This window comes from Streptomyces sp. NPDC059248 (assembly GCF_042753905.1).
In the GTDB taxonomy this organism is placed as follows: Bacteria; Actinomycetota; Actinomycetes; order Streptomycetales; family Streptomycetaceae; genus Streptomyces.
In genome coordinates this window covers 1-55,604 of record NZ_JBHYZV010000032.1, presented here as the reverse complement: position 1 = coordinate 55,604, position 55,604 = coordinate 1, and the positions used below count along the sequence as shown (strand labels likewise).

Here is a 55,604-nt window from a genome sequence, read left to right as displayed (position 1 = left end):
CCCCGGAGTTCCCCGCACCGGGGTCCACCGAAACGGGTTGTTCCGAACCGGAGTCCACCGGATCGGGGCCGACCGGGCGCGCGGGTTCCCCGACCCGCGCGGTTCCGGCCGCTTCCCCGGTCGCGAAGGGGTCGTCCGCGGGCGCCCCGGGCTCCGGGAGCCGCATCTCGACGGTGGCCTGGTCGAGCCCCGTGGCCGCGGGATCGCCGTCGGCGGTACGGGTGTGGATCTCGTTCTCGGCGGCGCGTACGGCCGCCTCGGCGGCCTCCACCAGCGGATCCGTCATCGGGACGAATCCCGAGGGCAGTTCGCCCGCGGCGGGGCGGATGTGGTCGCCGGTCCCGGAGACGGTGACGCCGTACGGAGCGGTGTCGTACGGGGCGCCGTCGTACGCCAGGTCGTACGAAGGTCCGCCGCCGGTACCGCCGGTGGTGAAGTCCCCCGGTCCGGATGCCGCATCGGCCGGGTAGTCGTCCGGGCCGCCGACCGGCAGGTCGACGGGAACGTTGTCGACGGGCGGTACGGCCGACGGTACGGCGAGCGGTTCGGCGGACGGTTCGGCGGGCGGTTCGGCGGCCGCGAGGTCCCGGCCGCCCGCCGCGGCGCCGCTGTCGGCGGTCCGCTCGGGCAGTCCGCGCGTACCGGCGGGCAGGGCGTTGGAGTTGGCCTCGGCGACCGAGCCGGGCAGCCGTACCGCGGGCATCGATCCGGAGTCGGTGAGCGGGTCGCGGCGGTCGCTCCCGGCGCCCTGCGGCAGCAAGGCCATGGGCAGCACCACGACGGCGGTGATCCCGCCCTGCTGCTGGTCCCGCAGTTGGACCCGGACACCGTGGCGGGCGGCGAGCAGCGCCGTGACGCGCAGCCCGAGGCCTTCGGGTTCGAGGGACTTGGCGCCCTTGCCGGTGCGGTGGGTGCGCGCGGAGGCGCCGTTCCGGCCGCCGTCCTTGGCACTCTTGGCGGCTTTGCCGCCCTTGCCCGCCTTGCCGTTGCGTCCGCCGGCCGCGGGCCGTGCCGCCTCCTCGAACGCGGCCGGGTTCTCCAGCTTCTCGTTCAGCTCGGCGAGCCGCCCGGCGGTCATCCCTATGCCGTTGTCCCGGACGGAGAGCATCACCTCGCCGTTCTCCAGCAGCCAGCCCGACAGCTCGACCTTGGCCTCGGGCGGGGAGAACGAGGTGGCGTTCTCCAGCAGTTCGGCGACGAGGTGGCTGAGGTCGTCCGCGGCGAATCCGGCGATCTGGGCGTGCGGCGGCAGGGACTGGATGACAACGCGTTCGTAACGCTCGATCTCACTCACCGCGGCCCGGAGCACATCGACGAGCGGGACCGCGTTGGGGTGGCCGTGGCTGTGCTCGGCACCGGCGAGCACCAGCAGGTTCTCGCTGTGGCGGCGCATCACCGTCGCCATGTGGTCGAGCTTGAAGAGGGTGGCCAGCCGCTCGGGGTCCTGCTCGCGCTCCTCCAGCTTCTCGATCACCGAGAGCTGGCGGTCGACGAGGCCGAGGTTGCGCAGGGACAGATTGACGAAGGTGTGGTCGACGGTGTGGCGCAGCCGCTCGACCTCGGCGGTCAGCTCCTCGACCCGGCGGTGGGCGTCGGCGCGCTCGGCGGCCAGTTCGGTGACGAGCGCGTCGCGGTCGTCGGCGAGCCCGGCGCGGGCGGCCTCCAGCTGCCCGGCGCGCTCGGCGAGGGCGCGGACCTTGGCGTGCAGGGTGTTCACGGACCGTACGGCCTGGGCGAACTCGTCGTTGCGGCCGGTGAAGCCGACGGGCTCCTCCACCTCGGGCGCGGCGGCGAGCCTGGCGGCGCCGAGCCGCAGGACGGCGAGCGGCCGGGTGATGGTGCGCAGCAGGGCGGCGAGTACGGCGACGGCGAGCAGCAGCAGTCCGCCGAGGAGGGCGATCCGTACCTCCAGCTCGGTGACATCGTCGTCACGGAGCTGTTCGAGGGCCGTGATCCGCTGGGCGGCGAGCGCCGACTCGACGCCGCGCATCTGCTCGATCCGGGCGGTGAGGGCGGCCTCCAGCTTGCGGACGTCGGTCTCGCGGTCCTCGGAGGAGAGTCCGGGTTCGTCGGTGAGGCGGGCGAGATAGCTCTCGGCGGCCTTGACCTCGGCGCCGGTGACGGTGGCGAGGAGGGAGTCCCGGTCGGACTTGCGGGCGGCCTGGTCGAAGTCGGCGAGCGCCGCCTCCTCCCGGACCCTGGCCTGCTGGGCGAGGGCGCTGAGCCCGTCGCTGATCTGCGCGGCGGCCTTCTGCTCGTCGCTCTCCTTCTCGACGCGCCGCCCGAGGTAGTCGGTCTCGTACTCGGGTTCGGCGCCGGGGACGGCGAGGGCGGCGAGCAGCAGTCCGCGGGTGGCCGACGCCTGCTCGACGGCGAGGCTCAGTTCGGCGGGCGCGCGGGTGCCGTCGGCGGCCCGCGGCGGGGTCCGCTCGGCGAGTTCGCCGGCGAGCGCGTGCAGACCGCTGATGACGGCGGTGTACGCGCGGTGGGCCTCCAGCGCCGTGCCCTTGCCGGTCAGGGCGGCCCGGCGGACGGACGGCACGGTCGCCAGATCGCGGCGGAGGGCGGCCCGTTCGTCCGGTACCGAGCCGCGGATCTCCTCTATCTGCCGGTCGACCCGGGCGCTGCGGGCGGCGGTGACCTTCCGTCGCTCGGCACGCTCACCGCTCTGCTCGTCCCGGCCCGCGGCGATGTACGCGGTGACCTCGTCGCGCTCGTCGGAGAGGGAGTGCGCGAGGGTCACGGCCTGGCGGTTCAGCTCGGCGAGCGTCACCAGGTCCTGGGAGTCGCGGAGTTCGGTGGTGCTGTCCAGCAGTCCGGGGGCTCCGGCGCCGGCCACGACGAGTGCGACGACGGTGACCCCGATGACCAGCCTGCCGCGGACGCGCTTGGCGCGCCCGCGGGGCGTGGGGACCTCGAGGGGTACCGCCGTGTATGGGGTGGGGGTGACGGGGGTGTCCTGCGCCGAGAACGTTCCTGGGGCCTGATGGGCGGCCGTCGGGGCCCCGGAAGGCCGCTTGTTCTGCACCGGTGCTCGCAATCCTGCTCGACTCGTCCAGCCGTTGACCCATGAAGCAGAGGTGACGACCGGTCACGCACGAGATCCCACCCCCGGGCACGGGCACGGCTTCAGACGATTCCAGTGCGTTTGGGAGGGAGACGCGCTTCGGCCGCTCCGCCACCTGAACGAGTGAACATCACCAGGGAGTTGGCGAACAACTCCTCAGAGGCACCGGAATGAAAGATTCCGCCAGACTGACTGGATCTTCCGGTCCGGCTTTGGCAGGATGCCCGCCCGCAATCGAGCGATAACCCGGTGTATCCCTCGGTAAGCGGTCCTGACCTGCCCGTACGGGCAGAAACCGGAGGTACGAGGGTTCCTCGGGCGGGTCGTGCAGACTGGGGATCATGCGTATGGAACTCGCCACGTCCCCCGGCTCCGCCGAACGGCCCAACGAGGACTGGGCGTCGCTGGCGCTGCCCGCTTCGGGCCAGGGGGGATCCCTGGTGGCACTGGACGGAGTCACCCCGCCCCGAGGTGACGACGGCTGTCTGCACGGTGTGCCGTGGTTCACCAGCCGGCTCGGCGGCACCCTGCTCGAACTCGCCACGGCGCGCCGCGATCTGACACTGACCGAAATCCTCTCCGCGGCAATCCGCCGCACCGCCGACGCCCACCGCCAAACCTGTGACCTTTCTCACGTACGCACGCCCCAGGCGACCGTGGTCGTCGCGCGCTGGGACGCCGACGCCGTCGAGTACCTCGTACTCTCCGACTCCACCCTGCTGCTGGAGTCCCCGGCGGGGGAGGTACGGGCGGTCCTCGACGACCGGCTCGACCGGCTGCCGCGCGAGGCGCTGCGTACCCACGCTTCGGCGGACACCCTGCGCAACGCCGAGGGCGGCTTCTTCACGGCGGCGGCGGACCCGTCGGTGGCCGCCCGCGCGGTGACGGGCCGGGTCCCGCGGGCCGGGGTCCGGTCCCTGACCGCCCTCACGGACGGCGCCTCCCGCTGGACCGACATGTTCAAGGAGGGCGACTGGGCGGCGTGCGTGGCACTGCTGCGCTCCTCGGGCCCGCAGTCCCTGATCGACCGGGTCCGGGCGATCGAGACGGCGACGGCGGACCGGGCCGAGCCGGTCCGCTGGAAGCTCCACGACGACGCGACGGCGATCTTCGTGGAGCCTTAGGCCCTCCGACGCGCCCCGCCGCCCACCCCTCCGCCCTTCAGTCCGCCGCGGTCTCGTTGAGCTGGCGCAGCAGCCGGCCCAGCTCGGCGACCTCGCCCCGGTCCCAGCCCGCCAGCTTCCGTACGTACCGCTCCCGGCGCGCGTCCCTCACCCGGCGGAACCGCTCGAGTCCTTCTGCGGTGAGCCGGACGAGTGACGCCCTGCCGTCCGCCGGATCGGGCTCGCGGATCACCAGGCCGACGTCCTCCAGCGCCCGGAGCTGACGGCTCATCGTCGCCTTGCCGACCCCGAAGTACGCCGCGAGGTCCGTCGCGCGCTGCGCCCCGGCGTCCTCCAGCCGGACCAGCAGTCCGTAGGCGGCGGGCTCCAGACCGGGGTGGACCTCGCGCGCCATCTCGCCCGACTGGGCGCGCGCACGGCGCAGGAAGACCGCCAACTCCCGCTCCAGGCCGAGGAATACCTGGTCCACACCGTTCGCACCGCTGGGGGCTGCTTCACTCCCCGTACCGCTTCTGTGCACGTCAGCACCCCTCGTACGCTTTCCGAATCCTGAAAGTTTCTGCCGACGGCGACCGTCTCCGCAGTTCGGTCAGTATTTCGCAGGCGTAGACCAACGGCACCACCTTCCGGGCCTTCCTTGCCACCGGTCTACGTGCGTAGCGTCATGAGTGGCATGTCCACACCATGTTGCTCCATTGCGGTGCCGTGCCGTCAGTTCGCCCCCCACCCCCACGAGGTCAGTCGGAGGCACGCTTATGTCCGTGCAGAGATCCGGAACGACCGTTCCCCACCCCGAACCGAGCAGATTCCGCCGGTCCCGCCGCCCCCGCCACCCGCGGGCCGTCGCCGCCGGCGCGCTCCTCGCCGTCCTGTCCCCCGCCACCGCGCTGCCCGCGTCCGCCGCGGGCCCGCAGCCGGACGAGCGGGACCACCCGCCGCGCGGCTCCGCCCATATGGGCATAGGAGTCGTCGAGCACGACGGCAGCGGCGGGCTGCCCGTCCCCGTCAGAGCCGCCCAGACCGAGGGCGTCGACGTCTCCAGCCACCAGGGCAACGTGAACTGGTCCGCCCTGTGGAGCAGCGGCGTCCGCTGGGCCTTCGTCAAGGCCACCGAGGGCACGTACTACAAGAATCCCTACTTCGCCCAGCAGTACAACGGCTCGTACGACATCGGCATGGTCCGCGGCGCGTATCACTTCGCCACTCCCGACACCGCGTCGGGCGCGGCCCAGGCCGACTACTTCGTCGACAACGGCGGCGGCTGGTCGCGCGACGGGAAGACCCTGCCCGGCGCGCTGGACATCGAGTGGAACCCGTACGGCGCCGCCTGTTACGGCAAGACCCCGGCCCAGATGGTCAGCTGGATCCGGGACTTCCTCAACCGCTACCGGGCCAGGACCGGGCGCCATCCGGTGATCTACACGGCGACCAGCTGGTGGAGCCAGTGCACCGGCAACTACAGCGGCTTCGGCGCCGACAACCCGCTGTGGATCGCCCGCTACAACACCACCCCGGGGACGCTCCCGGCGGGCTGGGACTTCTACACCATGTGGCAGTACACCTCGTCGGGGCCGATCGTCGGTGACCACAACAAGTTCAACGGGGCGCTGGACCGGGTCGTCGCACTCGCCAACGGCTGAGCCCCGCCGCGTCCGGGCCCGGGAGCCCGACCGCCACCGCCGCGTCAGGACCAGTGGGCGGGCCGGTCGAGAGCCGGGGGGAGCCCGGTCGCGGTATCGCCGCGCGCCGCGTTCACCTGCATCTGGGTGAGGAAGAGACTCCCGCGCAGATCGGCGCCGGACAGCTCGGCGTCCCGCAGATCCGCGCCGATGAGATCGGCCTCGCGCAGATCGGCGCCCGTCAGATCCGCGGCGATCAGATACGCGCCCCGCAGGCTCACGCCCCGCAGATCGGCGCCGCGCAGCCGCGCGCCCATCAGATCGGCACCCCTGCGGTCCTTCTTCCGGCCGCGGACCGGGGCCCGCACCAGCTCGCTCGTCCGCAGCAGCAGGGCGTTCACCTTCTCCCGCTGCGCGCCCACGTCCACCCGCGCGAGACCGGCGGGGTCGAGCCGGGTCAGCGCCTCGACCTCGGCGACCAGCGCGCGCAGCTTCTTGTGCAGGGGGCGGGCGGCGTCCCGGGCCAGCGCGTCGGTCAGATACCACAGCAGTTCCCGCAGATGCCGTACGACGGGGAAGGCGTCGAACATGTCCCGCGCGGTCTCCGGCGCGGCACGCCAGTCCCGGCCGCCGAAGGTCTCCTGCGACACCTGCTGCCCGGCGCCGAAGCAGTCGTACACGGTGCACCCCTGGTAGCCGCTGTTCCGCAGCCGGGCGTGGATCCCGCACCGGAAGTCGGTGCCGAGATTGCCGCAGGGGTCGCCGGACGCCTTGTCGCGGGCGAAGTCCGCGGAGGCGATGAAGGGGAGGGCGACGCAGCACAGCCCGAAGCAGCTGCCGCAATCCGCCCGGTCCCCGCGGGCCGCCGGGCCCGGAGAGCTGGTGCGCATCCCCCTATTGTCAGCCCGCCGCCCCGGGGCCCTGCCCCGAGCCCAAAGCCGGACCCGCCCGGCATCCACGGGTACTCGTCGGTGGGCTGGTCGCGCAGCCCCCCGCGCCCCTAAAAACATCCCCGGTGCCGCGCCCCTGAAAGATCTCGGGCTGAGGGCTGCATGTCCGTCGGCGTGGGGAGGGCGGATGCGGGGTTGCCCCCGCAGCCGTCGGCGGGGTGCAGCGGTCAGTGTTTCCGGGGGCCCGGGTTCCGCCGATGGCGAGGAGGTAACCCCTGAGTCGACCGACCAACCCGCGCCGCACAAGCAACCCGCAGAGTCCCGGAGCAACGCTCACCCAACAAGAAACACCAAGCCCCCGCACAACACGCCGCGACCCCGGGGCACCAGGGCCCCGGGGCTCACGCACCCCCCAGCGGGAGGCGACCCGGCGGGAGGCGACTACGCCGCGACGGCCACCCTGGCCGGGCTGAGCGCCACCTCCAGGACCTGGCCGACGTCCGTCACCGTGTGGATCTCCAGCGTGTCGCGGATCTCCGCCGGGACGTCGTCCAGGTCGGGCTCGTTCCGCTTGGGGATCACCACGGTCGTGATGCCCGCCCGGTGCGCCGCCAGCAGCTTCTGCTTGACGCCGCCGATCGGCAGGACCCGGCCCGTCAGGGACACCTCGCCCGTCATCGCCACATCCGTCCGCACGAGCCGTCCCGACAGGAGGGACGCCAGCGCCGTGGTCATGGTGATTCCGGCGCTCGGCCCGTCCTTGGGGACGGCACCCGCGGGGAAGTGGATGTGGATCCCGCGTTCCTTGAGGTCACCGACGGGCAGCCCGGTCTCCGCGCCGTGCGACCGCAGGTAGGAGAGTGCGATCTGCGCGGATTCCTTCATCACGTCGCCGAGCTGGCCGGTGAGCGTCAGTCCGGCGGCCCCGGTCTCCGGGTCGGCGAGGGACGCCTCGACGTAGAGGACGTCACCGCCCGCGCCGGTCACGGCGAGCCCGGTCGCGACACCGGGCACGGCGGTCCGCCGCTCGGCCGGGTCCTGCGCGGACTCGGGCACGTGGTGCGGCCGGCCGATCAGCCCGCGCAGCTCTGCCGCTCCGATGGTGTACGGCAGCTCCCGCTCGCCCAGCTCGTGCTGCGCGGCGACCTTCCTGAGCAGCCGGGCGACCGCCCGTTCCAGGTTCCGTACGCCCGCCTCGCGGGTGTACTCGCCCGCCAGCTTCCGCAGCGCCGACTCGTCGACGACGACCTCTCCGTCCGCGAGACCGGCCCGCTCCAGCTGGCGCGGCAGCAGATGGTCCCGGGCGATGACGATCTTCTCGTCCTCGGTGTAGCCGTCGAGCCGGACCAGCTCCATCCGGTCGAGCAGCGCCTCGGGGATGGCCTCCAGCACATTCGCGGTGGCCAGGAAGACGACGTCGCTGAGGTCCAGCTCGACTTCCAGGTAGTGGTCGCGGAAGGTGTGGTTCTGTGCCGGGTCGAGGACTTCCAGCAGGGCCGCGGCCGGGTCCCCCCGGAAGTCGGACCCGACCTTGTCGATCTCGTCGAGGAGGACGACGGGGTTCATGGACCCGGCCTCCTTGACTGCCCGCACGATCCGGCCGGGCAGGGCGCCGACGTAGGTACGGCGGTGGCCGCGGATCTCGGCCTCGTCCCGGACCCCGCCGAGGGCGACCCGGACGAACTTCCGCCCCATGGCGTGGGCGACCGATTCGGCGATCGAGGTCTTGCCGACGCCGGGCGGCCCCACCAGGGCGAGCACGGCGCCGCCGCGGCGGCCGCCGACGACTCCGAGGCCCCGGTCGCCGCGCCGCTTGCGCACGGCCAGGTATTCGGTGATCCGCTCCTTCACGTCCTCCAGGCCGGCGTGCTCGGCGTCGAGGACGTCCTTGGCGCCCGCGATGTCGTACGCGTCCTCCGTGCGCTCGTTCCACGGCAGTTCGAGGACGGTGTCGAGCCAGGTACGGATCCAGGAGCCCTCGGGGCTCTGGTCGCTGGCGCGCTCCAGCTTGTCGACTTCCTTGAGGGCGGCTTCGCGCACCTTCTCGGGCAGGTCGGCGGCCTCCACGCGGGCCCGGTAGTCGTCGGACTCCTCGCCTTCCTGCTCGCCGTTGAGTTCGCGCAGCTCCTTGCGGACGGCGTCGAGCTGGCGGCGCAGCAGGAACTCCCGCTGCTGCTTGTCGACGCCTTCCTGGACGTCCTTGGCGATGGACTCGGCGACGTCCTGTTCGGCGAGGTGTTCGCGGAGCTGCTCGGTGGCGAGCCGCAGCCGGGCGACCGGGTCGGCGGTGTCGAGCAGTTCGATCTTCTGGGCGACGGTGAGGAAGGGCGAGTAGCCGGCGTTGTCGGCGAGCTGCGAGATGTCGTCGATCTGCTGGACGCGGTCCACGACCTGCCAGGCGCCGCGCTTCTTCAGCCAGTCGGTGACGAGGGCCTTGTACTCCTTGGCCTGCTCCAGCACCTGTCCGGGCAGGGGGTCGGGCAGCGTCTCGTCGACCCGGGTGCCCTCCACCCAGAGGGCCGCGCCGGGGCCGGTGGTGCCCGCGCCGATCCGCACCCGGCCGCGGCCCTTGATGAGCGCGCCGGGGTCGCCGTCGGAGAGCCGTCCGACCTGCTCGACCGTCCCGAGCACACCGGTCGCGGCGTACGTCCCGTCCACCCGGGGAACAAGCAGTACCTCCGGCTTGCTGCCACTCCGTGAACGGACGGCGGCCTGCGCGGCCTCCACCGCGGCCCGTACTTCGGTATCGGTCAGATCCAGCGGCACCACCATTCCGGGCAGCACGACCTCGTCGTCGAGCGGCAGCACGGGCAGGGTGAACGGTGTGAACGCGTCGGACTCAGCAGCCATGATCTCCCCTTTGGCAGTGAACTTGAGCTATGTGGACTCAATGCTTGGGGAGGGAGCATTGTTCCCCCTCCACTGTTCGCCGTGAGCGATCGCCCGCGGGCGCACCGCGCGGACCGCCCCGCCGGGCCCGGCACAGCCGCCGGGCGGCTACGCCCGCGTCCAGTGGTGGAGGACGCCTTCCTCGGGGGACGCGGTGCACCAGGTGCCGTCGCCGAGGGGCTGGGGGTAGCCGGATATCGCGAGGGGATAGCGCAGCTGCCCGATCAGCGCCGGCCGGGCCGTGTCGAGGAGCCAGTGGCGGCCCGCTCCATGTTCGTCGTCGCTCTCGACCGTTCCCACCAGAGCCGTGTCCTCGTCGACGAAGCCGCCCGCGTAGTCGAAGCACGGTCCGGGGTCGTCCGCCTCGTCCGCCGGGTCGGCGTCGGGGTGCGCGGGGACCTCGGCCGCCGGAACGCCGCCCACCACCGAACCGTCCCCGGCGCGGTGCACCGTGACGGTGTTCTGGTCGTGGTCGACGGCCAGCAGCAGGCCGCCGCCGGGGCTGACGGCCAACAGGACGAGGTCGTCGGCGCCGTAGGAATCGACCGTGAGCGTCCTGCCGTTCCAGCGGCCCCACCGCAGGGGCGCGCCGTCCTGCCCCTCCCCGATGCTCAGGCCCATCTGCCCGGGGTCCGGGTGCGGTACGTGGACGGAGCCGGCGGCGGAGGTTCCCGTCTCCGCACGGGCGAGGACCGTGCCGTCGGCCGGGTCGACCACCAGCCACTCCTCCTTCCCGCCGGCCACCACATGGACCCAGACGGTCTTCCCGTCGGCGGCGAAGCCGACCGATCCGCCGCCCGACCACGAGGGCCGGGCGGGGTGGCTCACCTCCCACACCGCGTCCCCGGCCCGGTCCACGGCCCATACGGCGTCAGGGCCCGCGAAGACGGCCAGGTCGGCGGTCGGCGACACGGCGTACGAGGCGTCGGCGCGCGGCCAAGGCGCCGGGAAGCGGACCTCGGCGGCGGGGGTCGCCCCCGGTTCCCGGGCGATGTCCACGACCACCACCTCCGCGTCCGAGCGCTGCGTCAGCCGCCAAGGCGCGCCCGGACCCGCCCGCTCCGCCACGGGGGCGTCCCCGGCGCCGGTGAACGGGAGGGGCGCGGGCACGGTACGGAGAAGACGGGCGGTCTGAGGCACGGGCACTCCGGAGGGCCGGCGACGGGTCGGACGGGAAGCGTCACCACGAAGGTACGACCGGCCACCGACAGCGCCCCGGGCGTTGTCAGTGCCCTGTCCTACTCTCCGGATATGAGCATGCACGGTACGTACGTCCGCCTCACGCCCGACGAGTCGGCCCGGGCGCTGCGCGATCCCGAGTGGGCCGAGGGGTACGTCGACGGGCTGCTGGAGGCCGAGCCGGACGTCGAGCGGCTGCCGCCGACCGCCCGCAGCCACCACACGGACCGGGCCTGGCACGCCCTCGACTTCCTGTTGCGCCGCAGGGGGTTCCCCGTCGACGTGGTCCACGGGGAGGAGGAGATACCGGGCGCCGACGACTGGGGGTACGGCCCGCCCCGGCTGCTCTCCCCCGAGCGGGTGCGGATCGCCGCGGACGCGTTCGCCGTGCTCGGTCCCGCCGGGCTGATAGCGGGGGTGGCCCCGGGGGATCTCACGGCGGCGGAGATCTATCCGGTCTCGCGGTGGTCCGAGCCGTACGCCCTCGAACTCCTCACCGGCCACTATCCCCCGCTGGCCGCCTTTTTCCGGGCCACGGCCCTGCGCGGGCACGCCTTGGTCGTCTGGATCGACTGACGACCCGGCGGCCCGCGGGTGGCGGCGAGAACCGGACGGCGCCCGGCCCGCGATAGAGGGGTGTGAGACCACGACGCCCGAAGACCCCGGAGCGGCCGGACGGCACCCCCTCCGACACCGACCTGTTACGTGCCGTCGCGCGCGGTGACGCCGACGCGCTCGCCGTGCTCTACGACCGGCACGCCGGCTGGCTGCACGCCCGGCTGACCCGCCGCTGCCGGGATCCCGAGACCGTACGGGAGGTCCTCCAGGACACCTTCGTCACGGTCTGGCGCTCCGCCGCGTCCCACCGGGGCGGGGAGGCGGGCGGCTGGCTGTGGGTGATCGCCGCCCGGCGGCTGGTGGACGCCTCGCGGGCCCTGGCCCGTACGGAGCCGCCGGTCCCCGTTCCCGTAACGGATGCTCCGGCCGTGCCGTCCGCCGAGGAGCGGGTGCTCGCCGGACTGGAGTACGGGGACGTGGGCGCCGCGCTGGACCGGATCTCGCCGGAGCTGCGGGAGGTGCTGCGGGCCACGGTCGTGGACGGGCTGACGACCCGTGAGGCGGCCCGGGTCCTCGGGATACCCGAGGGCACGGTCAAGACCCGCGCGTCGCGCGCCCGGCGCGAACTGCGCGCGGCACTGGAGCTGATCGCCCCCGGCACACACCCCTTGGGAGGCACCGCATGAGCGACGGAACCAGGCCGGGGCGGCCGTCGGACGGCTGGCACGTCGACGCCGCGCTCGCCGCCGCCTACGCCCGCGACACCGTCCGCGAACCGGACGCCTGGGCCGTGGAGAAGCACATCGAGACCTGCGCCGGGTGCGCGACGGCGGTCTCGGCGGCCGTACGCGCCACACCGGCGGCGGCCACGGCGCTGGCGACGGTCCGCGCGTCGCTGCTCGCCGGGATCACGGACCGTGCGGCGGCGCCCGCCGGTTCCGGTGAACGCACCGCGCCCGGGGCGGCGACCGGATCCCGGACCGGCCGGTGCGCCCGGAAGCACACCGCCCCCGGAACCGCGGCCCACCGCACCCCGGCGGGCACCGGCGCCCGGACGTCCCGGCCAACCGGGGGGCCCGGCCCGCGCCCGGGCTCCGCCGGGCCGCGTCCACCCCGGAGCCCCCGGGTCGCCCGCTGGCGGCCGCTCCTGGCGCGGGGCGTCGGGCCCGCCGTGGGCAAGGGGTGGCTCGGGGCGGTCGTCGCCGTGGTCGCGGGCGCGCTGGCCCTGTCGTACGGCGCCGGATTCGACGCCTCCCGCCCCCTGCTGCTCGCCCTCGCGCCCGCGCTGCCGCCCGCCGGGGTCGCCGTCGCGTACGGCCGGCACACCGACCCGCTGCACGAGATCGCCGCCGCGACACCCTCCGGCGGGCTGCGGCTGCTGCTGACCCGTACCGCCGTGGTCCTGGCGGTGAGCGTGACGCTGCTGACGGCGACGGGCGCGCTGCTCCCCGCCGACGGCACCGCCCCCGGCGCGGCGGCCTGGCTGCTCCCCGCCCTGGCGCTGACCTCGGGCGTTCTCGCCCTCGGCAGCTGGACCGGACTGCCGGTCGCCGCAGCCGTGCTGACGGGCGGCTGGCTCACCGCCGCCCTGCTGCCCGCCGTGGGGACCGCGCCCGAACGGTACGGCGAGCGGCTCGCGCCCCTGCTGGGCACCGCGGCGCAGGGCGGCTGGGCCGCCGCCGCCGTGCTCTGCGCCGGGCTGCTGGTCCTGCGCCGTTCGACCTTCGATCACGTGGAGAGAGTGTGAAGATCCGCCCCGACGGCCTCGGTCCGCCCACCGCCGGGACCGGCGACGGCGCCGACGTGGCCGCCCTGACCGTCCGCCACCGCCGTACGGTCGCCCTCCGCGCCGTCGACCTCGACTTCGGTACCGGCGTCCACGGCCTGCTGGGCCCGAACGGCGCGGGCAAGACGTCCCTGATCCGGGTGCTGGCCACGGTCGCCGCGCCCGCCGAAGGCCGGGTCGTGCTGCTGGGCCGTGATGTGTCGGTCCGCCGCGACCGTACGGACGTACGGCGGCGGCTCGGCTATCTCCCGCAGGAGTTCGGCTACTACCCCGGTTTCACGGTCCGGGAGTTCGTGGCGTACGTGGCGTGGCTGAAGGAGCTGCCCGCGGACCGGGTCCCGGACGCCGTGGAGTACGCCGTGGAGCGCGTCGGCCTCGCCGACCGGATCGACGCCCGGCTGAAGACCCTCTCCGGCGGGATGGTGCGCCGGGTGGGTATCGCCCAGGCGATCGTGAACGAGCCCGAGCTGCTGCTGCTCGACGAGCCGACCGCGGGTCTCGACCCGGAGCAGCGGGTGGAGTTCCGGGCGCTGCTGCGGGAGCTGGGCCGGACGGCGACGGTGATCGTATCCACCCATCTGGTGGAGGACGTGGCCGCGGCCTGTACCCGCGTCACCGTCGTCGAGTCGGGCCGCGTCGCCTACCGGGGCACGCCCGGCGAGCTGGCGGCGCTCGGCCGGGACGCGCCCGGCGAGGAGGGCAACGCCATCGAACGCGGCTACACGGCGGCCCTGCGCGCCCACCGGGCGGCGCACGCCCCCGCCGTCCCGCCCACCCCTTCCCCGACTCCGGAGCCGAGCCCATGACGACTGTGGACACCCCCGCGCCGCCGCGCCCCGGACCACCGCGGCGCCCCCGGCCGCGGGTCCGGCGCGATCATCCCCTCCGCGCCGAGCTGCTGCGCGGGGTCGGGCCGTGGGCGGGCGCGGCCGTGGCGATCGCCGTCGCGGCCGTGCTGTACGAGAAGGCGGACCCGGGAACCGACTGGCAGACGTACTGGTCGGAAGGGGCCGTGCTGCTGCGGGTGGGGAGCGTCCACATAGGCGGCGCGATCGCGGCGGCGGCCGGCTGCTGGCAGGGCGGCCGGGAGCGGCGCCGCAACATGCTCGGCCTTCGGGCCTCCTCGGCCCGAAGCCCGCTGCGACAGGCCCTCGTCGCGGTCGCGCCGGTCGTCCTGTGGCCGGTCGCCGCCCAGCTCACCGGGCTGCTCGCGGTGATCCTGGCGACCGCCCCGTACGCGAGCGCCGGTGGCCCGTACATCTCGGTGGCCGTCGCCGACACCGTCGCGATCGGCTCCCTGAGCGTCCTCGGGTTCGTCGCCGGACGGCTGGTCGGCCATCGGCTCGCCCCGCCCCTGGTGGGCATCGGCACATGGATCCTGCTGACGCTGCCCGTCTACGACGTCGGCGCCCGGAAGAGCGTCGCGTCCCTGCTCAACCCGGCGGACCAGGGCCCGTTCGGAAGGCTTGAGCCGGTCTGGTGGTACACCCCCGCGTCCGTGCTGTGGACCGGCGGACTCGCCGCCTTCACCCTGCTGCTGTACGCGGCCCGCCGCCGGGCCTTCGCGATCGTCCCGCTGGCCGCCGCCGTCTGCGGCGCGGCCGTACTGGCCGACACCGGGGAGGGCCTGTGGCGCCCCGACCCGGCGCTGACCCGGCTGGTTTGCGACGACGGCACCCCACGGATCTGTGTGGAGGCGCGGCACGCCGGGCTGAGGCCGCAGATCGCCGCCGCGCTGGGCGAGGCGCACGACAGGCTGCGGGGTGTGCCCGGAGCACCGGTCCGCTGGGTCGACAAACCGGATACGGCGTTGGCGGCGGGCGAGGCACATCTCCCGGACCCCGTGCTCCAGGTGTTCCGGGGGCGGCTCACGGACCCGGAGGGGTATGCCCGGTGGGCCGTGGACAGCTTCCTGGGGCACTGCGACACCCGGGAGACCGACGCCCCGGACGCCGACTGGCGGCGGTCGGCGGAGATCGACAACGCGGTGGGGCAGTGGCTGGCCCCGTACGAACAGCGGTGGTCCTGGTCCGTCACCCCGGACGCGCGGCGCCATCTCGCCCGGCTGGAGGCCATGACGCCCGCCGAGTCGCGCGGCTATCTGGCCCGGCGGCTCGCGGTGGACGCGTGCGCCACCCCCGGGAAGGTGCCCGCGCCATGACCACCCGGACCCCTCCCGCGCGCATACCGCCTTCGGTACGGCGCCGGGCGCTCTCCCCCGTCCTGCTGTACGGCCGCTCCCGCGGGCTGCCCGTCGCGTTCGCGGCCCTCGCGGTGACGCTCCTGGTCACCGCGTGGGCGGAGCCCCGGCTCGTCCGGGAGCACGGTGTCGTGGACCCGGCGAACCGGCTGCCGCTGACCCTGCTGGCGCCGGTGGTCGCCGCCGCGGTCGTCGGCACGGGCCTGCACACACCGAGCGCCGAACTGGACCGGGCCGCCGCCCGGCCCTGGTGGTGGCCGCGGCTGCTGCACGTCGCCGGGGCCACCGGGCTCGCCGCCGCCGGACTCGCCCTGGCCCTGACCGGGAGCCCCGACGTCTACGGCTCCCCGGCGGCGATCCGCAATCTGCTGGGCGGTGTCGGGCTCACGCTCCTGACGGCGGTGGTCGCGGGGGCCGGGCCGAGTTGGCTGCCGACAGCGCTCTACAGCGCGGTGGCGTACTTCGTCCTGATCCCGGCCGACGAGGCGCACACCGGGGCCGCCGGGGTGTGGGGCTGGGCGGTCCAGCCCGGCCCGCAGACCGGCGCGTGGGCGACGGCCGTGACGCTGTTCGCCACCGGGACCGCGGCCTGGGCCCTCCTGGGCTCGCGCCGCCGGGACGGCTGACCGGAACGACTGACCGGGACGACCGGCCGGGGCGGACCGGCCTTACCGCCCCGGCCGGGCGGTAAGGCTCCCGTACGGCTCCGGCGCCGTACCGCCCGGAAAAATCCGGCGCCGCCCGGCAAAGGCACCGTACATGGCCGAAATCGTTCGCACATTCCCGTCCCGCGGGCGACGATGACCCGGTCCGCCCCCAGCACACCGGAGGTTGTATGTCCCTACCCGTCACCCTGGACCGCCGCGACGGCCCGTACGGCGAAGTCGTCCTGCGACGGCGGGGCCATCACCACGAGATCATCGCCAACGGATGCTTCCTGATGGACACCTCGGACGGCCGGTCCGAACGGCGGCTCGTCGACGCGGCGTTCGAAACCCTCACCGCCGATATCCGCCGCGCACCGGTGAGAACGTCCGAAAAGCGACCCGCCCTGCTGATCGGCGGACTGGGTGTCGGCTTCTCCCTCGCACACGCCGCCGCCGACGCCCGCTGGGGCCGGATCGCCGTCGTCGAACGCGAGGCGGCCATCGTCGACTGGCATCTGACCGGGCCGCTCGGCGCCGTCTCGGGACCGGCGCTCGCCGACCCCCGGAGCGTGATCCTCCGCACGGATCTGCTGACCCATCTCCGGGATACCGACGAGCGCTATGACGCCTTGTGTCTGGATATCGACAACGGTCCCGACTGGACCGTCACGGACGACAACTCCGGACTCTACGCCCCCGCCGGACTCGCCCTCTGCCGGGCCCGGTTGACCCCGGGCGGGGTGCTGGCGGTCTGGTCGGCCCAGCCGTCCGCCGACTTCGACACGGCATTGCGGAATGCCGGGTTCAGCGGGGTAAGAACCGAAGAGATCCAGGTTGCCCGGGGCGTACCGGACGTGGTCCACCTCGCCGTTCGCCCTGCGTAGCCGGGACGCGGACACTGCCTTTAGTCTGCTGAACCACACACCGGATCGACAATGAGCGTGAATCTCCCGAGAGCGCTTACAGGGGCGGGCGATGGAACAGACACAGACCACCACCCAAGCAGGCGGCGCGGCCACGCCCGGCGCGCAGCGACGGGTGCTGGTCGTCGAGGACGACTCGACGATCGTGGACGCCATCGCCGCCCGGCTCAGGGCCGAGGGTTTCCTGGTACAGACCGCCGCCGACGGCCCGGCGGCCGTCGACGCGGCGGACGCCTGGCAGCCCGACCTGATGGTGCTGGACGTGATGCTGCCCGGCTTCGACGGTCTGGAGGTCTGCCGCCGGGTCCAGGCACAGCGCCCGGTCCCGGTGCTGATGCTCACGGCCCGCGACGACGAGACCGACATGCTGGTCGGTCTGGGGGTCGGCGCCGACGACTACATGACCAAGCCGTTCTCCATGCGCGAGCTGGCGGCCCGGGTGCACGTCCTGCTGCGCCGGGTGGAGCGGGCGGCGCTGGCGGCGGTCACTCCGCGCAGCGGCATCCTGCGCCTGGGCGAGCTGGAGATCGACCACGCCCAGCGCCGGGTCCGGGTCCGGGGTGACGACGTCCATCTGACGCCGACCGAGTTCGATCTGCTGGTCTGCCTGGCGAACACACCGCGCGCGGTGCTCTCCCGGGAGCAGCTGCTCGCCGAGGTGTGGGACTGGGCCGACGCGTCCGGGACCCGGACGGTGGACAGCCACATCAAGGCGCTGCGCCGGAAGATCGGCGCGGAGCGGATCCGTACGGTCCACGGCGTCGGCTACGCGCTGGAGACGCCCGCCCCATGAGGCGGGGCACCGGGACGGGCGGCGGGCGGGGCGGGGTCCACGAAGGGCCCCGGCCCGGCCGGGCGCCCGGGTCCGGCGCGGGGGGCGCGGCCCGGCGCCGCCGTACGGTCCCCATCTCGATCAAGACCAAGCTCGGCACGCTGGTCGTGGTCTCGGTCTTCATCACCACGGGTCTGCTGCTGGTCGCCCTGAAGACCTCGACCGAGTTGCGGTTCATCACGGTCTTCTCGATCATCGCGACGCTGTTGATCACCCAGTTCTTCGCCCACGGCCTGACGGCGCCGCTGGACGAGATGACCCGGGTCGCCAAGGGGATATCCCACGGCGATTACACCCGCCGGGTGCGGGGCGCCGACCGCCGTGACGAGCTGGGCGACCTCGCCTCCACGATCAACCGCATGGCGGACGACCTGGAGGCGGAGCACCGGCACCGCAAGGAGCTGGTGGCCAATGTGTCGCACGAGCTGCGGACCCCGATCGCGGCGCTGCGGGCGGTGCTGGAGAACGTGGTGGACGGGGTGTCGGCCGCCGATCCGGAGACCATGCGGACGGCGCTGACGCAGACCGAGCGGCTGGGCAGGCTGGTGGAGACGCTGCTGGACCTGTCCCGGCTCGACAACGGGGTCGTACCGCTGCGGGCGCACCGCTTCGAGGTGTGGCCGTATCTGTCGGGGGTGCTGAAGGAGGCCAATCTGGCGGGCTCGCACCGGGGGCTCGCCTCCGGCTCCGGCCGGCACACCCGGACCGACGTCCATCTGCATCTCGACGTCTCGCCGCCGGAGCTGACGGCGTACGCGGACACCGAGCGGCTGCACCAGGTGGTGGCGAACCTGATCGACAACGCGGTGCGGCACTCCCCGCCGCACGGCCGGGTCACGGTCCTGGCCCGGCGCGGGCAGCAGCCGGAGTCGCTGGACCTGGAGGTGATCGACGAGGGTCCGGGGATCCCGGAGCAGGAGCGGCACCGGGTCTTCGAACGGTTCAACCGGGGCGAGGTCACGGCTCCGCACGGCAAGGGCAGCGACGGCGGTACAGGGCTCGGCCTCGCCATCGCCCGCTGGGCGGTCGATCTCCACGGCGGGCGGATCGGAGTGGCCGAATCCACCCGGGGCTGCCGGATCCGGGTCACCCTTCCGGGAATTCCGGTACACCGTCAGTTGACGTAGGGTTCGAATCCCCCGGCGCCGGAGTGCGTGTACGTGACAAGGGCCATGCCATCCAGTGGCGGCCGTCACCCGTCCGGACCGGTGCCCGAAGCCGTTTCCCCGCTCCCGGCGGGGTCCTCCGGCCGGTGGGCCGGTATCTCCCCGGCCATGGTCCGGCCGAGGTCCGGGCCGGGCCAGGCATGGGCAAACTGTGGTTGTTTCCCGCCATTCCTCGCAATGAAACCCGGGTTTCGATGTGACTTACGCGACGATGACCGACCCGGCCTGCATCTGAGGCCTCAGGAGGCGTAGCCTTTATTTCCGCTGTCCATCACCTTGTGAAGCGGAAGAGGGCGGTTGCCGCCGTGTCGTCTCAGTCCCCCAGTAACGCCAGTTTTTCGGCCGACCAAGGCACGCAGGGCCAGGGCCCCGCGGCCGCCTTCGGTGCCAATGAGTGGCTCGTCGACGAGATCTACCAGCAGTACCTCCAGGATCGCGATTCGGTAGACCGCGCCTGGTGGGACTTCTTCGCCGACTACAAGCCCGGTGGGAAGAACACCGCCGAGGCCCCGGCGGACGCCGCCGCGGCCGCTCCGGCGAAGGCCGCGCCGGCCCAGGCCGCGGTCCCCGCCCCCGCGCCCGCCGCCCAGCAGACGGCTCCCGCCGCTCCGGCCCCCCAGGCCGCCGCGACGCCCGCCCCTGCCGCGGCACCCGCTCCGGCGAAGGCCGCGCCCGCCGCGCCCGCCGCGGCTGCGAGCCCGGCCGCGACCCCGGCTCCGGCCGCGGCTCCGGCTGCGGCTCCGGCCGCGGCGAAGCCCGCCGCCGCGCCCGCGGCGAAGGCCGCCCCGGCGGCCGGGTCCTCGGACGGTCCCGAGCTGATCACCCTGCGCGGCCCCTCGGCCGCGGTGGCGAAGAACATGAACGCGTCCCTGGAGGTGCCCACGGCGACGTCCGTGCGCGCCGTCCCGGTGAAGCTGCTCTTCGACAACCGCATCGTCATCAACAACCACCTCAAGCGCGCCCGGGGCGGGAAGGTCTCCTTCACCCACCTCATCGGCTACGCCATGGTGCAGGCCCTCAAGGCCATGCCGTCGATGAACTGGTCGTTCGCGGAGAAGGACGGCAAGCCGACCCTCGTCAAGCCCGAGCACGTCAACTTCGGCCTCGCCATCGACCTGGTGAAGCCGAACGGGGACCGCCAGCTCGTCGTCGCCGCGATCAAGAAGGCCGAGACGCTCGACTTCTTCGAGTTCTGGCAGGCGTACGAGGACATCGTCCGCCGCGCCCGCAGCAACAAGCTGACGATGGACGACTTCACCGGAGTCACCGTCTCCCTCACCAACCCCGGCGGCCTCGGCACGGTCCACTCCGTGCCCCGGCTGATGCCCGGCCAGTCGGTGATCATGGGCGTCGGCTCCATGGACTACCCCGCCGAGTTCCAGGGCACCTCCCAGGACACCCTGAACAAGCTGGGCATCGCCAAGGTCATGACCCTGACCTCGACCTATGACCACCGGGTCATCCAGGGCGCCGCGTCCGGCGAGTTCCTGCGCGTCGTGGCCAACTCCCTCCTCGGCGAGAACGGCTTCTACGACGGGATCTTCGAGGCGCTGCGGATCCCCTACGAGCCGGTGCGCTGGCTCAAGGACATCGACGCCTCCCACGACGACGACGTCACCAAGGCCGCCCGGGTCTTCGAGCTGATCCACTCCTACCGGGTCCGCGGCCATGTCATGGCCGACACCGACCCGCTGGAGTACCGCCAGCGCAAGCACCCCGACCTCGACATCACCGAGCACGGGCTCACCCTGTGGGACCTGGAGCGGGAGTTCGCCGTCGGCGGCTTCGCGGGCAAGACCCTGATGAAGCTCCGCGAGGTCCTCGGTGTGCTCCGCGACTCGTACTGCCGCACCACCGGCATCGAGTTCATGCACATCCAGGACCCCAAGCAGCGCAAGTGGATCCAGGACCGGGTCGAGCGCCCGCACTCCAAGCCGGAGCGCGAGGAGCAGCTGCGGATCCTGCGCCGGCTGAACGCCGCCGAGGCCTTCGAGACCTTCCTGCAGACGAAGTACGTCGGCCAGAAGCGGTTCTCCCTGGAGGGCGGCGAGTCCGTCATCCCGCTGCTGGACGCGGTCATCGACTCCGCCGCCGAGGCCCGCCTCGACGAGGTCGTCATCGGTATGGCCCACCGCGGGCGGCTCAACGTCCTCGCCAACATCGTGGGCAAGTCGTACGCCCAGATCTTCCGCGAGTTCGAGGGCAACCTGGACCCGAAGTCGATGCACGGCTCCGGCGACGTCAAGTACCACCTGGGCGCCGAGGGCACCTTCACCGGCCTCGACGGCGAGCAGATCAAGGTCTCCCTGGTCGCCAACCCCTCCCACCTGGAGGCGGTCGACCCCGTACTCGAAGGCGTCGCCCGCGCCAAGCAGGACGTGATCAACAAGGGCGGCACCGACTTCACCGTGCTGCCGGTCGCCCTCCACGGCGATGCTGCCTTCGCGGGCCAGGGCGTCGTCGCCGAGACGCTGAACATGTCGCAGCTGCGGGGCTACCGCACCGGCGGCACCGTCCACGTCGTCATCAACAACCAGGTCGGCTTCACGGCCGCGCCGGAGTCGTCGCGTTCCTCGATGTACGCGACCGATGTCGCGCGGATGATCGAGGCGCCGATCTTCCACGTCAACGGGGACGACCCCGAGGCGTGCGTCCGGGTCGCCCGGCTGGCCTTCGAGTTCCGCCAGACGTTCAACAAGGACGTCGTCATCGACCTCATCTGCTACCGCCGCCGCGGTCACAACGAGGGCGACAACCCGCAGTTCACCAACCCGCAGATGGTCGCCCTGATCGACAAGAAGCGCTCGGTGCGCAAGCTGTACACCGAGTCCCTGATCGGCCGCGGCGACATCACCCTCGAAGAGGCCGAGCAGGCGCTTCAGGACTTCCAGGGTCAGCTGGAGAAGGTGTTCGCGGAGGTCCGCGAGGCCACCAGCCACCCGGCGCCGACCCTGGTCCCGGACCCGCAGGCCGAATTCCCGGTCGCCGTGACCACCGCGGTGTCCCAGGAGGTCGTCAAGCGGATCGCCGAGTCCCAGGTCAACATCCCGGACACCACCACCGTCCACCCGCGGCTGCTGCCGCAGCTCCAGCGCCGGGCCGCATCCGTCGAGGACGGCACCATCGACTGGGGCATGGGCGAGACGCTGGCCATCGGCTCCCTGCTGATGGAGGGCACCCCGGTCCGGCTCTCCGGCCAGGACACCCGGCGCGGCACCTTCGGCCAGCGCCACGCGGTCCTGGTCGACCAGGAGACCAACGAGGACTACACCCCGCTGCTCTACCTGACCGAGGAGCAGGCCCGGTACAACGTCTACGACTCCCTGCTCAGCGAGTACGCGGCGATGGGCTTCGAGTACGGCTACTCCCTGGCCCGGCCCGAGTCGCTGGTCATGTGGGAGGCGCAGTTCGGCGACTTCGTCAACGGCGCGCAGACCGTCGTCGACGAGTTCATCTCCTCCGCCGAGCAGAAGTGGGGCCAGACCTCCGGCGTCACCCTGCTGCTGCCGCACGGCTACGAGGGCCAGGGCCCGGACCACTCGTCCGCCCGCCCCGAGCGCTTCCTCCAGATGTGCGCGCAGAACAACATGACGGTCGCCATGCCGACGCTGCCGTCGAACTACTTCCATCTGCTGCGGTGGCAGGTGCACAACCCGCACCACAAGCCGCTGATCGTCTTCACCCCGAAGTCGATGCTGCGTCTGAAGGCCGCGCAGTCGAAGACGGAGGAGTTCCTCACCGGCGGGTTCCGCCCGGTCATCGGGGACGAGTCCGTCGACCCGGCGGCGGTCCGCAAGGTCGTCTTCACCTCCGGCAAGGTCTACTACGACCTCGACGCGGAGCGGAAGAAGCGGGGCGTCACGGACACCGCGATCATCCGTCTGGAGCGGCTGTACCCGCTGCCGGGCGCGGAGCTCCAGGCCGAGATCGCCAAGTTCCCGAACGCCGAGAAGTACCTGTGGGCGCAGGAGGAGCCGGCGAACCAGGGCGCGTGGCCGTTCATCGCGCTCAACCTGATCGACCACCTGGACCTGGCGGTCGGCGCGGACGTCCCCCACGGGGAGCGGCTGCGGCGGATCTCCCGCCCGCACGGCTCGTCGCCCGCGGTGGGCTCCGCCAAGCGCCACCAGGCGGAGCAGGCCCAGCTGGTCGAAGAGGTCTTCGACGCGTAGCCGCCTCCCGCTAGGGGTAACCCGAGAGCCCGGCGCCTCCTCACGGAGGCGCCGGGCCTTCGTCATGCACGGACAGGGGGAGCACCCGGGGGCGCGAGGAACTGCGCGACAAGCCACGGACCGGGCCGCGGGCGAACCACCGGGCAGAGGCTCCCGGAAGCGGCGCAGCCTAGCGGCGGGTCTTGAGCAAGCCCACCGCGCGGTCGAAGGCCGAGTCGCGGTCCGCGGCGAACTCCTCCGGGGTGAAGACCGGGACGGTGATGTGCGGCGGCACCCCCGGGCCCTCGTGGGTGTTGCCGCGCGGCGTGGTGTACCGCTCGTTGGAGAGGCCGAAGCGCCAGCCGTTGGGGAGGGACCTGAGCAGGATGTCGGAGAGGGCTCCCTGCGTGGGCTCGCCGATCAGCGTCGTCGGCGACGGGCGCTCGGCGAGGGCCTTCACAAAGGTCTCACCGGCGCTGACGGTGGCTCCCGAGGTGAGGACGGCGACCGGTCCCGTGTAGCGCGGCACTCCCTGCGCCGGGGCGACCCGGGCGGTGTACCGGGGCGTGAAGCGGGTGTCGTCGCGGGGGTCGTTCCTGGCCTCCTTGCGGTAGGCCGGGTAGCCGCGGTCGGTCAGCCGGGACGCGATCCGCAGGCCCAGCTCGTCGCTGCCGCCCTGGTTGACCCGGACGTCCACGACGAGTCCGCGCCAGGCGGCGGGACCGCTGGTGCGGGCCCGGGTGACGATGCTGTCGAGTACCCGGTCGAGTTCGGCGGCGTCGGCCTCGGTGGTGGAGGAGCCGGGTGTGTACCCCCCGAAGCGGCTGATCCGCAGATAGCCGATTCCGCCGGGGAGTTCGGCGTAGCCGATGGCGCCCTGGGCATGGCTCTCCAGCGCCGTACCGCCGAGGTTCCGTCGTTCGACGAAGGCGCGGACCCGCGCGTCGTACGCCTCGTCGGGGTCGACGGTCCCGGCGCGCTGCCCGGAGGAGAAGCGGCCCAGGTCGGTGGCCTGAAGGGCGACATGGGCGTCCTGGAGGGGCGCGGTCATCGCGGAGAGGATGTCGAACAGTTCCTCCTGGGTGGTGCCCGCGTGCACCCGCGGCCGGTACCGGGCACGCGCCTCGTCCCAGTCGACGCCCCGGCGCTCGAAGAAGGCGTAGTTCTCCTCGAAGGTCTGCCAGAAGACGTCGAAGGTGGCCACAGGACCGGTGGGCGGGGGCTGTTCGCAGCGCGCCGGCAGTGCGGCGATCCGGCGCAGTTGGCGGGTGCCCAGGGAGCCGTGGACGCGCAGCCCCGCGCGGTCGCCCGCCCGGGGCGTCACCGTCAGGGAGAACTCCTCGGCGTCGAAGCGCACGGCGCCGCCGGGGCCCGTAGCTCCCCCGCTCCTGGCGGCGAGTCCGGGCAGGCAGCTCACCGCGGTGGTGTCCCAGAACTGGATGTCCCGGCCCCGCACGGAGACGACGGTCCCGTAGCCGTCCATCCGCCAGAAGCCTTCCACCGTGGCGGCCCCGGACGGGGTTCCTCCGGGTCGCGGGACCGCGCCGGGGCCGGGGGCCGCGGTGGCGGTGGAGAGGGAGCCCGCGAGGGCGAGTGCGGTCCCGGCGGCGACGAGGATTCCGCGCCGGGACAGCGGGCGCCGGCCCCGGCGGGGCCCGGAGCCGGACGCGGCGGACTGCATTGGTCTCACTGTGTTCCTCCCATGATCGGTCGTCGGCCATCCTTCCGACACCGTCGCGGGCACCGCGTCCACCTCGGGGTACCGACCTCGTCAACCCTCGGTCGTACGGGGCGAGTCGGGGCTCACCTAGGGGTCGGCGGCCACATCGGCCGGAGGAGGTCCTCCAGGGCGCGGGACTCCTCGGCCGCGCGGGCTCCGGGCATCCTGGACAGGCGGTGTACGCGGTCGCGTTCCGCGGCCACCAGCCCGGCGAGGACGTCGTCGGCGCCCCGCAGATGCCGTACGGCGGTCCGGATGTCGCCGGGCTCGTCCTTGTCGACGCCGCGTTCGACGAGGCGCCGGCCGAGGCGGGTGAGGACCCCGGCCCGGCCGGGTCGTGCCGGGGCAGCAGCGGCAGGGCCTCCGTCCACGCGGCGATCACCGAGTCCCGGTGCGACCGGCTTCCGCCGGCGGCGTACCGCTCGTCGCGTCGATCCCGGCGAGCAGCCCGTCGGCGGCGCGCCCGGCGGGCGCGGGCGGCACGGCGAGCCGGGCTGGGCTTCGCACTTCGGACGGGCGTGCGCTTCGACGTCGTCCACGTCCGGCCGACCGGTCGGGGAGGGCTGCTGAGGGTCCGTCATCAGCCTGGATTTTCGCACCATGCAAGTCTCAGAAGGGGGTTCGTGCGGCTTTCGAGTGAGAACGGGTTCTGAGAACGGAAGCGGGCTCGGTAGCGGTCCGGCGGCCCGTTTCCGATCTTGCTCGGACAAAGGGCTGTTTGCGAGAGACCCTGCCTCGCGGATCACGTGGGCGGGGTGTAGCCGCGGGTGTGGATGAGGTTGTGCACGAGCTCGGTGAAAGCGCGGGTGGCGGCGCTGCGGTAGGCGCCTTCGCGGTGAATGAGGGTGACGGTGCGGGACGGCAGGGGCGGGTCGAGAGGAAGGGGTGTGAGGTGGGGGTGGTCGTGGGTGATGGCATTGGGCAGGACGGTGGCCAGGGGCGTGCGCCGGACGATTTCGGTGAGGGCCTGGACGGAGTTGGCCTCAACCGCGATGCGAGGGGTGGCCTGGTGCCTGGCGAGGTAGGCGTCGATATGGGTGCGGGTGGCGAAGTCTCCCCGTAGCAGGGCGAGTTGAATGTCTTCGAGGGCCCGTACGGGTACGGGAGCCGGCCCGGCGTGGGGACGCTGGGTGGCCGTGACGAGGCTGAGGGTCTCGGTGAACAGCGGCGTGGGGGTGATGCCGGGCGAGTGGGGTCCGGTGAAGGCGATGCCGAGGTCGAGGTCGTCGGCGAGCAGGGCGGCTTCGATGCGGTCCTGGGTCGTCTCGGTCAGTGAGAGCTGGACGCCGGGGTGGTGGTCATGGAGCTCGGCGGTGAGCGGACCGATGAGGTAGGCCGAGAAGGTAGGGGCGGCGCCCAGGCGCAGGTGGCCGCGGGAGAGGTCCTGTACATCGTGGACCGCGCGTTCCGCGGCGGCCAGGTCGCGCAGCGCGCGCCGGGCGTGGTCGGTGTAGACGGCGCCGACGTCGGTGAGCCGTACCGTGCGGCCGGTGCGGTCCAGCAGCTGCACGCCCAAGGTCCGCTCCAGTTGCTTGATCTGCTGGGAGAGCGTGGGCTGCGAGATATGGAGCTCTTCTGCGGCGCGGGTGAAGTTGCCGTGTTCGGACACGGCGAGCAGGTAGCGCAGATGACGCAGTTCAGGGGCGGCCATAGCAAAACTATAGATGAGAGCAATAGATGCTGTCGATTTCAGCTCTTGGACACTATAGGACCAGGTCATGCATGGTGGTTCTCAGCAGCCCGCAAGGGCCGCTAACCACCCGAAGGGAGTGACCATGCAGGACCTTGCCGAGGGCGTCGCCCGTTTCCAGCGGACCGTCTTTCCGGCCAAGACGGAGCTCTTCGCCCATCTGGCCACGCATCACACGCCGCATACCTTGTTCATCAGCTGCTCCGACGCCCGCGTCGTCCCCGAGCTGATCACCGGCACCGAACCGGGCGACCTCTTCGTGATCCGTACTGCCGGCAACCTGGTGCCCGCCCACAGTCCCGGCGCCGACGGGGTGGCGGCAAGCATCGAGTACGCCGTCGCCGCACTGGAGGTGTCAGACATCGTCGTCTGCGGTCACTCCGCGTGCGGTGCCATGACCGCCCTCGCCGAGGGGCACGACCTCAGCGGCGCTCCGGCGGTCGCCTCCTGGCTGCGGCACGCCGATGCCTCCCGGGCCGGCACCACCGCCGGTGACGTTCCCGCCCTGGTACGGCAGAACGTGCTCGCGCAACTGACGAACCTGGCCACTCACCCATCGGTCGCCCGAGCCCTGGCGGAGCAGAAGGTCACTCTGCACGGCTGGGTCTACGACATCGGCACCGGCCGCGTCGAGGACCTGCTGACGGACAGCTCCGCGGCCACCGCCTGATCCAGGCCCTGCCTCCGCTTTCCCTGCGCGACTCCGCGCCGGGGAGCCCCGCCTACGCGCCGCATCCTGCCCTGCCCGGAAGCGGTCCACCAACACAGAAGGAAGTACTCATCATGGTGCACGCCCAGCTCGACCCCACCGTCCGCCAGACCCTGGCCGACGCCGCTGTCGAGGCCAAGACCCGCAAGAACCTCTCTTGGAAGCAGATCGCCGACGTCTCCGGACTCTCGGTGGCCTTCACCACCGCCGCCGTCCTGGGCCAGCACCCGTTGCCGGAGAAGTCCGCCAAGGCCGTCGCCGAGCTGCTGGGCCTGGACGAGGACGCGGTCATGCTTCTCCAGACCATCCCCGCCCGCGGCTCGATGGCGAACCGCATCCCGACCGACCCGACCATGTACCGCTTCTACGAAATGCTCCAGGTCTACGGCACCACCCTGAAGGCCCTGGTGCACGAGGAGTTCGGCGACGGCATCATCTCGGCGATCAACTTCAAGCTCGACGTGAAGAAGGTCACCGACCCCGAAGGAGGCGAGCGCGCCGTCATCACCCTGGACGGCAAGTACCTGCCGACCAAGCCCTTCTGACCCCAAGGGCGCGCCACAAGCCGGGCAGCACAACGGGGCGGGCCGGATCAACCATCCGACCGGCCCGCCCCGCACTGCGCGGCGCACGAATTCCACCCGCAAGGCGGCCCACCTCCCACCCTTTCGGAGCACCCCCATGGACTTCGTCCAGCGCACCATCGACATCGCTCGGGCCGACGTCGCCGCCACCGGCCGGCTTCTGCGCTGGTAATCCTTCCTCGCGCCGGCCGCCCTTGCCACACACGCCGGGGGTACAGGTCTTCAGGATGCCGACCCGGCCGCACCGGCCGCCGCCGATCGGACGGTTTGCGCCTCCGACCCGTCCTCGAACAGTTCCGGTGCCAGCTCCAGCGCGCGCACCCGCTGGAGCTTGTTCACCTCCGCCAGGAGACCGTCCAGGCCCAACGCGCCGGGGTCCGCCTTCAACTCGGAGAAGAAGGAAACGCCGCCGCCCGCCGACTCCTCGCCGCTGGTGTCCTCGGCGACCAGGTCGTCCAGGCGGGAACGGGTCGCCGCCGACAGCCGGTCCACGGTGGCCGCGCAGAACCGTTCCTCGAAGGTGGTGACCGCCGATCCGACCAGGCGGGCGATGCGTCCCGGCGTCGGCGGCTCCATCCGGTCGCCCCGACAGCGCACGACCACAGCCTCCGCGAGCCGGTCCCGGTTCAGCTACCTCGCGGAACCGCCCGCTCAGCGACCCCGGAAAATCGAAAAGCCGGACAAGAACACCCCCGCCTTGCTGCAGAGAGCTGCTTGTCACTTCGCGGCAGCTTCGGGAGGACAGGGCCTCGTAGGGCATCGCCGCGGGCGATGGGCCGCCGAGCCGCCGCAGGACCTGGGTGGAGACCCGGGCGAAGGCCCACAGCCAAGGCGACGACCCCGGTACCCCGTCCGGTCGCGGGGCCGTGCGGCCGTAACCTGAAGAGGTAGTCCCCCATCCGTCCCGGGAGCATGTCTTGTACTTCACCGATCGCGGTATCGAGGAGCTGGAGAAGCGGCGCGGCCAGGAGGAGGTCACCTTCGAGTGGCTCGCCGAACAGCTGCGGACCTTCGTCGACCTGAACCCGGACTTCGAGGTCCCGGTGGAACGCCTGGCGACATGGCTGGCCCGTCTGGACGACGAGGACGACGACGAGTAGCGCGCGCCGGCCGGTGCTCACCGGCGGGCCGCTGTCGGCGACGACGACGGATCTCCGCCGGCGCCGCCCCCGGGGTCAGACGCTCCGGGTGCGGCTGCGTTCGTAGGCGAGGAGCAGCGCGCCCTGGGCGGCCAGCACGGCCCCCGCGACCGCCCAGCCGCCGGCGCCCCGGCGCAGGCCCCAGACGGTCAGCGGCACCCCCACCGCGATCTGTGCCGCGCCGAGCACCTTGGGCGTGGTCCGGTCGCGGGGCTCCCGGAGCCAGTGGTCGAAGCTCTCCTCGACGGCGTGCAGCTCGGTCCGTACCGCGTCGCGCCAGCCCGCCCACTCCACGGTCTGCGCGCCGCGCGCCGCCGCGACCGCGTGCAGCCGGGCCGGGGTGCGGCCGGGGACGAGCCCCGGGGGCAGTTCGAGTCCGGCGCGGGAGAGCACGGCGACCAGGCCGCGCAGCCGGTCGGCGCCGTCCACGTCCCGGTTCTCCCGGGTGAGCGGGGCCAGCGCCTGGACGTCCATGACCGGGTCCAGGCCGAGCCGGGCCGCGAAGGTGGTGATCGCCTCGTCCTCGCCGACGGGGGTGCCGTCGGCGAGCCAGACGTAGCCGACGGGACGGCGGAAGCCCGAGGCGAGGGTGAAGCCGGCCCGTTCGGTGTCCCACCAGAGCGCCAGTACGGGTCTGCCGAGGCCCACCGCGACGGCCAGGGCTACGGCCCAGCCCGCCACGACCCGGTCGACGGGCTCGCCGTCCTGCCAGGCGGCGCCCTCCGGGACGAGGGCGCTCCACTCGGCGCCCGCCGGAACGAGCAGCTGCGGTTCGCGCAGGAGCTGGGCGGGCGAGCGTACGGCTGAGGACTCGGCCCGGCACAGGAGCAGAGCGCCCACGGCTGTCGCGTTCATACTCCTCACGCTAGGCCACTCATCCCGTTTTGACCGGTTGCGTACGGTGGCGGGGCGCGCGTCGCCGCCCGGTCGCCGCCCGGTCGCCGCCCGGTCGCCGCCCGGCCGCCGGGCACGGCGGGGCACGGCGGGGGCGCCGGGCAACCCCAAGACGCGATATAGCGTCTTCACGCACGAACGCGATATATTGCGTCTGCCCGGCAGAGGTCGGCCGTTACGGGAGGTCAAGGTCATGACGGAGTCGACATGGGAGGTCACGGAGCCGCGCCGGCTCGTCTTCGACGCCCCCGTGACCGCGCTCGACGTGCGGATCGTCAACGGAACGGTGAACGTCGTGGGGACCGACGAGGGTTCCGCGCGGCTGGAGGTGACCGCGATCGAGGGCCCGCCGCTGATCGTCACCCACGAGGACGGACGGCTGACCGTGGCCTACGCGGATCTGCCGTGGAAGAGCTGGCTCAAGTGGCTGGACCGCAAGGGCTGGCATCGGCGGGCGGTGGTGTCCCTGGCCGTTCCGGCGGGCGCGACCGTGGACGTCGGCACCGTCGGCGCGGGCGCGGTGGTCTCCGGGATCACCGGGGCCACGAGCGTCCGGGGCATCAGCGGGGAGACGACGCTCGTCCGGCTCTCGGGACCGGTCACCACGGAGACCGTGTCGGGCAGCCTGGAGGCCCAGTCCCTCACCGGCCGGCTGCGGTTCAACTCGGTCTCCGGCGATCTGACCGTCATCGAGGGCGCCGGATGCAGCGTCCGGGCCGAGACGGTCAGCGGCGACCTGGTCGTCGACCTCGCGACGCGCGACCGGGACGAGCCGGACGGGATCCCCGGCCCCGCCGGGATCCCCGAGCCCGCCGGGCCCACCGATCTGGCGCTCACCACCATCTCGGGGGAGGTCGCGATCCGGCTGCCGCACCCGGCGGACGCCGAGGTCAGCGCGGAGACGGCGGGCGGCGCGGTCTCCAGCGCCTTCGAGGATCTGCGGATCCAGGAGGAATGGGGAGCCAAGAAGGTCACCGGAACGCTCGGCGCCGGGACGGGGTCCCTGAAGGCGACGACCGTGTCCGGCTCCATCGCGCTGCTGCGCGCGCCGTCCGCGCCGTCCGCGCCGTCGACAGGGGGGACGGACAGGACCACCGGATCCGGGCCGGCGCCCCGGGAAGCCCAGGAAGAGGTGCTCTGACATGCCCCCCGTCTTCGCCCACGGCCGGCTGCGGCTCTATCTGCTCAAGCTCCTCGACGAGGCGCCGCGCCACGGTTACGAGGTAATCCGCCTCCTGGAGGAGCGGTTCCACGGGCTGTACGCGCCCTCGGCGGGCACGGTCTACCCCCGGCTGGCCAAACTGGAGGCCGAGGGCCTGGTCACCCATGCTACCGAGGGGGGCCGCAAGGTCTACTCGATCACCGAGGCGGGCCGGGCCGAGCTGGCGGGGCGCAGCGGCGAACTGGACGACCTGGAGCGGGAGATCCGCGATTCGGTCTCGGAGCTGGCGGCGGAGATCCGGGACGACGTACGCGGCGCGGCGGGCCGGCTCCGTAACGAGGTCCGCGCGGCCACCTCCCGGACGAAGTCCGCTTCGGACTCCTCCAAGGAGGAGTGGCGCAAGGCCACCCACGAGTGGCAGGAGCAGGTCAGAAAGGCCCGCGAGGAGGCCGGCCAGGCCCGCCGCCAGGCCAAGGAGGCCCAGGAGAAGGCGCGTACGGAGGTCGCCAGGATCGCCCAGGAGGTGCAGGAGCACGTCGCGCGGGGCGACTGGCCGACGGGCCTCCAGGAGGGGCTGACGGATCTGACCACCCGGCTCTCCGTCCACCTCGGCGGACTGCCGCGCGCTCCGTGGACACCCCAGCCGTCCCGGCCGGCGGAACAGACGGAGCAGGCGGAGCCGACGCCTCCGACACAGTCGTCGCGGCGGCCGGGACCGGAGGAGGCGTCGGAGCCCGCGCCGCCGGTCTGGCCGGAGGACCTGGCCACGACGGGCGACCCGGCGCGGGACCTCGAACGGCTGCTGGACCGTTTCCGCGACGACATCAGGGACGCGGCACGCGACCACGGAGTCACGGAGTCCCAGCTCGGCGAGGCCCGCCGCCATCTGTCGACGGCGGCGGCCCATATCTCGGCGCTGCTGCACGGGGCCCCGAAGCCGGGGAACGCCGAGCCGGGGACCGCGCGGCCGGGTGACACCGGGCGGCGGGACGCGTAACGGATCCGGGCGAGAAGGCTCAGGCGGTCGCGAGGGGGCTCAGGCGGTACGGGGCACGGCGCCCCCGGCCGTACCGCCGTCCCCGAACATCGCCCGCTCGACCGTCGCGTAGGTCGCGCCGTGGTCGGCGAGGACCTCGGAGACCACACCGGCGCCCGCCGTCAGGGCGAGCAGGAGGTGCTCGCCGCCGATCCTCCGGTCGCCGCGGCCCACGGCGATCCGGAGGGACTTCTTCAGGATCTCCTTGGCGGCGGAGGAGAAGGGCCGGCGGGCGGGGAGCATCCGGCGGCGTACGAACCCGGCCGGGGCGAGCGCGCCCCGGCCGTGCGCCGCCTCCGCGGTCGCCACCACCTCGTCCACATCGATCCCGAGCCCGGCCAGCGCCTCCGTCTCGGTCCTGGTGAGCCCGCCCCGGCGCCGGGCGTCGTGGAGCGCGGACTCCACGGAGTCGCGCCGGTCGGCGACCCCGAGAGCCGCGAGGGCGAAGTCGGTACGCGTCCCCCGCTGGTCGAGGAGGGCCAGCAGCAGATGCTCCTCGGTGACGGCCGCCGCGCCCGCGCGCTCGCAGTGCGCCACCGACTCCGTCACCACCCGACGGGCCTCCTGGGTGAACTGCTCGAACATCAACGCCTCCCGTGTTTCTTGTGCACGGCCTGCCGGCTGACCCCCAGCTCCGCGGCGATCTCCTGCCACGACCAGCCCTGATTGCGGGCGCTGCGGACCTGGACGGCCTCCAGCTGCTCCAGCAGCCGCCGCAGCGCGACGACCGCCCGCAGCCCTACCCGGGGGTCGCGGTCGCCCGCGCGCTCGGCCAGATCGGTTGCCTCAGTCATAACCGTCAATCTAGATTGACATCCTTGGGATGTCAACCCTGATTGACGTGAAGGGGCGGGGGCCGGGGTGCCGTCAGGGGGTGAAGACGATCTTCCCGAACAGTTCGCCCTCCGCCATCCGCGCGAACCCCTCCGGGGCCCGGTCCAGCGGAAGCACCCGGTCGATCACCGGCCGCACACCGGTCGCGGCGCAGAACGAGAGCAGATCCTCCAGCTCGTCCTTGGAACCCATGGTGGAGCCGACGACCTTGAGTTCGAGGAAGAAGATCCGGGTCAGCTCGGCATGGGCGGGCCGGTCGCCGCTGGTCGCCCCGGAGATCACCAGGGTGCCGCCGGGCCGCAGGCACTTCACGGAGTGCGACCAGGTGGCCGCGCCCACCGTCTCGATCACGGCATCCACCCGCCGGGGCAGCCGGGCACCCGGCTCGTACGCCTCCTCGGCGCCCAACTCCACCGCGCGGGCCCGCTTGGCGGGGTCACGGCTGGTGGCGAGCATCCGCAGCCCAGCCGCCCGGCCGAGCACGATCGCGGCCGTGGCGACACCGCCGCCCGCGCCCTGCACGAGCACCGAGTCACCCGGCCGTACGCCCGCGTTGGTGAACAGCATCCGGTACGCGGTGAGCCAGGCGGTCGGCAGACACGCCGCCTCCTCGAAGCTCAGCTCCGGCGGCTTGGGCAGCACGTTCCAGACCGGGACGGTGACGCGCTCGGCGAAGGTGCCCTGATAGTGCTCGGTCAGCAGGGACCGCGGCTCGCGGGGACCGACGCCGTGGCCCGACTGGCCGATCACGGAGTGCAGCACGACCTCGTTGCCGTCGGCGTCGACCCCGGCCGCGTCGCAGCCCAGGATCATCGGCAACCTCCCCTCGGGGAGGCCGACGCCCCGCAGGGACCAGAGGTCATGGTGGTTGAGGGACGCGGCCCTGACGGTGACGGTGGTCCACCCGTCCCGCGCCTCGGGCTCGGGCCGCTCCCCCAGCCGGAGGCCGTCGAGCGGGTTGTCACGGTCGATATGTGCGGCATAGGCGGCAAACATGCGCCCGACGATAGGCCGCGCGGCACCCCGAAGAAACCCGCCCCACACGTGACGGACGCCTCCCGCTGCGGGTTCCTGGTTTCCCGCGGGCTGCGGGTTGCTTCTGCGCCTCAGTCGCCGGCGGGGCTGTGGTGGGGGTGGCCGTTGCTCCGGGGGTTTGCGCGGGTGCTTGCTTGGCGCGGGTGGGGCCGGTCGGCTCCGGGGTGACCTCCTCGCCGTCGGCGGTGCGCGGCTCCTTGGAAACGCTGACCGCTTCCCTACCGCCGACGGCTGCGGGGGCCACCCCACATCCACCCGACCACCGCCACCCCGGCTTGTCCCTTGTCCCGGAGCCCGCCACGGGGGGAAGGTTTTCAGGGACGCGACCAACCACGGACGGCCCGCACCCAACCGCGAAGCGGAAGCATCCAGGGGCGCGGGGAACTGCGCGACAAGCCACAGACGGCGTGCACCCGAAACACAGCCTCGCCCGGAGGACCAAGCACTTCGCATGCGCGGTGCTGTGAGCATCCAGGGGCGCGGGGAACTGCGCGAGCAACCACCCACCGGCCCGCAGGCCGACGAACACCCGTGGGCGCCGGACGCGTCCGGTCCCGGGACCCCGGCCACGGGTAGCCAAGGCGCTGGGGGTCCCCCATCACCGGGCCGCAGGCCCAGCGGCGGCGGCGGGGGCGCCCGGAACGCCGAAGGGGCGCGGGCCCCGGGGCCCGGAAAGGGCCTGGGGGGCACGCGCCCCGTGACGGGTGGCGGCTCCGCGAAGGGCGGGCGCTCCGGGAGGCGGGTTACCCCGCAGCGGGAGGCGACCCGGCGGCGACGCCCTCCGCGCGGGCGGCCGCGGCAACGGCGGCCGTCACGGCGGGCGCCACGCGCTCGTCGAACGGCGAGGGAATCACACAGTCGGGCGCGAGCGCGTCGCCGACGACGTCCGCCAAGGCGTTCGCGGCCGCGATCTTCATGCCCTCGGTGATCCGGGACGCCCGCACCTGAAGCGCTCCCGCGAAGATCCCGGGGAATGCCAGGACGTTGTTGATCTGGTTGGGGAAGTCGCTGCGACCCGTCGCCACCACGGCCGCGTACTTGTGCGCGACGTCCGGGTGGACCTCCGGGTTCGGGTTGGCCATGGCGAAAACGAACGACCCCGGCGCCATGGAGGCGACCGCCGACTCCGGCACCGTACCGCCGGAGACTCCGATGAAGACGTCGGCGCCGGCCAGCGCGCTCTCCAGCGACCCGGTGAGACCGGCCTTGTTCGTCAGCTCGGCCAGCTCCCGCTTGACCGGCGTCAGATCGTCCCGGTCACGGCTGACGATGCCCTTGCGGTCGGCGACGGCCACATCGCCGAGACCGGCCTCCAGCAGGAACTTGGCGATGGCGACGCCCGCCGCGCCCGCGCCGGAGATCACCGCGCGCAGCTCGCCCAGCTCGCGCCCGGTGAGCTTCGCGGCGTTCCGCAGCGCGGCCAGCGTGACGACCGCGGTGCCGTGCTGGTCGTCGTGGAAGACGGGGATGTCGAGCCGCTCCTGGAGCCTGCGCTCGATCTCGAAGCAGCGGGGCGCGGAGATGTCCTCCAGGTTGATCCCCCCGAAGGAGGGCGCCATCCGGACCACGGTCTCGACGATCTCGTCGGTGTCCTTGGTGGCGAGCGCGATCGGCACCGCGTCCACGCCGCCGAACTGCTTGAAGAGGATCGCCTTGCCCTCCATCACCGGCAGCGACGCCTCCGGGCCGATGTCCCCGAGCCCCAGGACGGCGGTGCCGTCGGTGACGACGGCCACGACGCCGGACTTCCAGGTGTAGTCGTGGACGAGTTCCGGCTGCTCGGCGATGGCGGTGCAGACCTTGGCGACGCCGGGTGTGTACGCGAGGGACAGATCGTCCTTGTCCCGCAACGGCACGGTGGCCGCGACGGCCATCTTCCCGCCGCGGTGCAGGGCGAACGCCGGATCGAAGGGCTCCTCGGGGGCCGCCGCACCGGCCTCCCCCTCACCCCCGGGAACGGCGCCGGAACCGGCGGCCGCTTCGGTGGTCTCGCTGTCGCTGCGAGGATTGACAATCTCCGCTGCCATGTGGATTGACCCCTTAAATCTTCATCGGTTGAGGGTTTCCGCTCCTGGTGAGGAGGGGTGAGCGGGCACCGCGTACGGGCCCGGCCCCGGCGGTCCGAACCGCCCGGCCGAAGCAGCGCGCACGCGCGGGCGCGCCGCACACGCGCCCTGAGCCCCGGATGAGGGGTGTAAGAGTCCTTCTTACCGGAACGTGACCGTGGACGACGAGTCCATATCGCGCCAGGCGACCTGAATCGATACGACACGTCGTCCCTCACACGGAAAAATCATGACACGCCTGTTTCCGGCACTGAATACCGGCCGTGACCGGCCCGCTGCCGCAGATCTTCCGGCGGGAAGGAACGTTTCCCGCGAATGGTCCGGTCGCTCGGTACCGGCCTGCGGGGGTCGGGGGTCTCCCGTTATCCGATTTTGACATGCGCGGGCCCCTGAAGGTGCCCGTCCGAATGGCAAGATGCCGAAAACACACAAGGTCGCGGCGGTCGAAGACCCGCTCGAAGACCCGTTCCGGGGTGCACCCGGGACGCGTACGCGACCTGCGGCCCCGGCCGCGTACGCGACCCGCGCACTACCCGTGCGCGCCTCGTGCGCGACCCGTAGACCCGTACGCGACCAGAAGTGGCTGCCCACTGATACTCCGGAGGATCCCCGACATGACCGCACGCTTCATGCGCACCTCGACCGCCGCTCCGTGCCGGAAGTCCCGCTCCTCCCGGTTCGCCGCGGTCGGCGCCGTCGCGGTCGCCGGTTCCCTGCTGCTGCTGACCGGCTGCGGTGACCAGACCGACAGCGGTTCGAAGGAGAAGGGCAGCGGTGACAGCGCGGCCAGCAGCGCGCCGCTCTTCAACAAGCTGCCGGAGAAGTACCAGAAGTCCGGTGTCATCAAGGTCGGCACGAATGCCGAGTACGCCCCGATGGAGTCGGTCGAGAACGGCAAGATCGTCGGGGTGGACCCCGATATCGCCGCTGAGCTGGGCAAGAAGCTCGGGGTCAAGTTCGAGTTCACATCGGGCTCCTTCGACGGCCTGATCACGGCTCTCAACACCGGCCGCCACGACATCGCCATGTCGTCCATCACGGACAACAAGCAGCGCCAGGAGGGCCTGGACGAGAACGGCAAGAAGCTCGGCAAGGGCGTCGACTTCGTCGACTACTTCCTGGCCGGTACCGCCGTCTACACCAAGAAGGGCAACCCGCAGGGCATCAAGTCCATCGCGGACCTGTGCGGCAAGACCGCGGCCGTGCAGCGGGGCACCACCTACGAGAAGGCGCTCCAGACCCAGTCGAAGGCGTGCAAGGACGCGGGCAAGCCCGCGGTGAAGATCGAGCCCTTCGAGAACGACACCGAGGCGCAGACCCGGGTCAAGTCCGGCGGCGCCGCGGCCGGTGTCAACGACTACCCGGTCGCCCTGGACCTCTCCCGCAAGGCCGACAACGGCAACGCCTTCGAGGTCGTCGGCGAGCAGATCGACGCCGGCCCGTTCGGTATCGCGGTCAACAAGGAGAACACGGCGCTGCGGGACGCCCTCAAGGAGGCCGTCGACGCGATCATCGCGGACGGTTCGTACGCGAAGGTGCTGAAGAAGTGGGGCGCCGAGAGCGGGGCCATCGACAAGGCCGCGATCAACGGCGGCAAGTGACGCCGCGTCCGCCGTACCGCTCGTAACTCCTGATACGACTCCCCAGAAGGGCAGTCACCGTGACTGACAGTACCGAGAGCTCGCGCTCCGACATGTTCGCGAAGCCCGACCGGACCCCGGGCGCCGACCCGGCCGGGGCCCGGGTCGCCGAGGCGGAGCCCGAGGGCACTCCGCCCCCCGAGGCGATCAAGGCGATCCCCGTCCGCCATCCCGGCCGCTGGGTCAGCGGTGTCGTCGTCCTCGGCCTGCTGGCCGCCCTGGTCTACGCGTTCGCCACGGGCGACATCAAGTGGGGCACGGTCGGCGACATGGCCTTCGACCAGCAGGTGGTCGAGAGCGCGGGCAAGACCCTGTGGATCAGCGTCCTGGCGATGGCGCTGGGTGTGGTGCTCGGTGTGGTGCTGGCCGTGATGCGGCTCTCCAAGAACCCGGTGACCAGTACGGTCGCCTGGCTCTACATCTGGTTCTTCCGCGGCACCCCGGTCTACGTCCAGCTGCTGCTCTGGTTCAACCTGGCGCTGATCTTCGAGTACCTCAACATCCCGGGCGTCTACAAGGACGAGATGACGGACGTCATGACGCCGTTCATGTGCGCCCTGCTGGGTCTCGGCCTCAACGAGGCCGCGTATATGGCGGAGATCGTCCGGGCGGGTATCTCCTCGGTCGACCAGGGCCAGACCGAGGCGTCCCAGGCGCTGGGCATGACCCAGTCGAAGACGATGCGCCGGGTGGTCCTGCCGCAGGCGCTGCGGGTGATCATCCCGCCGACGGGCAACGAGTTCATCAATCTGCTCAAAACCTCGTCCCTGGTGTACGTGGTCACCTACGGCGAACTGATGCGGACCACCTCCCAGATCGGTTCGACCTCCTACGCCGTGATGGAGATGCTCTTCGTCGCGTCCCTCTGGTACATCGTGATGACCAGTGTGTTCAGCGTCGGCCAGTACTACCTGGAGCGGCGGTACGCCCGTGGCTCGCACCGCGCCCTGCCGCCCACCCCGTGGCAGCGCGTCAAGGCCAATCTCTTCTCCGGCTCCGGCCGTCGCACCACCGCCGCGGGAGGCACCCGATGAACGCCATGGTGAAGGCCGAGGGCGTCCACAAGTCCTTCGGCGCCGCCCATATCCTCAAGGGCATCGATCTGGAGGTGGCTCCCCGGGAGGTCTTCTGTCTGATCGGACCCTCCGGTTCCGGCAAGTCGACCTTCCTGCGGTGCATCAACCATCTGGAGAAGATCAACGCCGGGCGGCTGCACGTCGACGGCGAGCTGGTCGGCTATCGCCAGAAGGGCGACAAACTGTACGAACTCCGGGACAACGAGGTCGCCCTGAAGCGGCGCGACATCGGCATGGTCTTCCAGCGGTTCAACCTCTTCCCGCATATGCGGGCGGTGGAGAACATCATGGAAGCGCCGATGCAGGTCAAGGGCGAGTCCCGGATCGTGGCCCGGGAGCGGGCCCTGCGGCTGCTGGACCGGGTCGGCCTCGCCGACCGCGCCGAGCACTATCCGGCGCAGCTCTCCGGCGGCCAGCAGCAGCGGGTGGCGATCGCCAGGGCGCTGGCCATGGAGCCCAAGCTGATGCTCTTCGACGAGCCGACGTCCGCCCTCGACCCCGAGCTGGTGGGCGATGTGCTGGACGTGATGCGCGATCTCGCCCAGGACGGGATGACGATGATCGTGGTCACCCATGAGATGGGCTTCGCCCGCGAGGTGGGCGACGCGCTGGTCTTCATGGACGACGGGAAGGTGGTCGAATCCGGCCATCCCCGGGATGTGCTGACGGACCCCCGGCACGAGCGGACCAAGTCGTTCCTGTCGAAGGTCCTCTGACCCGGTGTACGGCGGGGGCGGTACGGAACTCTCCGTACCGCCCCCGCCGTCGTTTCCGCCCCGGCTATCTGATCGCCAGGACGAGTCCGTCCGACGGCGAGGACCACACCGTCCTGGCCTCGCCGAACCCGGCGGCCAGCAGGGTCTCGGCGTGCCAGCCCGCGGACGGGGTCTCGCCGTCGGCGTGCTCCCCGTAGATCTCGAACCGGTGGGCGGTGGGTCCGGCGAGTACGGGGTCCTGGGCGGCGACGGCCCACCACTCGGCCCAGTCCAGGGCTCCGGCGCCCTTCGCCCGGTCCATCGCGGCGTGCCGGCGGGCGCGCTCGGCGGCGTTGATCCGGGGGGTCGTGCGGTCGATCATCCGGTCGGCGTTCATCAGCACACCGCCGTCCCGTACGAGCCCGGCGAGCTGTCCGTAGAGGGTGGCGAGGGGGCCGGAGCGCAGCCAGTGGAGCGCGGTCGCGGTGAGGACGGCGTCGTAGGTGCCATGGGGCAGCGCCGCGGTCCAGCCGGGGTCGGTCAGATCGGCGGTGACCAGCTCGACCCGGTCGTCGCCGTGGAAGGTGCCGCGGGCGATGGCCAGCAGGGCGGGGTCCAGATCGACTCCGGTACTCGTCGCGCCGGGGAACCGTCGCAGCAGCCGGTCCGTAATACTTCCCGTACCGCACGCGAGATCCAGCACCCGCGGCTCGGTGCCGACCGTGGCCTCGACCATGTCGAGCATCACCCGGAACCGCTCCTCGCGGTCGGGCATGTACCACTCCTGCTGGCGGTCCCAGCTCTGCTGCCAGGCCGCCCAGTCCGTCACCTGCCCCGTTTCGGTCTCCGACACGGAAGCTCTCCCTCCAGAACACACCCGTAATACCCTGATACGAGAAACGCCCATTACGTCCCCCGCCCCGACCCTAGACCGACCCGGTAAGGACTACAAGTGGAACTGGCCTATTACGCGGAAGCTGCCGTACGTCTGGTCAACACCGAGGAGCCCGTACGCGGCAAGGACGCCCTCGTCTCGGTGGAGGCGATCCGGGAGCTGTTCGGCCCGGACTCCCAGGCCGCGCGCAGGGCCGGGGACGCGGACGTGACCCGGTTCCGTGCGGTACGGGGACGGCTGCGGGCGGTCTTCACCGCGGCCGACGAGGGCGACGAGGTCCGCGCCGTCGACCTCCTCAACTCCCTGCTGCTGGAGTTCCCGGTCAGCCCGCAGATCTCGGGACACGATCAGCGCGACGCCGACGGCAGGCCCGACTGGCATATGCATCTGGCCGAGCATCCCTCGAACGCCACGGCCGGATACGCCGCGATCGCCTCGATGGGCCTGGCGATCCATCTGACGGAGTACGGCGTCGACCGGCTCGGCATCTGCCAGGCGGCACCCTGCCGCAACGCCTATCTCGACACCTCGACCAACCGCTCCCGCCGCTACTGCTCGGACCGGTGCGCGACCCGCGCCAACGTGGCCGCCTACCGGGCCCGCAAACGCCTGGAGACCGAACGGTCCGAACGCACCGAGCGGACCGGGCGGAGCGCGGAGAGCAGCCAGCCGACCGCCGCCCGCGGCGAGCGCTGACCCGGCTCCGGCGGGCGGTACCGCGCCCGGACCCGGCCGAGCAGCAGGTCGTACGGCACCGTACCGAAGACCCGGCTGTCGCCCTCGGCGCCCGGATTGTCCCCGAGCACCCACCAGCCGTCGTCCCGCCGCTCCACCAGCCGCTTCACGATCAGCAGGTCCTGCTGGAGGGGATGGCGCAGTACGGCGACGTCCCCCGGCCGCACCGGCGCGCCGTAGTGCACCAGCAGCCGGTCCCCGTGGCGCAGCGTCGGATACATCGAAGGCCCCGCCACCTCGGCCAGCCCGAACGGCGCCGGTGTCGCCCGCCCCGGCTCACTCATCCGCCACCTCCGCGTCCCAGCTCCTGTCCGGCGCTTCCCCGGCACACCCCACGGTACGTTCCGCCGGGGGTCCCATGATGGCCCGGGACTTTTGTCGTAAGCCCCAGGGGCACCGGCGAAAAGCGCTCCCCCACGGAGTAATGTCCCCTCTTGAGAAGACGATCACGAGGAAGGACAGCTCCATGCTCTCCCGCCTGTTCGCACCCAAGGTGAAGGTCAGCGCCCACTGCGACCTCCCCTGCGGTGTCTACGACCCGGCCCAGGCCCGTATCGAGGCCGAGTCGGTCAAGGCCGTCCAGGAGAAGTACCAGGCCAACGAGGACCCCCACTTCCGCGCCCGCGCCACCGTCATCAAGGAGCAGCGCGCCGAGCTCGCGAAGCACCACATCTCGGTGCTCTGGAGCGACTACTTCAAGCCGCCGCACTTCGAGAAGTACCCGGAGCTGCACCAGCTGGTGAACGACACCCTCAAGGCCCTCTCGGCCGCGAAGGCGTCCACCGACCCGGCGACGGGCCAGAAGGCGCTGGACCTCATTGCCGAGGTCGACAAGATCTTCTGGGAGACGAAGAAGGCCTGACCTTCTTCCCCACGGCCGGCCCCCGCGCCGACCCGCACCGCCGACCGCACCCGGTCCGCCCCACCGCCACGGCGGCTACGGCGGCCCGGGTGCCGTCGTTCGTGTGTCCGAGGACGAGCTGAACCCGCTCGGCGGGCTTCCGCCCCTCGCGGGCCCGGGCAGTTCCTCCATCCACGTCCGAGCCTCGGTCAAGTGCTCGACCTGAAGCCCGACACGGGGGTCGGGCTGGATCAGCAAGGTTGCCGCGCCACGGGTGGTGCGCTCCGCCGCCCAGGCGTGGTCGAGGCCGGTGAAGTCGTCGTCGATCCAGACGGCGGGGGCGTTGCCCAGCCAGGCGTCGACGTGGTCGCGCTTCCAGAGGTAGCCGTTGGGGTGGCTGGTGGTGATCCGGGGACGCGGCAGGTCGACGTGTGGCAGCGGCGGGAGACCGAGGAGGGGGCCGATCAGGGTGGTGGCGTCCTGTCGCCAGCTGGTGCACCAGACCGGCGTGACAAGACCCGTACCGATCACGTCCATGAGCGCGAGACCGTGGTCGGGGTCGAGCCAGACGGTGACCGGGTCGTCGGCACTCCGGCCGGTAGGGACGACATCGTGGCGGGCATGGGTAGCCGGGGTCGAGCCGTCCGCGTCGGGGAAGGGGATGAGGACTCCGTCGATGTCGAGGAGCAGGTAGGGCGGGCGCATCGGTTCCTCCCAGGAAGCCGGGCGAATGACCGGTCAGAGCTTGCGAGCGCGGATCAGCAGGGTGGTAGGCCGGCGGCCCGTGCGGGAGTCGTGGAACTCCTGAACCGAGGTGAGCCGGAAGCCGGCCCGGCTGAGGTGCTTGTCCCAGCGGTCGGTGCCGAACTCCCAGCGGGCGATGGGGAGCCGGGTGCGGTCGGGGAGGGCGACGAAGTCGCGGCGGGGCCGATCGTCGCCGGAAGGGCTGTGACCCTCGCGCTGCGGGTGCGGAACGGAGAAGGCGAGCACTCGGCCGGGCATGAGGTGTTGGGCAATGGCCGGCAGCAGGAGCTCGGGAGCGACGATCCCTACGGCGCCGAAGACGGAGTAGATCGCGTCGAACTGCTCGTCGGAGGCATACAGGTAGTGCAGGGCGTGGTCGGCGACGAAGCCGAGGCGGTTCAGCCGTGCGTAGTGGAAGCGGGCACGGCGGACCTGGAGGCCGACCAGGTCGACGCCTGTGACGTGAGCACCCTGGCGGTTGGCGAGGTGGGCGGCGTTGTGGCCGGGGCCGCAGCCGAGTTCCAAGAGGTGCTCGCCGCGCAGATCGGGGCCGAGGATCTCGGCTCCCGGCCCTTGGCCGGGTCGCGTGGTCCATGCCATCTGGACGGGTGGGGTCAGGGGTTCGGCGGGCCCGGCCGCGATGCGCTGGAGGGCGTGGGTGTGCCACGGGGACGCCTGGGCGGCAAGCACGTCAGATCTCCTGCAGTCGAAGGACATCGGCCAGATGGCGGCGGACCGCCTTGAGATAGGCGGGGTCGGTGGCCGGGTCGTCGATCCATCGGATGGCCTGCTCCATGAACCATTCGACGGCCCACATGCGGTGCCAGCCGAGCGCCCAGTTCTCGGCGGTGAGCCCGCCACGCGGGGCGAGGGCGTCGGGGGTACCGCCGGCGGTGACGTACTGCTCCAGGAACACGCGCAGGCGCACGGGGTGCGGAGGCTCGATGGTGCCGTGCCAGCCGGCGAGATCGAGCAGGCCGGGGCCTGTGAAGGCGCGGGCGAAGTCGAGCAGCCGCCAGCCGAGCTCGCCGATGTGGAGGCTGGTGGGGTGGAACTCGGAGTGCACCCACCCGAAGGGCGCCGTCGTCGCCCCGGTCGAGCGAGCATCGGCGGCCCGGGCGATACGGTCGAGCGCGTCCTCGACGTCGTCGGCGTCCTGCCACCGGTCGACCTTGCGCAGCCGTTCGAGATGCTCCAGCGCCCGGGTCGGCAGCGTCCGCAGCCGCTCCTGGTCGAGGACCGGCAAGGCGTGAGCCGTACGGGTGCCGTGCAGGACCACGGCCGCGGCGACGCCGTCGAGATCGTCGGCCTCGCGGACGGAGGGTCCGAGGTCCTCCATGAGCATGCCGAGCCAGCCGTCCAGGACGGCGGAGGCGTGGACCTGGGGGACGGGTACGCCGAGGGCGCGAGCCAGGCGAAGGGCTCGGTCTTCGCGGTCGAACGGCTTCTTGGCGTACTTGAAGACGGCCGTGCTGCCGTCTGGGAAGGTCACGCGCTCGACGCCGGACATGGACCACACGCGCACCTCCTCCCGTACGGCAGTGATCCGGCCGGTCGCGGTGAGCAGGTTGTCGAGGAGTTCGGTGCCGGGGTTCGTGATCATGTGAGGCCTCCGGGGAGGGGTGGTGGCGTCCGGGGCGGGCAGGACGGCGTCGGCCCGCCCCGGAGCCCGATCGGGTGGTGGGCTACGCGACGGAGGTCACGCGATAGGCGTAGACCTGCTTGATCCAGTCCGCCTTGAACGCGGCGAGGTCGTCGCGGAAGTTCGTCATCGAGGCACCGTAGGGGGCGACGACGCCGCCGGACTGGTCCGGCACTGACTGGCAGCCGTGCACCAGACGCCCGCCGAGCGCGGCATGGGCCTTGATGGACTCGATGCGGCGGTGCTCGTTGAACCATCCGCCGTGGTACACCTCGTCGAGCATCCCGCCCATCTCGTCGTCCAGATCGAAGACGACGGAGGTGGCGGCGGGAAAGAACCAGCACGGGCCGACGTTGGAGATGTGCCCGTCCAACTCGACCTTGTTGAGCGCCATGAGCGTGGCCGCCTCGCGGAGCATCCGCAGGTGATCGGCGGTGATCTGTGGCAGCCCGAGCCCGTCGAGGTTCTCGTCGCGGAACAGATACGAGTACACCTCGTACGCGGTGGCCAGGACCCGGGCCGCATGGGAGGTGGACTCACCGTGGTTCCTGACGAAGTCGAGCGCGAGCTGCTCGACCGCGCTCTCGGTCGTCTCGTCCACGTTCAGGAGCTGGGCCTTGACCAGCTCCCAGTCGACAACGAGCCACGTGCTCGACTCGAAGCGGAAGAAGTACTCGGCCGGGTCGATCGAGATGCGCCGGCCCTCGGTTCGGATGCCCGGCAAGCGGCTCCAGCGCTGATCGAACGCTTCCGGCAGCTCGACCGTGATGGCCGTGGTGTCAATGCTGGTCACCATGTCTCCGTCTCTGATCGGCCGGGTCACGGCAAAGGGATGCCCAAACCCGGAGTGGGCTTACAGAACTTTGAAGGCCGCCCGGAATCCCGAGGAGAGCCCGGGTCGCGGTCGGACGCTCCGGACGGCTGTCATTAAGTGAAACCGTCATCACACAGAGTGGGTACGGTGGGGACGAGGCCAACCCGTATACGCGGTATACAGCCTCGGAACGGAGGAGGTCATGGCGGCACTCGGCAAACCCAACATCCCCCTGCGTGAGGTCATCGAAGGGATCGGCTGCACGTACGACGCTCTGGCCAGGGACCTGCGCCGGATCGCTGCGGAGAACGGCGAGATCCTTCACACCAACAAGTCGGCGGTCTCCCACTGGGTCAACGGCACACGACCGACGGGCCGGACGGGCCACTACCTCGTTGAGGCCCTTTCTCGCAGGTCGGGTCGGACCGTCACGCTCACCGAAATCGGCCTGCGCGATCCCGACGTTGCCATACCTGCCGACCCCGATCCCGTCGTCACAGTGACCGAACTGGGCCGGGCCGACGTCGAACGCCGCCGTTTCCTCGCCATCGCGGCCTTCACCAGCGTCGGTGTCGCCATGCCGATCGGCTACGACCACGAAGCCACCGCCCGCATGCTCCGCGCCCGCACCGGCACGTCCCTGGTCGGCGCGGAGGACGTGGACGTCGTGCGCCAGATCACTGCGGCTTTCAGCGCCGCCGACGAGCGCCTCGGCGGCGGGCACGGTCTGACAACTGTCACCGCCTACCTGGCCGATACCGCCGCCCCCATGCTCCGCGGACGCTTCCCCGGCGAAGCCTTACGCCGGGCCGCCTTCGGCGCCGTCGCCGAACTCACCTACCTCGCAGGGTGGAAGCACCACGACCTCGGCCACGAAGGCGCCGCCCAGCGCTACTACCAGGTCGGATATCAACTCGCCTGCGAAGCCGACCCCCACGGCCACGCCGCCTGGATGATGCGCACCCTCGCCCACCAGGCCCTCAGCCTCAAGCAGCCACGCCACTGCGTCGACCTCGTCGAAGGTGCCCTGCGCACAGGTCTCGGCCACGTCGACGGCCGGACCGAGGCTCTCCTGCACATCACCCACGCCCGCGCCTACGCGGCCGTCGACGAGCACCCCTTGGCCGCGCGGGCCCTGCTCGCTGCCGAAGACGCCCTTCTCCGCGACGCCGGCCCTCAGCCCAGCTACTCCCGCGTAAGCGGCCCCGCCGCGGGCACCGTGGCCAGTCACACCGCCCGCACCTTGACCGATCTCGCCGACCACATCGGCACCGAACGACAGCACCGCGACGCCCTCACCCGCTGGGATCCCGTGAAGTACAAGCGCGTGCACGCCCTCACCCATGCCGACCTCGGCGACAGCCTCGCCGCCCAGGCCCGCGCCGATGAGGCCGTCGCAGCCTGGGCCCAGGCCCTGGTCCTCATGGAGGGCATGACCTCCGACCGCACCCGCAAGGCGATCACCTCGATCCGCTCCACCCTCGCGGTCTACCAGCGCCGCCGCGTCCCCGGCGCCGCCGATCTCGCCCGCCGCGCCCGCGAAGCGCTCGCCTAACATGCCCGACAACCCGTCCGACGAAGGGAACCCAGTGATCCAGCGGAGCGACGATCAGCCGAAGGCCCTGAATCCTGCGCTCGAATCCATGACCCTGCTGGTCGCCGCAGTCATCGTCCACGACAGGGCCACCAACCGCGTCGTCCTCCTCCAGCGCAGCGAGAACGCCAAGTTCGCCCAGGGCATGTGGGACCTCCCCGTCGGCAAAAGCGAGCCGGGCGAACCCATCACCGAAACCGCGGTCCGCGAGCTCTACGAGGAGACCGGCCTCACGGTGAAGCCCGAGTCCCTCAAGGTCGCCCACATCATCCACGGCGCCTGGGGCGTCGAAGCCCCCCATGGCTTCCTCACCGTCGTATTCGCCGCCCACGAATGGACCGGCGAACCCGAGAACCGCGAACCCCGCAAGCACTCCCAGGTCCGCTGGACCGATGCCGACGCAGTACCCGACAATTTCGTCGGCACTACTTCAAGCGCACTTCACAGATACCTCGCGGAAGGCCCGGAGGTCTCCCTCGAAGGCTGGCATTAGAAAGTCAACTGCGGCCTGATCGACCATCAGGGCGCCCCTTCACTCCATATCAGCGGAATTTCTTCGGGAGATCAGAAAAATGGCATGACAATCGGCGACCTTCCTTGGCCGATCCCTGGACGCCGCCGACCAAGGGCTGACGGGTGAGTCCGGCAGTCGCCCGGAGAGCGTGGCTCCCACGCTCGCTCGCGCAACCGCGCCGACCCGCACCGCCGACCGCACCCGGTCCGCCCCACCGCCACGGCGGCTACGGCGGCCCGGGTGCCGTCGTTCTCGCCCGGACCGGACGCGGCGGGTTTCGGACGAAGTAGTCGTCGGCGTCCTCCTGATCGCCGGTCATCAGGCTCGCGAGGGCCCGGGGCTCGTCGGCGCCGAGGAAGTAGGGGCCGGTGTGGTGCAGATAGAAGAAGCGGCCCGTGTCGTCCAACAGGACGATGCCGTTCTCGGCCGTCTCCCAGCCGACGGGGAAGAGCCGGCGGCCCAGGTTCTCCGCCAGTTCGGTGATCAGCTCGGCGTCGCCTTCGTAGCCGAAGGTGGGATCGGCCCGGAACCTCCGCTCGGGTGCCAGGGGCACCGGGAGCTCCAGTCCGGTGTAGGAGGCGACGAAGCGGTGTACCTCGGCCCAGGGCAGCAGGGGAAAGCCCTGGTCGGCGGAGCCGCGTACCCGGACCTCGATCAGCCGGCCGGCGGTCGCCCCCTGTTCGGGCTCCTCCTCGCGTCCGGGCCGCCAGCCGTTGGCTCGCAGCCAGGCGCCGGTCTTCTCGGGCGGGCGCCGACTCGGCAAGGTGCGCCTCCTTCGGCGGGTCCGGAGTGCGGCGGGCTCCCCACCCCGGACAGCCGGGCACGGTCAGACGAAGTAGTCGTCGGCGTCTTCGAAGTCGCTGCTCTGCCAGCCGATGATCCCGCCGTACTTCCCGGTACCGAGGTAGTAGTTCCCGCCCCAGTGCAGATAGAAGAACCGGTCGGACGGATCGACCACCACCACACCGCTGTCGTACGTGTCGAGGGCGACGGGGAACAGCTCCGTACCGAGATTCCCCGCCAGCTCCGCCAGCTCCTCGGCGTCACCCTTGTTGGTGAGCCAGGGCGTGAAGACGGCGAACTCCTCGGGGCCCGTGCCGATGAGGGCCTTGAGTCCCAGATACTCCCGGATGAAGGCCAGGGCGGGGGCGGACGGTGCGATGTCCAGCCCCTGGGCCCGGTACTGCCCCACCACCTTGTCGACGGCCTCGGCCACGGCCGCGTCACCGACGTCCCGGCCCGGGTGCCAGCCCGCACCGGTGAGCCAGGCGTCGACCTCTTCCACGGTCTTGAGGATGGGCATGTGTCGCTCTCGCTCTATCGATGTGCCGTGACGCCGATCAGGGGAAGCACCTGGGTGCAGGATCTGCACGGCGGCTTGTAGTCACCATGGTTCTTGAACCCCGTGGGGTCATCCTGTTCGCCGATCTGAAGAGTGTAGACGAGGGAGCCGTCCATGGCCCGGCGGATGTCCTCCGGGGTGCTGATCGTGATCCCGTCGCGCTGCTCGATGTGTTTGAGCCGGTCGGAGACCAACGCCATCTCGGCGCACTTTCCGTGCCCTCCGCCCGGCCGGTCCCCTCGTGATTCCATATCGGCCTTCACCTCGTCCAGGATCTTCTGAAGTTCGGGGTGGTTGTCGAGTTGTTTCTGGCCGTGCTTCTGCTTGGAACTCGAATGGGCCGTCAGGGTGCCCTCGTGCAGCAGGCCCCCCGCGCAAGCCTTGTCCAGCTTGTCCTTCCCCGGCGTGTTCGTGTGTCCGCCGGCGGCGCTCTGCGCCTCGTTCGCCAGCTGCCGTGTCTCCCGTTCGAGCGCGGCCCGCTGCTGTTCCGGCGTGAGGCCGTTGACGTCCAGGGCGTCGCGTCGATGATGCTTCATCTTTCCGGCGCTCTGGCCGTGCCAGCCCGGTTGCGGATTCAGCGGGCGGCCGTTGGGGTTCTGACCGCCGCCGGAGCCGCCGCCGTTGTTGTTCCCCCCGCCACCGCCGCCACCGCCGCCGCCCGCTCCCCGACCGCCTCCGGGGTCGGCGCCGTCGACCTTGTTGCCCTTGGCGATGCTGTCGCGGGCGTCGTGGTCCTTGCCCCGGTGGACCTTGGAGCCCTGGCCGATCGCGTCGGGGATGTCCTTGCCGACGTGCTTGCCCAGATGGCCATGGCCCTTGACCAGCTTCTCGACCACACCCTCGATCGTGGTGTCGAGAACAGCCGTCAGGGAATCCCTGCCCTTCGCCCGGCCGTGCGCGCCCTTCGCCTTGCCGATCTTCCCCGCGGCCCGGGTCTCCATCGACACCTGGACATTCGCCAGCTTCCCGCCCGTACTGCCGTGCGCGTCGTGATCGATCCTCGGACCACCACCCGGACCCGGACCCGACCCGCCACCCGCCGAGTTCAGCTGAAGACCGCCCTGGCCACCCTGCTCACCCGCGACATCCATCGCCGTCGCGATCACCAGATCCGTCACGATCGACTCCAGCGCGGCCACCGCCGGCTGCGTCAGAATCGCGGTGATCTCCGCGACCGCCGCCTCCGCCATCTCCCTCATGATCGTCTTGAACGCGATCCGGGTCGCGACGATCTTCCCGCCCGCCAGCAAGGCCGTCAGACCCATCGTGAACGGCGCCGCCGCCAACGCGATCCCCACCGTCGCCGCCAGGTCGGCCAGTTCCGCCACCGCCGCGATCTTCCGCGCCACGATGATGTCCGCCACCCGGTCCAACGCCGTCGCGATCAGCCGCGCCGCACCCGCCAGATCCCTGTTCTTCCCCTGCACCTTCTTCCAGTGCAGATCCAGCGCCTTCAGCGACTCGCTCGACCCCGTCGACAGCAACCGCTGAACGTGCTCATGCGCACTCCCCGCATCGTCGTCCGCGTCATCCGCGAACTCCCGCAACGCCACCGCCATATCCCGGTAAGCGTCCTCATCGACATTCGGCCACCCCACACCCACGATGTCCAACATCGTGTCGACACCCTCGGGAATCGTGTAACCCATTGCCGCCCCCGTTCTCGCTCTTCCCTCAGGAAGGACCGTGGCGAGAATGCCACGGTCCTCCATGACCGGCCAACCGATTCCCTTCCCCGTAGGGGTGATGCGTACAGCGGTCACCCGCGAGTGAAGGCGGGGCGTATCGGCCCGGAACTCCCGTGCTCCGATGGGACGATCAGCTCAACGATCAGCACAACGATCGGCTCAGATCGGCTCAGATCTGCTCAACGTCCGGCGACCGGACGGATCATGGCTGATCAGGACATACGGAGAAAGGGAGTCGGAATCGATGCGGTGGACCGTCCACGGAGAGCGGCAGATCTACGCCAATCCCTGGGTGAATCTCTGGCTGGTGGACGTAGAGCAGCCGGACGGGGACCGGTTCGACCATCACGTGGTCCGGATACGGCATCTCGCGGTCGCCGCCGTCGTGGACGACCGGCGGCGGGTCCTGATGATGTGGCGGCATCGTTTCGTCACCGATACCTGGGGCTGGGAGCTGCCCATGGGGCTGATCGAGGCGGGTGAGACCCCGGAGCAGACCGCGGTACGCGAGGTGGAGGAGGAGACAGGCTGGCGGGTGGAGAGCCTCAAGCCGCTGCTGTACGCGCAGCCCGCGAACGGGATCACCGACTCCGAGCACTTCATCTTCCGGGGTGAGGACGCGACGTACACCGGGCCGCCGGTCGAGCGGAACGAGACCGACCGGATCGAGTGGATCCCGCTGTCCGAGCTGCGGGGAATGATCGACCGCCGGGAGATCGTCAGCGGTCCCACACTCAACGGAGTGCTCTATCTGCTGCTGGACGAGGCCACCCCCGAGCACGCCCGCATGCCCCCGGCCGACTTTTCGCAGTAACCACTCAGGTAACTTGCACCCCAGTTATTGCGTTACACATCAGGAATTCAACGTGGGGAGGGCCCGTGGGGGCGGGAAAGAGACGGTTGTGGTGGGGCGGCGGCGCGGTGGCGGCCGGGGTAGCCGGGGTACTCGTGATCCAGGGGGTGGCCGGCGGACCGGGCGGCAGCGGTGGTGGGAAGAACGGCGCCAAGGCGGAACCCCCTCGTACGGAGGCACGGGCCACCGGCCTCCGGGTCGCCGACGACGGCACCTCCGCCGCGCTCCCCCGGCAGGACACCGAGCCGTTCAGCATGCTCGGTGTGACCTGGACCGATCCGGCCGCGCGGATCACCGGCACCGTCGAGGTGCGGACCAAGTCCGCGGCGTCCGGTAAGTGGACCGGCTGGCGGCGGCTGGCGGGCGACCACGCCCTGCTGGGCGACGCCGGGGGCCGCGGCGGTACGGATCCGGTCTGGGTCGGGCCGTCCCGGGGCGTGGAGGTACGCGCCACGGCCGGTGGCGCCGTGACCAAGCTGCCCGGCGGGCTGCGGCTCGACATGGTCGACCCGGGCACCGGTTCCGTGACCGCCATGGAGCCCGCGGCGTACGCGCGCCCGCTCACCGACACCGAGGCCGGTACGGACGATACGGCGGGTACGGAGACCGCCCCCGCGGCCGGGAACCCGGCCGGGACCACGGCCGGGGACACGGCCGGGACCGGAACCCCGGCCACCGATCCCGCCGCGTCCACCGCGCCGGCCGAGACCCCGGCACCGACGCCGTCCACCGAGCCGCCCGTACCGCAGCCGACCGGCCCGACGCCCGGCACCACCCCGTCCACCACCCCGTCCGCCACGACACCGACGGTGGCGCCGACCCCGACCCCCGGCCCGCCGTCGACCGCGCCCCGCCCGCCGATCACCGACCGCGCGGGCTGGCAGGCGGACGAGTCGATGAGCCCGGAGGCCCCGGCCTATCTGCCGGAGGACAGGGTGAAGGCCGTCACGGTCCATCACACCTCCGAGACGAACGACTACACCTGCGCCCAGTCGCCCGCCATCGTCCGCGGCCTGTACGCGTACCACGTCAAGGGACGCGGCTGGAAGGACATCGGCTACCACTTCCTGGTCGACAAGTGCGGCAATGTCTTCGAGGGCCGCAAGGGCGGGATGGACCGGCCGGTGGTCGGCGCCCACGCGTACGGCTTCAACAGCGAGACCACCAGCGTCTCGATCCTCGGCAACTTCATGCAGACTCCCGCGCCGCAGCCGGCCCTGAACGCGGCGGCCGGGGTCGCCGCGTGGAAGCTCGGCCAGTACGGCGTGGACCCGGCCGGGAACTCCGTTCTGACCGCGGCCGCCGCGGGCGGCAACCTGGCGGGCCGCAAGTGGACCCAGGGCGCCCGGCTGACCTTCCCCACCATCCACGGCCACGGTGACGTCTATGCCACCGAGTGCCCGGGCAAGCATGTGTTCCCGCAGCTCAAGACCATCCGTGAGCTGGCGGGCGGCGCCGTGTCCGGACTGTCCCTCACCTCCGTGACGGGCGGTGGCACGGTCGGCGCCACGACCTATGTCAAGAACGCCGCCACCGTGAACTGGAAGGCGACGACCCCGGCCGCGCTGATCGGCAGGTACGAGGTCCTCGTCAACGGCAAGGTCGCGGCGTCCACCCCGGGCACCGCGACCTCCGCCCGGGTCACCCTCGCCGCGGGCACCCACCGGGTGGAGGTCCGCGCCACCCATATCTCCCGCAAGACCGTGACCTCGGCCGCCCGTACCGTCGTCGCCGACACCACGGCCCCGGTGTTCTCCACCCGGCCGTCCGTCGCCCTGCGTCCCGGCACGGCGAGCGCCACGGCCGTCCCGGTCACCCTGGCCTGGAAGGCCGGCGACGCCCGGGCGCTGAAGGACGTCCGGCTCACCAAGCCGACCGCCGCCGTCCACGGCCCGACGGTGACGAGCGCGCCGCTCACCGCCAAGCCGGGCACGGCCACCACCTGGTCGCTGACCGCCTACGACCAGGCGGGCAACTCCACCGCGGCGTCCGTCGCCGCGACCCCGGTGATCCTCCAGGAGTCCCAGGCCGTACGGACCGGTTCCTGGTCGACCAAGTCGTCCTCCGGTTACCTCGGCAAAAAGTCGTACAGCAGCTCCACCAAGAACGCGTCCCTGACGTGGTCCTTCACGGGCCGCTCGGCCGGCTGGGTGGTGTCGCGCGCCGCGACCTCGGGCCAGGCGTCGATCTATGTCGACGGCAAGCTGGTGAAGACGGTGGATCTGCGGTCCACGGCGACCAAGTTCCGGGATGTGATCTGGAGCCAGACCTGGGCGAGCAGTGCCAAGCACACGGTGAAGATCGTCGTCACCGGAACGGCCAAGCGGCCCACCGTCACCACGGACGGTCTGTTCTACCTCCGTTAGCGGGTGTCATCCGGAAGGTGCTTCCGGAAGGCTCCTTCGGAGGATGTCTTTACCCCGTGCCCGGCCCCGGAACCCCGGCGGCCGGGCACGGTCGTTCCGGGGTCCTCCCGGCCCGCGTGGGTCAGGCGGCCGGGACCGCCGGCCGGAAGCTCTTGTTCCGGCGGAGCCATTGCCGGTACGCGGCGGAGCCCTCCGCCACGTCCCGGTACGCGCTCTCCAGGTCGCCGTACACCCCCTCGTCGCGTTCCGGTTCGCCCGGACCCGTGACCAGCAGCAGCCGGACCGCCAGCGGGTCGCCGCGGAGCGGGCGGATGGCCATGTCGCCGCGCGGGTCGGAGGTCGGCTGGCAGGGGGCGACGCCCTCGCCGACGGCGATCAGCGCGGCGGCCGTGTGATAGTCGCCGTGCAGGAGCTGGGGATCGATTCCGGCCGCGGCGAGCACCCGGCGTACCCCCTCCCATTCGCCGTCGACCGTGGGGTCGACGATCCAGCGGTCCCCGGCGAGATCGGCCAGATCGACGACCGGGGCCGCGGCGGCCGGATGGTCCCGGGCCATCGAGACGAACTGCGGCTCGCGTTCGACCAGGACCCGGACCGCGAGTCCGGGCGGGACCGTCAGCGGGCAGCCCTCCACCTCGTGGACGAAGGCGACGTCGAGCTGGCCGGCGGCGACCATCCTCAGCAGCGCGTTCGGCGAGACGTCCATATGCAGGGAGATATCCGTACCGGGCAGTCGGCGGCGCAGCCGGCCGAGCCAGCCGGGCAGGGCGCGGCTGGCGGTGGATCCGATCCTCAGCCGGGGGCCCGCCGCGCGGGCGACCGCCGCCTTCGCCTCCGCCACCAGGGCCCCCATTTCGGCCACCAGGGGCCGGGCCCGGCTCAATAAGGCCCGGCCGACGGGAGTCGGCCTGCATCCGGTGCGCTGCCGCGAGAACAGCTCGGCTCCGAGGGAGTTCTCGATACGGCGCAACTGCGTGGTCAACGACGGCTGGCTGACGCCCAGTCGGCGGGCGGCCTGGTGCAGGCTGCCCGTGTCCGCGATGGCGCACAGCGCGCGGAGGTGTCTCACCTCGAGCTCCATGACTGGAGAGTAGGACCGCTCCGCCCGGCCACACCAGACGCACAGTCCCGGCGCACCACCGCAAAAACCGGCAAAGAAAACAACAAACGGAACCACTTGGCCCGCATAACGGACAGTGACAGTGACCACAGCCGGGGCCGGTGCGAACCGCCGCGTACGGCTGTGTGAACCTGGGGTGAACGGGCCCGTCGCCCCCTGCCGCGGCCCGCCGCCGACGGGTTGGTGAACGCCCGGCGAGCGGCCAGGACCTCCGCCGCGGCCTCCCGGGCGGAACGGGGTGAACGGGGCGGCGATAACACCGCGTTATCGCCGGTTGGCATCATCCCAAGCAGCAGTGGTTCCTCGAAACTCCGTACGAACCCGTTCAACGGACGAGTAGGAGCCCCCCATGCGTCACCCCCGAACCGTCCTGGCCGCCGCGCTCGGCGTCGGCCTCGCCGCGGCACTCGGCGCCACCCCCGCCACCGCGGCCACCACAGCCACTCAGTCGGCCGCCTCCCCCACGGCCGACTCCGCCACCACCTCGATCACGGCCAAGGCGCTGAGCGCGGCCTGGGCGTCGTACGAGGGCTCGGGCGAGGACGCCCGTGCCACCGAGGCGTTCTTCAAGGCCGTACAGAAGTCCGTCGCCGAGAAGCGGGCCGCCAACCCCGGCGCCCGTGCGGTGACCGTCACCTACGGCACCGCCGGAGCGCCGTCCTTCCGGAGCCAGATAGCCCGCTCCACCCAGGTGTGGAACGGCACGGTCGCCAACGTCCGCCTCCAGGAGGGCCCAAACCCCAGCTTCACCTACCGCGAGGGCAACGATCCGCGCGGCTCGTACGCCAGCACCGACGGCCACGGCCGCGGCTTCATCTTCCTCGACTACCGGCAGAACCAGACCTACAACTCCAACCGTGTCACCACCCACGAGACCGGCCATGTCCTCGGACTGCGGGACAACTACCGCGGCCCGTGCAGTGAGCTGATGTCCGGCGGCGGCCCCGGCCCGTCCTGTCAGAACGACATCCCGAACTCGGCCGAGCGCAACCGGGTCAACCAGCTGTGGGCCAACGGCTTCGCCGCGGCGAACCGCGCCCGATAGCCCGTTAGGGCGTTTCTTAGCGATCACCTCGCGGCCCAGATGTGGATGGCCGCGAGGTGTAGGGCTGCCCGGTAGATCGTTGCCGTCTTGTCGTAGCGGG

Annotated in this window: 51 protein-coding genes (1 of these 51 running past the window's edge); 27 read left to right on the top strand and 24 right to left on the bottom strand. The window is 71.9% G+C overall.

Annotated features, from left to right (window positions below):
• On the bottom strand, window positions 1–3,028 hold the 5' portion of the coding sequence (locus ACFXG1_RS16245) for a nitrate- and nitrite sensing domain-containing protein (protein ID WP_384743037.1). Its footprint begins 305 nt before the window's first position; the window shows 3,028 of its 3,333 coding nt (coding positions 1–3,028); it begins with the start codon at window positions 3,026–3,028; the stop codon falls past the left edge of the window.
• A gap of 380 nt (window positions 3,029–3,408) precedes the next feature.
• Here ACFXG1_RS16245 and ACFXG1_RS16240 point away from each other — a divergent pair, with 380 nt between their 5' ends.
• Window positions 3,409–4,191: a hypothetical protein gene (locus tag ACFXG1_RS16240; RefSeq protein WP_384712610.1), complete on the top strand. Its 783-nt coding sequence runs from the start codon at window positions 3,409–3,411 to the stop codon at window positions 4,189–4,191.
• A 37-nt stretch (window positions 4,192–4,228) separates the two neighbouring features.
• Here ACFXG1_RS16240 and ACFXG1_RS16235 read toward each other — a convergent pair whose 3' ends face one another.
• Window positions 4,229–4,711 carry a MarR family winged helix-turn-helix transcriptional regulator gene (locus ACFXG1_RS16235; RefSeq protein ID WP_384712612.1) on the bottom strand — a complete coding sequence of 161 codons (483 nt, stop codon included), beginning with the start codon at window positions 4,709–4,711 and terminating at the stop codon, window positions 4,229–4,231.
• A gap of 235 nt (window positions 4,712–4,946) precedes the next feature.
• Between ACFXG1_RS16235 and ACFXG1_RS16230 the strand changes: the two genes are divergently transcribed.
• Window positions 4,947–5,831, top strand: a complete 885-nt coding sequence (locus ACFXG1_RS16230) for a lysozyme (RefSeq protein ID WP_384712615.1) — start codon at window positions 4,947–4,949, stop codon at window positions 5,829–5,831.
• A 44-nt stretch (window positions 5,832–5,875) separates the two neighbouring features.
• On the opposite strand, the gene ACFXG1_RS16225 is transcribed toward ACFXG1_RS16230, so the two are convergent.
• The 3 genes from ACFXG1_RS16225 to ACFXG1_RS16215 form a co-directional block, all read right to left on the bottom strand.
• Entirely contained in the window at window positions 5,876–6,700 is an 825-nt protein-coding gene (locus ACFXG1_RS16225) for a pentapeptide repeat-containing protein (protein ID WP_384712618.1), read from the bottom strand.
• Between the two features lie 441 nt (window positions 6,701–7,141).
• On the bottom strand, window positions 7,142–9,550 hold the full coding sequence (gene lon / locus ACFXG1_RS16220; protein WP_384743033.1) for an endopeptidase La: 2,409 nt from the start codon (window positions 9,548–9,550) through the stop codon (window positions 7,142–7,144).
• Window positions 9,551–9,697: 147 nt separating this feature from the next.
• Complete coding sequence (locus ACFXG1_RS16215; protein ID WP_384743030.1) at window positions 9,698–10,729, bottom strand: hypothetical protein; 1,032 nt, start codon at window positions 10,727–10,729, stop codon at window positions 9,698–9,700.
• 111 nt (window positions 10,730–10,840) lie between these two features.
• Here ACFXG1_RS16215 and ACFXG1_RS16210 point away from each other — a divergent pair, with 111 nt between their 5' ends.
• From ACFXG1_RS16210 to ACFXG1_RS16165, 10 genes are all read left to right on the top strand, one after another.
• Window positions 10,841–11,344, top strand: coding sequence for a YfbM family protein (locus tag ACFXG1_RS16210; RefSeq protein WP_384712626.1), 504 nt, complete (start codon window positions 10,841–10,843; stop codon window positions 11,342–11,344).
• 62 nt (window positions 11,345–11,406) lie between these two features.
• Complete coding sequence (locus ACFXG1_RS16205) at window positions 11,407–12,012, top strand: RNA polymerase sigma factor (protein ID WP_384712628.1); 606 nt, start codon at window positions 11,407–11,409, stop codon at window positions 12,010–12,012.
• Window positions 12,009–13,073: a zf-HC2 domain-containing protein gene (locus ACFXG1_RS16200; RefSeq protein ID WP_384743026.1), complete on the top strand. Its 1,065-nt coding sequence runs from the start codon at window positions 12,009–12,011 to the stop codon at window positions 13,071–13,073. Before ACFXG1_RS16205 ends, ACFXG1_RS16200 begins: the two co-directional genes overlap by 4 nt.
• Before the next feature lie 56 nt (window positions 13,074–13,129).
• On the top strand, window positions 13,130–13,918 hold the full coding sequence (locus ACFXG1_RS16195; RefSeq protein ID WP_384716734.1) for an ATP-binding cassette domain-containing protein: 789 nt from the start codon (window positions 13,130–13,132) through the stop codon (window positions 13,916–13,918).
• Window positions 13,915–15,273: a hypothetical protein gene (locus tag ACFXG1_RS16190; protein ID WP_384716719.1), complete on the top strand. Its 1,359-nt coding sequence runs from the start codon at window positions 13,915–13,917 to the stop codon at window positions 15,271–15,273. Before ACFXG1_RS16195 ends, ACFXG1_RS16190 begins: the two co-directional genes overlap by 4 nt.
• Window positions 15,270–15,938, top strand: coding sequence for a hypothetical protein (locus ACFXG1_RS16185; RefSeq protein WP_384716722.1), 669 nt, complete (start codon window positions 15,270–15,272; stop codon window positions 15,936–15,938). The genes ACFXG1_RS16190 and ACFXG1_RS16185 overlap by 4 nt, the downstream gene beginning before the upstream one ends.
• A 209-nt stretch (window positions 15,939–16,147) precedes the next feature.
• Window positions 16,148–16,843, top strand: coding sequence for a spermidine synthase (locus tag ACFXG1_RS16180; protein ID WP_384716725.1), 696 nt, complete (start codon window positions 16,148–16,150; stop codon window positions 16,841–16,843).
• A gap of 91 nt (window positions 16,844–16,934) precedes the next feature.
• On the top strand, window positions 16,935–17,675 hold the full coding sequence (locus ACFXG1_RS16175) for a response regulator transcription factor (protein ID WP_384743022.1): 741 nt from the start codon (window positions 16,935–16,937) through the stop codon (window positions 17,673–17,675).
• Window positions 17,672–18,841: an ATP-binding protein gene (locus tag ACFXG1_RS16170; protein ID WP_384716731.1), complete on the top strand. Its 1,170-nt coding sequence runs from the start codon at window positions 17,672–17,674 to the stop codon at window positions 18,839–18,841. Before ACFXG1_RS16175 ends, ACFXG1_RS16170 begins: the two co-directional genes overlap by 4 nt.
• Before the next feature lie 344 nt (window positions 18,842–19,185).
• Window positions 19,186–23,052, top strand: a complete 3,867-nt coding sequence (locus tag ACFXG1_RS16165) for a multifunctional oxoglutarate decarboxylase/oxoglutarate dehydrogenase thiamine pyrophosphate-binding subunit/dihydrolipoyllysine-residue succinyltransferase subunit (RefSeq protein ID WP_384743019.1) — start codon at window positions 19,186–19,188, stop codon at window positions 23,050–23,052.
• 169 nt (window positions 23,053–23,221) lie between these two features.
• Here ACFXG1_RS16165 and ACFXG1_RS16160 read toward each other — a convergent pair whose 3' ends face one another.
• From ACFXG1_RS16160 to cynR, 3 genes are all read right to left on the bottom strand, one after another.
• Entirely contained in the window at window positions 23,222–24,712 is a 1,491-nt protein-coding gene (locus ACFXG1_RS16160) for a S41 family peptidase (RefSeq protein WP_384717766.1), read from the bottom strand.
• 122 nt (window positions 24,713–24,834) lie between these two features.
• On the bottom strand, window positions 24,835–25,122 hold the full coding sequence (locus ACFXG1_RS16155) for a hypothetical protein (RefSeq protein ID WP_384717763.1): 288 nt from the start codon (window positions 25,120–25,122) through the stop codon (window positions 24,835–24,837).
• 371 nt (window positions 25,123–25,493) lie between these two features.
• Window positions 25,494–26,402, bottom strand: coding sequence for a transcriptional regulator CynR (gene cynR, locus ACFXG1_RS16150; protein ID WP_384717760.1), 909 nt, complete (start codon window positions 26,400–26,402; stop codon window positions 25,494–25,496).
• Between the two features lie 124 nt (window positions 26,403–26,526).
• Here cynR and ACFXG1_RS16145 point away from each other — a divergent pair, with 124 nt between their 5' ends.
• Together ACFXG1_RS16145 and cynS are read left to right on the top strand one after the other, a co-directional pair.
• Window positions 26,527–27,111: a carbonic anhydrase gene (locus ACFXG1_RS16145; protein WP_384717757.1), complete on the top strand. Its 585-nt coding sequence runs from the start codon at window positions 26,527–26,529 to the stop codon at window positions 27,109–27,111.
• A gap of 113 nt (window positions 27,112–27,224) precedes the next feature.
• Entirely contained in the window at window positions 27,225–27,695 is a 471-nt protein-coding gene (cynS, locus tag ACFXG1_RS16140; RefSeq protein WP_384717754.1) for a cyanase, read from the top strand.
• A gap of 261 nt (window positions 27,696–27,956) precedes the next feature.
• Here cynS and ACFXG1_RS16135 read toward each other — a convergent pair whose 3' ends face one another.
• The gene (locus tag ACFXG1_RS16135; RefSeq protein WP_384743014.1) at window positions 27,957–28,331 is read right to left on the bottom strand and encodes a hypothetical protein; all 375 of its coding nucleotides are present in this window, start codon (window positions 28,329–28,331) and stop codon (window positions 27,957–27,959) included.
• 320 nt (window positions 28,332–28,651) lie between these two features.
• On the opposite strand from ACFXG1_RS16135, the gene ACFXG1_RS16130 reads away from it, so the two are divergent.
• The gene (locus ACFXG1_RS16130) at window positions 28,652–28,834 is read left to right on the top strand and encodes a DUF6104 family protein (protein WP_067236968.1); all 183 of its coding nucleotides are present in this window, start codon (window positions 28,652–28,654) and stop codon (window positions 28,832–28,834) included.
• A 75-nt stretch (window positions 28,835–28,909) separates the two neighbouring features.
• Here ACFXG1_RS16130 and ACFXG1_RS16125 read toward each other — a convergent pair whose 3' ends face one another.
• Window positions 28,910–29,728 carry a hypothetical protein gene (locus ACFXG1_RS16125; RefSeq protein WP_384743011.1) on the bottom strand — a complete coding sequence of 273 codons (819 nt, stop codon included), beginning with the start codon at window positions 29,726–29,728 and terminating at the stop codon, window positions 28,910–28,912.
• 232 nt (window positions 29,729–29,960) lie between these two features.
• Here ACFXG1_RS16125 and ACFXG1_RS16120 point away from each other — a divergent pair, with 232 nt between their 5' ends.
• Window positions 29,961–30,908 (top strand): DUF4097 domain-containing protein, encoded by a 948-nt coding sequence (locus ACFXG1_RS16120; protein ID WP_384719811.1) that lies wholly within the window; start codon window positions 29,961–29,963, stop codon window positions 30,906–30,908.
• 1 nt (window position 30,909) lies between these two features.
• Window positions 30,910–31,926 carry a helix-turn-helix transcriptional regulator gene (locus ACFXG1_RS16115; protein WP_384719813.1) on the top strand — a complete coding sequence of 339 codons (1,017 nt, stop codon included), beginning with the start codon at window positions 30,910–30,912 and terminating at the stop codon, window positions 31,924–31,926.
• Window positions 31,927–31,965: 39 nt separating this feature from the next.
• Here ACFXG1_RS16115 and ACFXG1_RS16110 read toward each other — a convergent pair whose 3' ends face one another.
• The 4 genes from ACFXG1_RS16110 to ACFXG1_RS16095 all read right to left on the bottom strand — a co-directional run bounded on the left by ACFXG1_RS16110 (window position 31,966) and on the right by ACFXG1_RS16095 (window position 35,861).
• The gene (locus ACFXG1_RS16110) at window positions 31,966–32,550 is read right to left on the bottom strand and encodes a Clp protease N-terminal domain-containing protein (RefSeq protein WP_384743007.1); all 585 of its coding nucleotides are present in this window, start codon (window positions 32,548–32,550) and stop codon (window positions 31,966–31,968) included.
• Window positions 32,550–32,759, bottom strand: a complete 210-nt coding sequence (locus tag ACFXG1_RS16105) for a helix-turn-helix domain-containing protein (RefSeq protein ID WP_384719817.1) — start codon at window positions 32,757–32,759, stop codon at window positions 32,550–32,552. The genes ACFXG1_RS16110 and ACFXG1_RS16105 overlap by 1 nt, the downstream gene beginning before the upstream one ends.
• A gap of 73 nt (window positions 32,760–32,832) precedes the next feature.
• Window positions 32,833–33,795 carry a zinc-binding dehydrogenase gene (locus ACFXG1_RS16100; RefSeq protein WP_384743004.1) on the bottom strand — a complete coding sequence of 321 codons (963 nt, stop codon included), beginning with the start codon at window positions 33,793–33,795 and terminating at the stop codon, window positions 32,833–32,835.
• 782 nt (window positions 33,796–34,577) lie between these two features.
• Entirely contained in the window at window positions 34,578–35,861 is a 1,284-nt protein-coding gene (locus ACFXG1_RS16095; protein WP_384743001.1) for an NADP-dependent malic enzyme, read from the bottom strand.
• A gap of 653 nt (window positions 35,862–36,514) precedes the next feature.
• Between ACFXG1_RS16095 and ACFXG1_RS16090 the strand changes: the two genes are divergently transcribed.
• The 3 genes from ACFXG1_RS16090 (at window position 36,515) to ACFXG1_RS16080 (ending at window position 39,332) form a co-directional block, all read left to right on the top strand.
• A complete protein-coding gene (locus ACFXG1_RS16090) occupies window positions 36,515–37,501 on the top strand; it encodes an ABC transporter substrate-binding protein (protein ID WP_384719297.1) in 987 nt (328 codons plus the stop codon).
• 92 nt (window positions 37,502–37,593) lie between these two features.
• A complete protein-coding gene (locus ACFXG1_RS16085; RefSeq protein WP_384719299.1) occupies window positions 37,594–38,574 on the top strand; it encodes an amino acid ABC transporter permease in 981 nt (326 codons plus the stop codon).
• Window positions 38,575–38,579: 5 nt separating this feature from the next.
• A complete protein-coding gene (locus ACFXG1_RS16080; RefSeq protein ID WP_384719301.1) occupies window positions 38,580–39,332 on the top strand; it encodes an amino acid ABC transporter ATP-binding protein in 753 nt (250 codons plus the stop codon).
• A gap of 64 nt (window positions 39,333–39,396) precedes the next feature.
• Here the strand turns inward: ACFXG1_RS16080 and ACFXG1_RS16075 are convergent, their stop codons facing one another.
• Window positions 39,397–40,218: a class I SAM-dependent methyltransferase gene (locus tag ACFXG1_RS16075; RefSeq protein ID WP_384742998.1), complete on the bottom strand. Its 822-nt coding sequence runs from the start codon at window positions 40,216–40,218 to the stop codon at window positions 39,397–39,399.
• Window positions 40,219–40,263: 45 nt separating this feature from the next.
• Between ACFXG1_RS16075 and ACFXG1_RS16070 the strand changes: the two genes are divergently transcribed.
• Complete coding sequence (locus tag ACFXG1_RS16070) at window positions 40,264–40,902, top strand: CGNR zinc finger domain-containing protein (protein ID WP_384719285.1); 639 nt, start codon at window positions 40,264–40,266, stop codon at window positions 40,900–40,902.
• On the opposite strand, the gene sodX is transcribed toward ACFXG1_RS16070, so the two are convergent.
• The gene (gene sodX, locus ACFXG1_RS16065) at window positions 40,797–41,225 is read right to left on the bottom strand and encodes a nickel-type superoxide dismutase maturation protease (protein WP_384719287.1); all 429 of its coding nucleotides are present in this window, start codon (window positions 41,223–41,225) and stop codon (window positions 40,797–40,799) included. The genes ACFXG1_RS16070 and sodX overlap by 106 nt on opposite strands.
• Before the next feature lie 182 nt (window positions 41,226–41,407).
• Between sodX and sodN the strand changes: the two genes are divergently transcribed.
• Window positions 41,408–41,803: a superoxide dismutase, Ni gene (gene sodN, locus ACFXG1_RS16060; protein ID WP_384719289.1), complete on the top strand. Its 396-nt coding sequence runs from the start codon at window positions 41,408–41,410 to the stop codon at window positions 41,801–41,803.
• Window positions 41,804–41,878: 75 nt separating this feature from the next.
• On the opposite strand, the gene ACFXG1_RS16055 is transcribed toward sodN, so the two are convergent.
• The 4 genes from ACFXG1_RS16055 to ACFXG1_RS16040 all read right to left on the bottom strand — a co-directional run bounded on the left by ACFXG1_RS16055 (window position 41,879) and on the right by ACFXG1_RS16040 (window position 44,961).
• The gene (locus ACFXG1_RS16055) at window positions 41,879–42,487 is read right to left on the bottom strand and encodes an HAD domain-containing protein (protein ID WP_384719291.1); all 609 of its coding nucleotides are present in this window, start codon (window positions 42,485–42,487) and stop codon (window positions 41,879–41,881) included.
• Window positions 42,488–42,520: 33 nt separating this feature from the next.
• On the bottom strand, window positions 42,521–43,243 hold the full coding sequence (locus ACFXG1_RS16050; protein ID WP_384742993.1) for a class I SAM-dependent methyltransferase: 723 nt from the start codon (window positions 43,241–43,243) through the stop codon (window positions 42,521–42,523).
• Entirely contained in the window at window positions 43,218–44,129 is a 912-nt protein-coding gene (locus ACFXG1_RS16045; protein ID WP_384719295.1) for a phosphotransferase family protein, read from the bottom strand. Before ACFXG1_RS16045 ends, ACFXG1_RS16050 begins: the two co-directional genes overlap by 26 nt.
• 82 nt (window positions 44,130–44,211) lie before the next feature.
• On the bottom strand, window positions 44,212–44,961 hold the full coding sequence (locus tag ACFXG1_RS16040) for a hypothetical protein (RefSeq protein WP_384718480.1): 750 nt from the start codon (window positions 44,959–44,961) through the stop codon (window positions 44,212–44,214).
• Between the two features lie 223 nt (window positions 44,962–45,184).
• Between ACFXG1_RS16040 and ACFXG1_RS16035 the strand changes: the two genes are divergently transcribed.
• Entirely contained in the window at window positions 45,185–46,537 is a 1,353-nt protein-coding gene (locus ACFXG1_RS16035) for a tetratricopeptide repeat protein (protein ID WP_384718478.1), read from the top strand.
• 1 nt (window position 46,538) lies between these two features.
• A complete protein-coding gene (locus ACFXG1_RS16030) occupies window positions 46,539–47,069 on the top strand; it encodes an NUDIX domain-containing protein (RefSeq protein WP_384718476.1) in 531 nt (176 codons plus the stop codon).
• Window positions 47,070–47,316: 247 nt separating this feature from the next.
• On the opposite strand, the gene ACFXG1_RS16025 is transcribed toward ACFXG1_RS16030, so the two are convergent.
• The 3 genes from ACFXG1_RS16025 to ACFXG1_RS16015 form a co-directional block, all read right to left on the bottom strand.
• A complete protein-coding gene (locus tag ACFXG1_RS16025) occupies window positions 47,317–47,853 on the bottom strand; it encodes an SUKH-3 domain-containing protein (protein WP_384718474.1) in 537 nt (178 codons plus the stop codon).
• 63 nt (window positions 47,854–47,916) lie between these two features.
• Window positions 47,917–48,393 (bottom strand): SUKH-3 domain-containing protein, encoded by a 477-nt coding sequence (locus ACFXG1_RS16020; protein WP_384718472.1) that lies wholly within the window; start codon window positions 48,391–48,393, stop codon window positions 47,917–47,919.
• A 14-nt stretch (window positions 48,394–48,407) separates the two neighbouring features.
• On the bottom strand, window positions 48,408–50,081 hold the full coding sequence (locus ACFXG1_RS16015) for a YwqJ-related putative deaminase (RefSeq protein ID WP_384742987.1): 1,674 nt from the start codon (window positions 50,079–50,081) through the stop codon (window positions 48,408–48,410).
• 283 nt (window positions 50,082–50,364) lie between these two features.
• Between ACFXG1_RS16015 and ACFXG1_RS16010 the strand changes: the two genes are divergently transcribed.
• Both ACFXG1_RS16010 and ACFXG1_RS16005 read left to right on the top strand, forming a co-directional pair.
• Window positions 50,365–50,934 carry an NUDIX hydrolase gene (locus ACFXG1_RS16010; RefSeq protein ID WP_384721031.1) on the top strand — a complete coding sequence of 190 codons (570 nt, stop codon included), beginning with the start codon at window positions 50,365–50,367 and terminating at the stop codon, window positions 50,932–50,934.
• A 65-nt stretch (window positions 50,935–50,999) separates the two neighbouring features.
• Window positions 51,000–53,339 (top strand): N-acetylmuramoyl-L-alanine amidase, encoded by a 2,340-nt coding sequence (locus ACFXG1_RS16005; protein ID WP_384721034.1) that lies wholly within the window; start codon window positions 51,000–51,002, stop codon window positions 53,337–53,339.
• Window positions 53,340–53,460: 121 nt separating this feature from the next.
• On the opposite strand, the gene ACFXG1_RS16000 is transcribed toward ACFXG1_RS16005, so the two are convergent.
• A complete protein-coding gene (locus ACFXG1_RS16000) occupies window positions 53,461–54,420 on the bottom strand; it encodes a LysR family transcriptional regulator (protein WP_384742983.1) in 960 nt (319 codons plus the stop codon).
• Between the two features lie 388 nt (window positions 54,421–54,808).
• Between ACFXG1_RS16000 and snpA the strand changes: the two genes are divergently transcribed.
• The gene (gene snpA / locus ACFXG1_RS15995) at window positions 54,809–55,504 is read left to right on the top strand and encodes a snapalysin (RefSeq protein WP_384723649.1); all 696 of its coding nucleotides are present in this window, start codon (window positions 54,809–54,811) and stop codon (window positions 55,502–55,504) included.
• Window positions 55,505–55,604: the final 100 nt, after the last annotated feature.

Coding starts and splice junctions, on each gene's coding strand:
- ACFXG1_RS16240 (WP_384712610.1), top strand. CDS start 3,409: ATGCGTATGGAACTCGCCACGTCCCCCGGCTCCGCCGAACGGCCCAAC.
- ACFXG1_RS16230 (WP_384712615.1), top strand. CDS start 4,947: ATGTCCGTGCAGAGATCCGGAACGACCGTTCCCCACCCCGAACCGAGC.
- ACFXG1_RS16225 (WP_384712618.1), bottom strand. CDS start 6,700: ATGCGCACCAGCTCTCCGGGCCCGGCGGCCCGCGGGGACCGGGCGGAT.
- lon (WP_384743033.1), bottom strand. CDS start 9,550: ATGGCTGCTGAGTCCGACGCGTTCACACCGTTCACCCTGCCCGTGCTG.
- ACFXG1_RS16210 (WP_384712626.1), top strand. CDS start 10,841: ATGAGCATGCACGGTACGTACGTCCGCCTCACGCCCGACGAGTCGGCC.
- ACFXG1_RS16200 (WP_384743026.1), top strand. CDS start 12,009: ATGAGCGACGGAACCAGGCCGGGGCGGCCGTCGGACGGCTGGCACGTC.
- ACFXG1_RS16190 (WP_384716719.1), top strand. CDS start 13,915: ATGACGACTGTGGACACCCCCGCGCCGCCGCGCCCCGGACCACCGCGG.
- ACFXG1_RS16185 (WP_384716722.1), top strand. CDS start 15,270: ATGACCACCCGGACCCCTCCCGCGCGCATACCGCCTTCGGTACGGCGC.
- ACFXG1_RS16180 (WP_384716725.1), top strand. CDS start 16,148: ATGTCCCTACCCGTCACCCTGGACCGCCGCGACGGCCCGTACGGCGAA.
- ACFXG1_RS16175 (WP_384743022.1), top strand. CDS start 16,935: ATGGAACAGACACAGACCACCACCCAAGCAGGCGGCGCGGCCACGCCC.
- ACFXG1_RS16170 (WP_384716731.1), top strand. CDS start 17,672: ATGAGGCGGGGCACCGGGACGGGCGGCGGGCGGGGCGGGGTCCACGAA.
- ACFXG1_RS16160 (WP_384717766.1), bottom strand. CDS start 24,712: ATGCAGTCCGCCGCGTCCGGCTCCGGGCCCCGCCGGGGCCGGCGCCCG.
- cynR (WP_384717760.1), bottom strand. CDS start 26,402: ATGGCCGCCCCTGAACTGCGTCATCTGCGCTACCTGCTCGCCGTGTCC.
- ACFXG1_RS16145 (WP_384717757.1), top strand. CDS start 26,527: ATGCAGGACCTTGCCGAGGGCGTCGCCCGTTTCCAGCGGACCGTCTTT.
- cynS (WP_384717754.1), top strand. CDS start 27,225: ATGGTGCACGCCCAGCTCGACCCCACCGTCCGCCAGACCCTGGCCGAC.
- ACFXG1_RS16125 (WP_384743011.1), bottom strand. CDS start 29,728: ATGAACGCGACAGCCGTGGGCGCTCTGCTCCTGTGCCGGGCCGAGTCC.
- ACFXG1_RS16120 (WP_384719811.1), top strand. CDS start 29,961: ATGACGGAGTCGACATGGGAGGTCACGGAGCCGCGCCGGCTCGTCTTC.
- ACFXG1_RS16115 (WP_384719813.1), top strand. CDS start 30,910: ATGCCCCCCGTCTTCGCCCACGGCCGGCTGCGGCTCTATCTGCTCAAG.
- ACFXG1_RS16110 (WP_384743007.1), bottom strand. CDS start 32,550: ATGTTCGAGCAGTTCACCCAGGAGGCCCGTCGGGTGGTGACGGAGTCG.
- ACFXG1_RS16105 (WP_384719817.1), bottom strand. CDS start 32,759: ATGACTGAGGCAACCGATCTGGCCGAGCGCGCGGGCGACCGCGACCCC.
- ACFXG1_RS16100 (WP_384743004.1), bottom strand. CDS start 33,795: ATGTTTGCCGCCTATGCCGCACATATCGACCGTGACAACCCGCTCGAC.
- ACFXG1_RS16095 (WP_384743001.1), bottom strand. CDS start 35,861: ATGGCAGCGGAGATTGTCAATCCTCGCAGCGACAGCGAGACCACCGAA.
- ACFXG1_RS16090 (WP_384719297.1), top strand. CDS start 36,515: ATGACCGCACGCTTCATGCGCACCTCGACCGCCGCTCCGTGCCGGAAG.
- ACFXG1_RS16085 (WP_384719299.1), top strand. CDS start 37,594: ATGTTCGCGAAGCCCGACCGGACCCCGGGCGCCGACCCGGCCGGGGCC.
- ACFXG1_RS16080 (WP_384719301.1), top strand. CDS start 38,580: ATGGTGAAGGCCGAGGGCGTCCACAAGTCCTTCGGCGCCGCCCATATC.
- ACFXG1_RS16075 (WP_384742998.1), bottom strand. CDS start 40,218: ATGGGCGTTTCTCGTATCAGGGTATTACGGGTGTGTTCTGGAGGGAGA.
- sodX (WP_384719287.1), bottom strand. CDS start 41,225: ATGAGTGAGCCGGGGCGGGCGACACCGGCGCCGTTCGGGCTGGCCGAG.
- sodN (WP_384719289.1), top strand. CDS start 41,408: ATGCTCTCCCGCCTGTTCGCACCCAAGGTGAAGGTCAGCGCCCACTGC.
- ACFXG1_RS16055 (WP_384719291.1), bottom strand. CDS start 42,487: ATGCGCCCGCCCTACCTGCTCCTCGACATCGACGGAGTCCTCATCCCC.
- ACFXG1_RS16050 (WP_384742993.1), bottom strand. CDS start 43,243: ATGTCCTTCGACTGCAGGAGATCTGACGTGCTTGCCGCCCAGGCGTCC.
- ACFXG1_RS16045 (WP_384719295.1), bottom strand. CDS start 44,129: ATGATCACGAACCCCGGCACCGAACTCCTCGACAACCTGCTCACCGCG.
- ACFXG1_RS16035 (WP_384718478.1), top strand. CDS start 45,185: ATGGCGGCACTCGGCAAACCCAACATCCCCCTGCGTGAGGTCATCGAA.
- ACFXG1_RS16030 (WP_384718476.1), top strand. CDS start 46,539: ATGCCCGACAACCCGTCCGACGAAGGGAACCCAGTGATCCAGCGGAGC.
- ACFXG1_RS16020 (WP_384718472.1), bottom strand. CDS start 48,393: ATGCCCATCCTCAAGACCGTGGAAGAGGTCGACGCCTGGCTCACCGGT.
- ACFXG1_RS16015 (WP_384742987.1), bottom strand. CDS start 50,081: ATGGGTTACACGATTCCCGAGGGTGTCGACACGATGTTGGACATCGTG.
- ACFXG1_RS16010 (WP_384721031.1), top strand. CDS start 50,365: ATGCGGTGGACCGTCCACGGAGAGCGGCAGATCTACGCCAATCCCTGG.
- ACFXG1_RS16000 (WP_384742983.1), bottom strand. CDS start 54,420: ATGGAGCTCGAGGTGAGACACCTCCGCGCGCTGTGCGCCATCGCGGAC.
- snpA (WP_384723649.1), top strand. CDS start 54,809: ATGCGTCACCCCCGAACCGTCCTGGCCGCCGCGCTCGGCGTCGGCCTC.